The 51,577-nt window shown below is 65.1% G+C and carries 47 protein-coding genes; 31 read left to right on the top strand and 16 right to left on the bottom strand.

Features of this window, described 5'->3' with window-relative positions; translation table 11 throughout:
• Both DK874_RS11800 and DK874_RS01145 read right to left on the bottom strand, forming a co-directional pair.
• The coding region (locus tag DK874_RS11800; RefSeq protein WP_439144800.1) for a MerR family DNA-binding transcriptional regulator at nt 1–96 on the bottom strand (96 nt) is incomplete at its 3' end.
• 41 nt (nt 97–137) lie between these two features.
• Entirely contained in the window at nt 138–896 is a 759-nt protein-coding gene (locus DK874_RS01145) for an IclR family transcriptional regulator (RefSeq protein ID WP_114311984.1), read from the bottom strand.
• Nucleotides 897–994: 98 nt separating this feature from the next.
• Here DK874_RS01145 and aceB point away from each other — a divergent pair, with 98 nt between their 5' ends.
• From aceB to hemW, 8 genes are all read left to right on the top strand, one after another.
• Nucleotides 995–2,557 carry a malate synthase A gene (aceB, locus tag DK874_RS01140; RefSeq protein ID WP_114311982.1) on the top strand — a complete coding sequence of 521 codons (1,563 nt, stop codon included), beginning with the start codon at nt 995–997 and terminating at the stop codon, nt 2,555–2,557.
• A gap of 74 nt (nt 2,558–2,631) precedes the next feature.
• Nucleotides 2,632–4,056 carry an FAD-linked oxidase C-terminal domain-containing protein gene (locus tag DK874_RS01135; protein ID WP_114311993.1) on the top strand — a complete coding sequence of 475 codons (1,425 nt, stop codon included), beginning with the start codon at nt 2,632–2,634 and terminating at the stop codon, nt 4,054–4,056.
• Nucleotides 4,049–5,098 carry an FAD-binding protein gene (locus tag DK874_RS01130; protein ID WP_114311980.1) on the top strand — a complete coding sequence of 350 codons (1,050 nt, stop codon included), beginning with the start codon at nt 4,049–4,051 and terminating at the stop codon, nt 5,096–5,098. Before DK874_RS01135 ends, DK874_RS01130 begins: the two co-directional genes overlap by 8 nt.
• A 4-nt stretch (nt 5,099–5,102) precedes the next feature.
• Nucleotides 5,103–6,389, top strand: coding sequence for a glycolate oxidase subunit GlcF (glcF, locus tag DK874_RS01125; protein WP_114311978.1), 1,287 nt, complete (start codon nt 5,103–5,105; stop codon nt 6,387–6,389).
• A gap of 258 nt (nt 6,390–6,647) precedes the next feature.
• Nucleotides 6,648–7,868 carry a glycerate kinase type-2 family protein gene (locus DK874_RS01120; protein ID WP_114311990.1) on the top strand — a complete coding sequence of 407 codons (1,221 nt, stop codon included), beginning with the start codon at nt 6,648–6,650 and terminating at the stop codon, nt 7,866–7,868.
• 4 nt (nt 7,869–7,872) lie between these two features.
• Nucleotides 7,873–8,190: a nucleotidyltransferase domain-containing protein gene (locus DK874_RS01115; protein WP_114311976.1), complete on the top strand. Its 318-nt coding sequence runs from the start codon at nt 7,873–7,875 to the stop codon at nt 8,188–8,190.
• Nucleotides 8,180–8,557: a HEPN domain-containing protein gene (locus tag DK874_RS01110; RefSeq protein ID WP_114311974.1), complete on the top strand. Its 378-nt coding sequence runs from the start codon at nt 8,180–8,182 to the stop codon at nt 8,555–8,557. The genes DK874_RS01115 and DK874_RS01110 overlap by 11 nt, the downstream gene beginning before the upstream one ends.
• Complete coding sequence (gene hemW / locus DK874_RS01105; protein ID WP_114311971.1) at nt 8,550–9,653, top strand: radical SAM family heme chaperone HemW; 1,104 nt, start codon at nt 8,550–8,552, stop codon at nt 9,651–9,653. Before DK874_RS01110 ends, hemW begins: the two co-directional genes overlap by 8 nt.
• On the opposite strand, the gene DK874_RS01100 is transcribed toward hemW, so the two are convergent.
• Entirely contained in the window at nt 9,650–10,039 is a 390-nt protein-coding gene (locus DK874_RS01100) for an NADH-quinone oxidoreductase subunit 15 (RefSeq protein ID WP_114311969.1), read from the bottom strand. The genes hemW and DK874_RS01100 overlap by 4 nt on opposite strands.
• Nucleotides 10,040–10,054: 15 nt before the next feature.
• Nucleotides 10,055–11,128, bottom strand: coding sequence for a radical SAM protein (locus tag DK874_RS01095; protein ID WP_114311961.1), 1,074 nt, complete (start codon nt 11,126–11,128; stop codon nt 10,055–10,057).
• Between the two features lie 57 nt (nt 11,129–11,185).
• On the opposite strand from DK874_RS01095, the gene DK874_RS01090 reads away from it, so the two are divergent.
• Genes DK874_RS01090 through wecB form a run of 4 tightly spaced genes read left to right on the top strand, consistent with a single transcriptional unit; the run spans nt 11,186 to nt 14,879 of the window.
• Nucleotides 11,186–12,037 (top strand): phosphotransferase family protein, encoded by an 852-nt coding sequence (locus DK874_RS01090; RefSeq protein ID WP_114311959.1) that lies wholly within the window; start codon nt 11,186–11,188, stop codon nt 12,035–12,037.
• Nucleotides 12,038–12,047: 10 nt separating this feature from the next.
• Nucleotides 12,048–12,674: a uracil phosphoribosyltransferase gene (gene upp / locus DK874_RS01085; protein WP_114311957.1), complete on the top strand. Its 627-nt coding sequence runs from the start codon at nt 12,048–12,050 to the stop codon at nt 12,672–12,674.
• Nucleotides 12,671–13,759, top strand: a complete 1,089-nt coding sequence (locus DK874_RS01080) for an MraY family glycosyltransferase (protein ID WP_114311955.1) — start codon at nt 12,671–12,673, stop codon at nt 13,757–13,759. Before upp ends, DK874_RS01080 begins: the two co-directional genes overlap by 4 nt.
• 1 nt (nt 13,760) lies before the next feature.
• The gene (gene wecB / locus DK874_RS01075) at nt 13,761–14,879 is read left to right on the top strand and encodes a non-hydrolyzing UDP-N-acetylglucosamine 2-epimerase (RefSeq protein WP_114311952.1); all 1,119 of its coding nucleotides are present in this window, start codon (nt 13,761–13,763) and stop codon (nt 14,877–14,879) included.
• On the opposite strand, the gene DK874_RS01070 is transcribed toward wecB, so the two are convergent.
• Complete coding sequence (locus tag DK874_RS01070) at nt 14,854–16,050, bottom strand: MFS transporter (protein ID WP_114311949.1); 1,197 nt, start codon at nt 16,048–16,050, stop codon at nt 14,854–14,856. The two genes, wecB and DK874_RS01070, sit on opposite strands and share 26 nt — an antisense overlap.
• 70 nt (nt 16,051–16,120) lie before the next feature.
• On the opposite strand from DK874_RS01070, the gene DK874_RS01065 reads away from it, so the two are divergent.
• The 5 genes from DK874_RS01065 (at nt 16,121) to DK874_RS01045 (ending at nt 21,863) form a co-directional block, all read left to right on the top strand.
• On the top strand, nt 16,121–17,212 hold the full coding sequence (locus tag DK874_RS01065; RefSeq protein ID WP_114311946.1) for a site-2 protease family protein: 1,092 nt from the start codon (nt 16,121–16,123) through the stop codon (nt 17,210–17,212).
• A gap of 54 nt (nt 17,213–17,266) precedes the next feature.
• Nucleotides 17,267–18,250, top strand: coding sequence for a TAXI family TRAP transporter solute-binding subunit (locus DK874_RS01060; protein ID WP_114311944.1), 984 nt, complete (start codon nt 17,267–17,269; stop codon nt 18,248–18,250).
• A gap of 61 nt (nt 18,251–18,311) precedes the next feature.
• Complete coding sequence (locus DK874_RS01055) at nt 18,312–20,429, top strand: TRAP transporter permease (RefSeq protein ID WP_114311942.1); 2,118 nt, start codon at nt 18,312–18,314, stop codon at nt 20,427–20,429.
• 29 nt (nt 20,430–20,458) lie between these two features.
• Nucleotides 20,459–21,436 (top strand): TAXI family TRAP transporter solute-binding subunit, encoded by a 978-nt coding sequence (locus DK874_RS01050; protein WP_114311939.1) that lies wholly within the window; start codon nt 20,459–20,461, stop codon nt 21,434–21,436.
• A 31-nt stretch (nt 21,437–21,467) separates the two neighbouring features.
• Entirely contained in the window at nt 21,468–21,863 is a 396-nt protein-coding gene (locus tag DK874_RS01045) for a hypothetical protein (RefSeq protein ID WP_114311988.1), read from the top strand.
• Nucleotides 21,864–21,871: 8 nt separating this feature from the next.
• On the opposite strand, the gene DK874_RS01040 is transcribed toward DK874_RS01045, so the two are convergent.
• Both DK874_RS01040 and purU read right to left on the bottom strand, forming a co-directional pair.
• A complete protein-coding gene (locus DK874_RS01040; protein ID WP_114311937.1) occupies nt 21,872–23,086 on the bottom strand; it encodes a S1C family serine protease in 1,215 nt (404 codons plus the stop codon).
• 46 nt (nt 23,087–23,132) lie between these two features.
• Entirely contained in the window at nt 23,133–23,990 is an 858-nt protein-coding gene (purU, locus tag DK874_RS01035) for a formyltetrahydrofolate deformylase (RefSeq protein WP_114311935.1), read from the bottom strand.
• An 18-nt stretch (nt 23,991–24,008) separates the two neighbouring features.
• On the opposite strand from purU, the gene rraA reads away from it, so the two are divergent.
• Nucleotides 24,009–24,503 (top strand): ribonuclease E activity regulator RraA, encoded by a 495-nt coding sequence (gene rraA / locus DK874_RS01030; protein ID WP_114311933.1) that lies wholly within the window; start codon nt 24,009–24,011, stop codon nt 24,501–24,503.
• Here rraA and mutL read toward each other — a convergent pair.
• A complete protein-coding gene (mutL, locus tag DK874_RS01025) occupies nt 24,397–26,019 on the bottom strand; it encodes a DNA mismatch repair endonuclease MutL (protein WP_114311931.1) in 1,623 nt (540 codons plus the stop codon). The two genes, rraA and mutL, sit on opposite strands and share 107 nt — an antisense overlap.
• Nucleotides 26,016–28,442 (bottom strand): DNA mismatch repair protein MutS, encoded by a 2,427-nt coding sequence (mutS, locus tag DK874_RS01020; RefSeq protein ID WP_114311986.1) that lies wholly within the window; start codon nt 28,440–28,442, stop codon nt 26,016–26,018. The genes mutL and mutS overlap by 4 nt, the downstream gene beginning before the upstream one ends.
• 160 nt (nt 28,443–28,602) lie before the next feature.
• On the opposite strand from mutS, the gene DK874_RS01015 reads away from it, so the two are divergent.
• The 3 genes from DK874_RS01015 to DK874_RS01005 all read left to right on the top strand — a co-directional run bounded on the left by DK874_RS01015 (nt 28,603) and on the right by DK874_RS01005 (nt 31,035).
• On the top strand, nt 28,603–29,826 hold the full coding sequence (locus DK874_RS01015; RefSeq protein ID WP_114311929.1) for a sulfite oxidase: 1,224 nt from the start codon (nt 28,603–28,605) through the stop codon (nt 29,824–29,826).
• Between the two features lie 67 nt (nt 29,827–29,893).
• Nucleotides 29,894–30,598 carry a c-type cytochrome gene (locus DK874_RS01010; protein ID WP_114311927.1) on the top strand — a complete coding sequence of 235 codons (705 nt, stop codon included), beginning with the start codon at nt 29,894–29,896 and terminating at the stop codon, nt 30,596–30,598.
• Nucleotides 30,595–31,035: an MOSC domain-containing protein gene (locus DK874_RS01005; protein ID WP_114311924.1), complete on the top strand. Its 441-nt coding sequence runs from the start codon at nt 30,595–30,597 to the stop codon at nt 31,033–31,035. The genes DK874_RS01010 and DK874_RS01005 overlap by 4 nt, the downstream gene beginning before the upstream one ends.
• A gap of 70 nt (nt 31,036–31,105) precedes the next feature.
• Here DK874_RS01005 and DK874_RS01000 read toward each other — a convergent pair whose 3' ends face one another.
• Nucleotides 31,106–32,764 (bottom strand): bifunctional metallophosphatase/5'-nucleotidase, encoded by a 1,659-nt coding sequence (locus DK874_RS01000; protein ID WP_114311922.1) that lies wholly within the window; start codon nt 32,762–32,764, stop codon nt 31,106–31,108.
• Nucleotides 32,765–32,948: 184 nt separating this feature from the next.
• Between DK874_RS01000 and glnA the strand changes: the two genes are divergently transcribed.
• The 10 genes from glnA (at nt 32,949) to DK874_RS00950 (ending at nt 44,184) form a co-directional block, all read left to right on the top strand.
• Nucleotides 32,949–34,289 carry a type I glutamate--ammonia ligase gene (gene glnA, locus DK874_RS00995; protein WP_114311920.1) on the top strand — a complete coding sequence of 447 codons (1,341 nt, stop codon included), beginning with the start codon at nt 32,949–32,951 and terminating at the stop codon, nt 34,287–34,289.
• Between the two features lie 144 nt (nt 34,290–34,433).
• Nucleotides 34,434–35,606 (top strand): branched-chain amino acid ABC transporter substrate-binding protein, encoded by a 1,173-nt coding sequence (locus tag DK874_RS00990; protein ID WP_114311917.1) that lies wholly within the window; start codon nt 34,434–34,436, stop codon nt 35,604–35,606.
• 67 nt (nt 35,607–35,673) lie between these two features.
• A complete protein-coding gene (locus tag DK874_RS00985; RefSeq protein WP_114311915.1) occupies nt 35,674–36,642 on the top strand; it encodes a branched-chain amino acid ABC transporter permease in 969 nt (322 codons plus the stop codon).
• Entirely contained in the window at nt 36,639–37,994 is a 1,356-nt protein-coding gene (locus DK874_RS00980; RefSeq protein ID WP_114311913.1) for a branched-chain amino acid ABC transporter permease, read from the top strand. The genes DK874_RS00985 and DK874_RS00980 overlap by 4 nt, the downstream gene beginning before the upstream one ends.
• Entirely contained in the window at nt 37,991–38,770 is a 780-nt protein-coding gene (locus tag DK874_RS00975) for an ABC transporter ATP-binding protein (protein ID WP_114311910.1), read from the top strand. Before DK874_RS00980 ends, DK874_RS00975 begins: the two co-directional genes overlap by 4 nt.
• Nucleotides 38,767–39,480 (top strand): ABC transporter ATP-binding protein, encoded by a 714-nt coding sequence (locus DK874_RS00970; protein ID WP_114311908.1) that lies wholly within the window; start codon nt 38,767–38,769, stop codon nt 39,478–39,480. Before DK874_RS00975 ends, DK874_RS00970 begins: the two co-directional genes overlap by 4 nt.
• Before the next feature lie 96 nt (nt 39,481–39,576).
• A complete protein-coding gene (locus DK874_RS00965) occupies nt 39,577–41,160 on the top strand; it encodes an ABC transporter substrate-binding protein (RefSeq protein ID WP_114311906.1) in 1,584 nt (527 codons plus the stop codon).
• Between the two features lie 53 nt (nt 41,161–41,213).
• The gene (locus tag DK874_RS00960) at nt 41,214–42,224 is read left to right on the top strand and encodes an ABC transporter permease (protein ID WP_114311904.1); all 1,011 of its coding nucleotides are present in this window, start codon (nt 41,214–41,216) and stop codon (nt 42,222–42,224) included.
• Between the two features lie 4 nt (nt 42,225–42,228).
• The gene (locus DK874_RS00955) at nt 42,229–43,077 is read left to right on the top strand and encodes an ABC transporter permease (RefSeq protein WP_114311902.1); all 849 of its coding nucleotides are present in this window, start codon (nt 42,229–42,231) and stop codon (nt 43,075–43,077) included.
• Between the two features lie 54 nt (nt 43,078–43,131).
• Entirely contained in the window at nt 43,132–44,184 is a 1,053-nt protein-coding gene (locus DK874_RS00950; RefSeq protein ID WP_114311900.1) for a protease complex subunit PrcB family protein, read from the top strand.
• Here the strand turns inward: DK874_RS00950 and DK874_RS00945 are convergent.
• The 6 genes from DK874_RS00945 to DK874_RS00920 are packed head-to-tail and all read right to left on the bottom strand — an operon-like array spanning nt 44,152 to nt 51,429.
• A complete protein-coding gene (locus DK874_RS00945; RefSeq protein ID WP_114311898.1) occupies nt 44,152–45,324 on the bottom strand; it encodes a bifunctional folylpolyglutamate synthase/dihydrofolate synthase in 1,173 nt (390 codons plus the stop codon). The two genes, DK874_RS00950 and DK874_RS00945, sit on opposite strands and share 33 nt — an antisense overlap.
• Nucleotides 45,325–45,327: 3 nt before the next feature.
• Nucleotides 45,328–47,148, bottom strand: coding sequence for an ABC transporter ATP-binding protein (locus DK874_RS00940; protein ID WP_114311896.1), 1,821 nt, complete (start codon nt 47,146–47,148; stop codon nt 45,328–45,330).
• Complete coding sequence (locus tag DK874_RS00935) at nt 47,145–48,893, bottom strand: ABC transporter ATP-binding protein (RefSeq protein WP_114311894.1); 1,749 nt, start codon at nt 48,891–48,893, stop codon at nt 47,145–47,147. Before DK874_RS00935 ends, DK874_RS00940 begins: the two co-directional genes overlap by 4 nt.
• 51 nt (nt 48,894–48,944) lie before the next feature.
• Entirely contained in the window at nt 48,945–49,778 is an 834-nt protein-coding gene (locus DK874_RS00930) for an acyl-CoA dehydratase activase-related protein (RefSeq protein WP_114311891.1), read from the bottom strand.
• Between the two features lie 5 nt (nt 49,779–49,783).
• Nucleotides 49,784–50,776, bottom strand: a complete 993-nt coding sequence (locus tag DK874_RS00925) for a M20/M25/M40 family metallo-hydrolase (RefSeq protein ID WP_114311890.1) — start codon at nt 50,774–50,776, stop codon at nt 49,784–49,786.
• The gene (locus DK874_RS00920; protein WP_114311887.1) at nt 50,776–51,429 is read right to left on the bottom strand and encodes a response regulator transcription factor; all 654 of its coding nucleotides are present in this window, start codon (nt 51,427–51,429) and stop codon (nt 50,776–50,778) included. Before DK874_RS00920 ends, DK874_RS00925 begins: the two co-directional genes overlap by 1 nt.
• Nucleotides 51,430–51,577 lie beyond the last annotated feature (148 nt).

The raw sequence follows: 51,577 nt of genomic DNA, 5'->3' as shown, positions 1-51,577 counted from the left end.
GAGCCCCTTCCGCTCATACAGCCTCAGGGTCTGGGGGTGCATCTCCAATAGCTCCGCCGCCACCGAGATCACGTACACGGGACGGTCCTTGTCCATGACCTTTAGCTCCCTCCGCTAAACCCCCCTAACCAACCCTATTATAAAGCGGGCACAAAACCTAAGCGCAAGGAAGCTCTCCTGGCCGCCTCCACCACCCGGGGGGCCAGGCGGTGGGCCTCCTCCAGGGAAAGGCGGCTTGCGGGGGCGGAAAGGGAAAGGGCCGCCACCACCTCTCCCCCGGGGCCAAAGATGGGGGCCGCCACGCAACGCACCCCCAGCTCCTTTTCCTCGTTATCCAGGGCATACCCTCTCTGGCGTACGGCCTCCAGTTCCCGCCTTAGGTCCTCGAGGCGGGTAAGGGTATAGGGGGTATAGGGGGTCAGGGAAAGCCCCTCGGGAATCCCCCGGAAGGCAAGGAGCACCTTCCCTACCCCGGTGGCGTGCAGGGGAGCCCGGGAACCGGGAGCGGTGAAGAGGCGGACCAACCTGCTTCCCTCCGCCTGGTCCAGGTAAAGGGCCTCCCTCCCCGCCAGCACCGCCAGGTTCACGCTCTCCCCCGTTTCCGCCGCCAGGGCCTCCATCTCCGGGCGCACCGCAAGAAGCAGGTTCTGCCTCGGATAGACCTGGCCCACGGCAAAGGCCTTGGGGCCCACCCGGTAAACCCCCTTTTCCTCCTCCACGAAGCCGTGGCGGACCAGGGTCTGGAGGAGGCGGTAAAGGGTGCTCTTGCTAAGCCCCGTCCGCTCTGCCAGGGGGGAAAGCCCGGCCTCCCTCAGCTCCCCCAGAGCCTGGAGCACCATCAGACCCCGCTCCAAGGTCTTCACCTCCTCGGCTCCTTTCCTCCTGGGTCGTGGCATGGGCCTCAGGCTAGCACCCCTCGGCCGGTTTTTCAATAATCAAAAAATCGTTTTGCTTCTTGACAAATCGGCATCCCCTCCCGTAGGCTCAAGCCACCATGAAGGGCGTGGAGATCCTTAAAGACCATCCCCTCTTAGGCGAGGTGCTCACGGAAGAGGCCTTGAGGTTCGTGGTGGCCCTGCACCGGGAGTTCAACCCCGTGCGCAAGGCGCTTTTGGAGCGCAGGAAAACCCTTTGGGAACGGTATAAGGCCGGGGAAAAGCCGGACTTCCTCGAGGAGACCGCCTTCGTGCGGGGCGGGTCCTGGCGGGTGGCCGAGGCCCCACCCGATCTCCAGGACCGCCGGGTGGAGATCACCGGTCCCGTGGACCGCAAGATGATCGTCAACGCCCTGAACTCCGGGGCCAAGGTCTTCATGGCGGACTTTGAGGACGCCCTTTCCCCCACCTGGGACAATGTGATCCAAGGGCAGAAGAACCTCTACGATGCCGTCCGCCGGCAGATTGACTTCATAAGCCCCGAGGGAAAGGAGTACAAGCTCAAGGAAAAGGTGGCCACCCTCCTTGTCCGGCCTCGAGGCTGGCACCTGGTGGAAAAGCACGTGCGGGTGGACGGGGAGCCCATCTCGGCCAGCCTCTTTGACTTTGGCCTCTACTTCTTCCACAACGCCCACGAGCTCCTAAGGCGGGGTAGCGGCCCCTACTTCTACCTGCCCAAGCTGGAAAGCCACCTGGAGGCCCGCCTTTGGAACCAGGTTTTCCACTTCGCCCAGGACTACCTGGGCCTCCCCCGGGGTACCATCCGGGCCACGGTGCTCATCGAAACCATCCTGGCGGCCTTTGAAATGGAGGAAATCCTTTACGAGCTTAAGGAGCACGCCGCCGGGCTCAACGCTGGCCGCTGGGACTACATCTTCAGCTGCATCAAGAAGTTCGCCACCACCGCCCCCATCTTCCCCGACCGAGCCCAGGTCACCATGACCGTTCCCTTCATGAAGGCCTACACCGAGCTTCTGGTGAAGTCCTGCCACATCCACGGGGCCCACGCCATCGGGGGGATGGCCGCCTTCATCCCCAGCCGCAAGGATCCTGAGGTGAACGAAAGGGCCTTCCAGCAGGTGCGGGCCGACAAGGAGCGGGAGGCCTCCCAGGGCTTTGACGGCACCTGGGTGGCCCACCCCGACCTGGTGCCTGTGGCCCAGGAGGTCTTTGACCGGTACCTGGGGGATAGGCCCCACCAGAAGCACGTGCAGCGGGAGGACGTCCAGGTGAGGGCGGAGGACCTCCTGAACTTCGAGGTCCCGGGGGGCAAGGTGACGGAGGGAGGCCTTCGCAACAACATCTCCGTGGCCCTCCAGTACCTGAACCAGTGGCTTCTGGGCAACGGGGCCGCCGCCATCTTCAACCTCATGGAGGATGCCGCCACCGCTGAGATCAGCAGGGCCCAGCTTTGGCAGTGGGTGCACCGGAAGGCCACCTTGGAGGACGGACGCACGGTCACCCCTGAGCTTTACCAAAGGATCAAGGAAGAGGAGCTGGCCAAGCTGGGAGGGCGGGAGGCTGGCCGCTACAGGGAGGCCGAGGAGATCCTGGACAAGCTGGTCCTCTCCGAGGAGTTCACGGAGTTCCTGACCCTGGTGGCCTACGAGTACCTGGATTGAGCTCGGGTGGCCTGGGTCAGGAAGGGGTGGGGTAGGCCCCCGCCCCTTCCGGTAAAGTGAAGGAGGAGGTGGCCATGGGCTTTTTGGAAGAGCTTAGGACCCTCTTCCCCCCAGGAAGACTCCTCACCAAGGAGGCAGAGCTGGCCCCTTACGAGTCCGACGCCCTCACCGCCTACCGCAAGCGCCCCTTGGCCGTGGCGCTTCCCGAGCGGAAGGAGGAGGTGGTGGAGGCGGTGCGCCTTTGTTACCGCCACGGCGTGCCCTTCGTGGCCCGGGGAAGCGGCACCAGCCTCTCGGGAGGTTCCTTGCCCGTGGAAGGGGGCCTGGTCCTTGCCCTAAACCGCATGAACCGCATCCTCCGCCTGGACCCCAAGGCCCGCATGGCCGTGGTGGAACCCGGGGTGGTGAACTTGGAGGTTTCCCGGCGGGCAGCCCCTTTTGGCCTCTACTACGCCCCTGACCCCTCCAGCCAACCCATCTCCACCCTCGGGGGGAACGTGGCCTTCAACTCCGGCGGGGCCCACTGCCTGAAGTACGGGATGACGGCAGGCCATGTGCTGGCCCTGGAGGTGGTCACCCCTAAGGGGGAGGTGGTGCGCCTGGGCGGGGAAAGCCTGGAGGGCGTGGGGCCTGACCTGCACGGCTTTTTCGTGGGCACCGAGGGGCTTTTGGGGGTAGCCCTGGAGATCACCCTAAGGCTCCTCCCCAAACCCGAGGCCTACCACACCCTTCTCGCCGCCTACGGGAGCCTCGAGGCCGCCGGGAACGCCGTAAGCCAGGTGATCCGAAGCGGGCTTCTCCCCGGGGCCATGGAGATCATGGACCGCTTGGCCATAGAGGCCGCCGAGGCAGCGGTGAAGGCCGGCTATCCTCAGGTGGAAGCCCTTCTCATCGTGGAGCTGGAGGGCCCCAAGGAGGAGGTGGAGGAGGAGGCCAAACTCCTAGCCCAGGTGATCCAGGAAAGCGGGGCCACCGAGGTGCGCATCGCCCAAAGCGAGGCGGAACGCCAGGCCATCTGGAAGGGGCGTAAGGCGGCCTTCAGCGCCGTGGGAAGGCTTTCCCCCGATTACCTCGTCCAAGACGGCGTGGTGCCCCGAAGCCGCCTGGGGGAGGCCCTAAGGGAGATCCGCAGGCTTTCCCAGGCCTACGGCCTTAGGGTGGCCAACGTCTTCCACGCCGGGGACGGGAACCTTCACCCCTTGGTCCTCTACGACGGCAAGAAGCCGGGGGAACTGGAGCGGGCCGAGGAGTTGGCCGGGGAGATCCTCAAGCTTTGCGTGCGCCTGGGGGGGTCCTTGACCGGGGAGCACGGCATCGGGGTGGAGAAGAAGGGGTATATGCCAAAGATGTTCGCTCCCGAAGACCTCCTGGCCATGGAACGGGTCAAGGAGGCCCTGGACCCCAAGGGCCTGGCCAACCGGGGCAAGGTGCTCCCGGACCACGGGCAAAGCCCGCATCAAGGTGGCCTGAAAACTGACCTGGGAGAGCTCTATGCCTGAGGTTTTCGCTTCCTCCCTGGAAGAAGTGCAGGAAACCGTGCGCGCCCATCCCCGCCTGCGCCCCAAGGGAGGCGGAAGCAAACCGGCCCTGTCCAGCCCCCAGGAAGGGGAAACCCTCCTCAACCTCTCGGGCCTCCGGGGCATCCTGGAGTACGCCCCGGAGGAGTTCGTCTTCACCGCCTACGCCGGTACCCCCCTCAAGGAGATCGAGGAGACCCTACGGACCCACGGCCAATACCTGCCCTTCCACCCACCCCTGGTGGAACAGGGGGCCACCCTGGGCGGCACGGTGGCGGCGGGGCTTTCCGGACCCATGCGGGAGCGGTTTGGGGGCCTCAGGGACTTCATCCTGGGGGTGCGCTTCGTGGACGGGGAGGGAAGGGCGGTGCGGGGCGGGGGTAAGGTGGTGAAAAACGCCGCCGGCTTTCCCTTTCACCGCCTCATGGTGGGCTCCTTGGGTGCCTTGGGGGTCATGGTGGAGCTTTCCTTTAAGGTCTTTCCCTACCCCCGGGCCACCCGAACCCTGAGGGTGGGCTTGGCCAAAAGGGCGGAAGCCCTGGCGGCCCTCGAGCACCTCAGGACCCTGCCCCTGGATCTCCTCGCCTTAGACCTGGTGCCTCCAGCCACCCTGGAGATCCGGCTGGGGGGATTCCCCGAAAGCCTGGAAAAACGAGTGCAGCGGCTACAGAGCCTTCTGCAAAGGGAAGGGGAGGTGCTCCGGGAGGACGAGGCCCATTGGGAAGGGGTAAGGAACTTGGCCTTCCTGAAGGAAAGCCCCATCTGGGTAAAGGTGCCTTCCCGTCTGGACCTCATCCCCATGCTGGAAGGCCTTCCTTTAGGACCCAGGCGCTACCTGGCTGGGGGAGAGCTTCTCTATGCGGGCCTAGACCCCGAAGGACTCCGGGCCCTCAGGGAAAGGGCCATCCCCCACCTGGTCTTGAAGGGAGAGGCGCAGCAGGCCCTTTACCCTCCTCCACCGGAAGCCTTCTTCGCCCCCATCAAGAGGGCCCTGGACCCCAAGGGCCGGTTTCCCTTAGGGTGAGAGCATGCAGCACCGCATACCCGTGGAAACCCTGGGCAAGGAAGGAGAGGTGATGGCCCACGCCATAGAGGCCTGCGTCCACTGCGGCTTCTGCCTCCCCACCTGCCCCACCTACCTGGTCCTGGGAGAGGAGATGGACTCCCCCAGGGGCCGCATCTTCCTCATGAAGGAGGTCCTCGAGGGGAACCTCCCCTTGGAGGAAACCCTCCCCTACCTGGACCGGTGCCTGGCCTGCCAGGCCTGCGTTACCGCCTGCCCAAGCGGCGTCCCCTACGGCGAGCTCATCGCCACCTTCCGCATGCACACCGAAAAGAAGCGCCACCGCTACCCCCTGGAAACCGTCTACCGCCAGGCCCTCCTCCGCACCCTGCCCTACCCGGAGCGCTTTAGGCCCCTGGCCCAGCTGGGAAGCCGGCTCAAACCCCTTCTCCAGCCCCTTCCCCTGCCCAAGGCCCTAAAGGCCCCCATCGCCCTCCTCCCCGACCACCTGCCGGAAAGGGAATCCTACCAGGAGGTCTACCCCGCCAAGGGCCAAAGGCGGGCCAGGGTGGGCATCCTCCTGGGCTGCGCCCAGCAGGTCCTGAGGCCCTCCATCAACCAGGCCACCATCCGGGTCCTGCAGGAAAACGGGGTAGAGGTAGTGGCGGCGAGGGAACAGGTCTGCTGCGGGGCCCTAAACCTCCACGCCGGGGACAAGGAGGGGGCCATGGCCTTGGCCCGGAAGAACCTTAAGGCCTTCCGGGAGGTGGACTACGTGGTCACCAACGCCGCCGGCTGCGGCTCGGGGATGAAGGAATACCCCCTTCTCTTCCTGGGGGATCCCGAGGAGGAGGAGGCCCGAGCCCTGGCCGCCAAGGTGAAGGACCTTACCGTCATCCTGGACGAGCTGGGCTTCCTTCCTCCTCCCCCGCCACGAAAGCCCCTCAGGGTGGCCTACCACGACGCCTGCCACCTGGCCCACGCCCAGGGGGTGCGGGAAGCCCCCAGGAGGATCCTGAAGGCGTCCGGGGTGGAGGTGCTGGAGCCCAAGGAGTGGGAGATCTGCTGCGGTAGCGCCGGCACCTACAACCTCTTCCAGCCGGAAATCGCCGAGGTTTTGGGTCGAAGGAAAGCGGAAAACCTCCAGGCCACGGAGCCCCACCTGGTGGTCACCGGCAACATCGGTTGCCTCACCCAGATCCAGGCCTACCTGGAAAAGGGTATCCCCATCCTGCACACCGCAGAACTCCTGGAGATGCTCTATCTGGGCCAACGCCCCGGGGAAGGAACGGAGGGGGGATCGCCCCCATAATCTGAAGGTATGGCCCCACAGGATAAGCCCGGGGAACGCTTGGCCGAGAAGGTGGCCCGCCTGGCTGGGGGAAGCAAGAGGGAAGGTGCGCAAAGCCTGGGAAATGCGCCCTGCCCAGCCAAACCCCAGCCAGGTCCCCAACAACCCGCGCACGTCCTGGAGGAAAAACTTGGTCCAAGGCCGCAGGAACACCTGGCCAAGCCCCTTTCCTCCAAGGGAGCGGCTTTGGCCAGACGGCTCCAGGCCAAAAGTGAGGCCATGACGCCCCTCCTTATAGCCGCCTTTCTAGAGGCCCTCCAGGAGGCCCACCCCTACCGCCTTACCCTTAAGGCCCTCCCCAGGGCCAAGCCCCACCTGATCCTGGCGGTGGGCAAGGGAGCGGCGTGGATGCTGAAGGCCGCCTTGGACCGCTATGGGGAAGTGCCCTACCACCTCACCCTGCCCAAGGGGCAGGAAGCCTTGGGGCTACGGGCGGTCTTCGCCGGCCATCCCCTGCCCGATGGGGAAAGCCTCAAAGCGGCCCAGGAGGTTTTGGAGCTCCTTAAGGGGCTTTCCTCCAAGGCCCGGGTTTTGGCCTTGGTATCGGGTGGGGGAAGCGCCCTGTGGTGCCTGCCCCAGGGGATCTCCCTGGAGGAAAAACGGGCCCTTACGGAGGCCCTTCTAAAGAGCGGGGCCAGCATAAAGGAGATCAACACCGTGCGCAAGCACCTTTCCCGGGCGAAGGGGGGAAGGCTTCTTCTGGCCACCCCGGCCCGGGTCCAGGTGCTTCTTCTTTCCGACGTGCCGGGGGACGATCCCGGGGTCATCGCCTCCGGCCCCTTCCACCCCGATCCCAGCACGTACCTCGAGGCCCTCTCCATCCTGGACCGGTATGGCCTGGCCTTTCCCGAGGCCAGGCGGGTGCTGGAGGCGGGGGTACAAGGCCGGCTTCTCGAAACCCTGAAGCCCCAAGACCCCGCCCTAATGCGGCTCGCCTACCGGATCGCCGGGCGCAACCTGGACCTCCTCAAGGCCGCCCAAAACTTCTTAAGGCGACAAGGCCACCGGGCGGTGATCCTTTCCGACCGCTTCGGCGGCGAAGCCCGGGCCTTGGCCCGTTTCCATGCGGAGCTGGTGGAAACCGTCCGCGCCCATGGGCTCCCCTTCAAACCTCCCCTTTTCCTCCTCTCTGGTGGGGAAGCCCAGGTGCAGGTGAGGGGAAAGGGCAAGGGGGGCCGGAACCTGGAGTTTCTCCTCTCCCTTTACGCCCACCTCGAGGCTCCCCTTTACGCCCTGGCTGCTGATTCCGACGGGCTGGATGGACCCTCGGGGGTAGCGGGGGCTTTGCTCACCCCAGAAGTCTGGGAGTTGGGCCTGGACCCGAGGCCCTTCCTGGAGGCCAATGACAGCCTGGGCTTTTTTGAGCAGGCAGGAACCCTTCTGCACACAGGCCCCACCGGAACTAACCTCAACGACTTCCGCCTCCTCTTTGTAGACTAAGGGCGTGGAGTACCCGGAGCTGGAGCCGGTCCTTTCCGCCATCCTCAAGACCGTCCCGGTGAGGAAGATCATGCTCTTCGGCAGCCGGGCCCGGGGGGAGGGCCGCCCCGAAAGCGATTACGACCTCCTCATCGTGGTGCCCCCCGAGTACAAGACCATGCGGGCTTGGAAAGACCTCTATGAGGTCACCAGTAAGGTCAAGAGGGACTTTAGCCTGGATCTTATCCTGGCCACCGAAGAGGACCTGGAGAAGTACCGAAATGCCTGGATGACCGTCTACCCAAAGGCCCTAAAGGAGGGCCGGGTGCTCTATGCCGCATGAAACCTCGGACCCGTGGGCCTGGCTAGCCCGGGCCCGTCTGGGGCGGACCAGCCCGGAGGTGGCCTGGGAGGACCCCTGCTTTGACGCCCAGCAGGCTGCAGAAAAAGCCCTCAAAGCCCTCCTCATCGCCTGGAACATCCCTTTTCCCCGAACCCACGACCTGGGCAGACTTTTAGAGCTTATCCGTCCCCATTTTCCCGTGCCCCCGAGGCTGGAAGGCCTTGCCCGCCTCAACCCCTTTGCGGTGGCAGGCCGCTACCCCGGAGATCTCCCCGAAGCCACGGAAGAGGATTGGAAGGAGGCCCTCCTACTTGCGGAACAAAGGGTGGCCTGGGTGGAATCCCTCATGTCCCAGGGCCATGGCTAGCCTCTACCTCCACGTCCCCTTCTGCCCCACCCTATGCCCCTACTGCGACTTTCACGTGGTGCGCCGAGGCCCGGGGTGGGTGGAGGCCTATCTAAAGCGCCTAAGCGAGGAAGCCCAAAGGCTTCACGAAAGCCACCCTCAGCCCCTCAAAACCCTCTACCTGGGCGGGGGCACCCCGAGCTTCCTCCGGGATCGGGAACTGGTCTCCCTTTTCCAGGCCCTTCCCTGGGAGCTGGAAGCGGATGCAGAGGTGACCCTCGAGGCCAACCCCGGCACGTTAAACCAGCAAAGGCTTGCCCTCCTAAAAGACCTCGGGGTCAACCGCCTCTCCCTAGGGGTGCAAAGCTTCCAGGATCGGGTGCTGAAGTTTCTGGGCCGGGCCCATGGGCGAAAGGGGGCCCTGAAAGCCGTGGAGCTGGCCTTGGAGGGGGGGTTTAGGGTTTCCTTGGACCTCATCCTGGGCCTTCCCATGCAGGACGTGGAACAGGACCTAAAGGAGGCCGCCTTCCTAGGGGTGGGGCACGTGTCCGCCTACACCCTGCAGGTGGAGAAGGGTACCCCCTTCGCCCTTTTGGGCTTGGGGGAGGACCCGGAAAGGGAAGGCTGGGCCATGGAGAGGGCGGAGGAGGTGTTGGGGGAAGCCGGCCTTTGGCGCTACGAGGTTTCCAACTTTGCTAGACCCAAGGAGGAGGCCCAGCACAACCTGGTCTACTGGCGGAACGGCTTCTGGCTGGCCTTGGGCCCTGGGGCCACGGGCCAGTACCCGGGCATGGGAGCCGTCTACGCTTTCCGCCGCACCAACCCTCCCCTCCCCCGCTGGCTCCTAGGGGAACCCCCCCAGGAGGAGGCCATCTCCCCCCTGGAGCACGCCAAGGAAAGCCTGATGCTGGGCCTGCGCTTGAGGGAGGGGGTGGATGTGGAGGCCTTGGAGAGGAGAACAGGCCTCCCCTTGCGGCCAAGGCTGGAGGATGCCGCTCGGAACCTGGCCCAGGAAGGCTATCTGGAGGTGGAGGGTTCCCGCCTAAAGCCCACCCCAAAGGGCCTCCCCCTCCTGCACCGGGTGGTGCTGGAGCTATGGGAAGCCCTCGAGGGCTAGGCGAAGGCCAAGGCTTCCCGCGCCCGGTCGGCCAAGGCGAAGAAACGCTCCTTGGTGAGGGGGATTTTGCCGGTCACCAAGCCCCTCCCGGGCTCATAGTGGGCGTGCAGGTGGACGTGGGCCCGGGGAAGCCGGAGGCCAATCCGTTTCAGCTTGGCGTGGCGCGGGGACACATCCGCCAATAAAAAGGGCTCCCCCAGGGCGTCGGAAAGGGAGGCGGTCATGATGGTGGTGGGAAGGTCATAGGGGCGCTCCATGCGGTAGATGAAGTCGGGGAAGTCCGCCTCCTTCTCAAACCGGACCCCCTTCTCCTGGGCATACTCCCGCATCCAGGAAAGGAGCTCCACCCAGGCCTCGTAGAGTTCCCGTTCGTGCGCGGCGCTCATGGTCCCAAGTATACCCTAGTAGAGGAACTCCCGGATGTCGTACCGGGCCGCCCTTAGCCCCATCCGGCGTAGCCCCTGAGCCCAGGCGGCTAGCTCCGCCTCCACATCGGGAAGGGCCTCGAGGCCCAAGGCGGCGTAAGGAGTGCCGGGTTCCTCCTGGAAGGGGGACAGGTAGACCACATCCCCCCGACCCAAGGGGAGCTCGGCCAAAAGCGCCAGGCTTTCCTGGCGGTGGGCCTCGGCATAGGCCACGCCCCCTGCCCCCACCATGAGGATCACCCCCAAGGAAAATCCGGCCTCCTTTAGGCTCCGCACCAAGGACAGGGCCTCCCTTGGATGCCCAGGCTTATTGAGGAGGGCCAAGAGGGGAGCGTGTCCCGTCTCCAGACCGATATAGACCCGCCTAAGCCCCAGGTCCCGAAGCCTTAACCACCAAGAAACCTCCTTCTTAAGCCCGGTGAAAAGGTCCAAAAAACCCAGGATGGGTTCCCCAGGAAAGGTCCGGCGGACCTCTTCCAGAAGGGGAAGAAGGGGCTCGCCTAAGGCCAGGGCATTGCCATCCCCCAGGAAAACCCCCTTCCGCAAAAGCCTTCCCTTGCCCAGTAGCTCCAACACCCGCTCCACATGCTCCCGGAAAGCCTCCGGGCTTCGTTTTTGAAAGGGGCGGTCCTGGTAGAAGGAGCAGAAGGCGCACCGGTTCCAGGTGCATCCCGTGGTGGCCTGGAGGACCACGGAGAGGTAGGCATCCGGGGGAAGGATGCTCACGGGCCAGGCGTAGGCCCTCCGGTAGGGGGTGGGGTCCAGAAGCGCCTCGGGGGTCCAACGGAGGACCTCGGCCCGGCGCACGGGGTCTTGCAGGTGGGCGTCCGCCAGCTCCAGGATTTCCCCGTAGACCTCCAGGGCCTCCCTTTCCCCCAAGCGGTGCCTTTTCCTCGCTTCCTCCCGGTAACGGAGGTGCAGGCTCCCATCCAGCGACCGCTTGTAGGTGAGCCCCCGGCGGAAGTAGTGGTAGGGCCGGCCCTCCCGGTCAAAGGAAAGGACCCGATCCCCCAAGGAGAGGACCGTGGCCTCGAGGCGAAGAAGCTCCACGAGCCCAGGTTAGCCGATGGCGGCTTCCAAGGGGGGAGGGCCGTTAGAATAGAGCCCGTGGCGGTTTCGGCCCTGAAGGGCCTCCTTCCCCCCGAACTCCTTCCACGCCTTACCCCTCTGGGCGGCTTTGAAGCCCGGGTGTACACGGATGGAGACAAGGTCTACAAGGTGTACCGCCCAAAGGAAGCCCATCTGGCGGCCCTCGAGGCCCACAGGATGGCCCGGGCAGGCCTGGGGAGCTTTGTGCTGGGGGTGGCCCAGGTGGCAGGGCACGGGGTCCTCATCACCCGCCGCTTCCCGGGAGAACCCTTTACCCCCAAGTCCTTTACCCCCAAAGCCCTGGCCGCCCTTTCCCACCTCTTCCTTTCCCTCCACCGCCTGCCCGAGCCCGGCTACGTGGACCGCCAGGAGCTTCTGGAACGACTTGAGCTATTCGCCGAAAGCCTCCACGAGATACCCGAAGCCCGCTCCCTGATCCAAGCCCTAAAGCGGGAAGTGGGCATGGCGGCAGGGGTAGAGCGTCGCTTTTGCCACCGGGATGCCTGGGCAGGAAACCTCCTCCTCAAGGTGCCGGAGGGCCCTTTCCAGGAAGGCCCCGAGGTGCTCCTGGTGGACTGGGTCCGCTCCGGCGGCGACGATCCCGCCCGGGACCTGGCTCTCCTCAAGACGGGAAGCCTAGACCTTTTGGGAGAGGAAACCGCCCGGAAGGTCCTCTTCCGCCTGGCGCGCTTCTACCCAAGGGAGGTACGGGAGCGACTGGCCTTTTACGTACCCCTTACCTACCTCCACGACCTCCATTGGTTCCGCAGCAAAAGGCCCGAGGGGTTCCTCGAGGCCCTAAAAGAAAAGCTTCCCCGGGCCCTGGGCTTCTTCCAGGACTGCTTTCCCCCAAGAAACCGGGCATGTTAGGCTTTGGGGGATGAGGATCACCCTGGTGGACCACCCCCTGGTCCAGCACAAGCTGGCCCACCTTCGCGACGGGCGCACGGGCGCCAAGGACTTCCGCGAACTGGCCGAGGAGGTATCCCTTCTCATGGCCTACGAGGCCATGCGGGACCTGGAACTCACGGAGACAGAGGTGGAAACCCCCGTGGCCCCCGCCCGGGTCAAGGTGCTTTCCGGGAAGAAGCTGGCCCTGGTGGCCATTTTGCGGGCTGGACTGGTCATGGTGGAGGGCATCCTCAAGCTGGTGCCCCATGCCCGCGTGGGGCACATCGGCCTCTACCGGGACCCCGAGTCCCTCAAGCCCGTCCAGTACTACGCCAAGCTTCCCCCCGACATCCACGAGCGCCGGGTCTTCCTCCTGGACCCCATGCTGGCCACGGGAGGCAGCGCCAGCCGGGCCCTCTCCCTCCTTAAGGAAAAGGGGGCCACGGGGATTAAGCTCATGTGCCTTATCGCCGCCCCCGAGGGCCTGGAGCGCATCGCCCAGGACCACCCCGACACCGAGGTGGTGGTGGCCGCCATCGACCAGCGCCTGAACGACCACGGTTACATCGTCCCCGGCCTGGGGGATGCCGGAGACCGCATCTACGGGACCAAATGACGGAACTCCTTAGGAAAATCGGGGTGGCGGAGCCCGGGGGCACCGGCTGGCTCACGGTGGCCTTTGTCTTCCTCCTGGCCCTCTTCTTTACCTGGCGCTTCCTGCCCCAGGTGCGCCGCTTCGCCCTCAAGGTAGGGTGGGCGGACATGCCCAACGAAAGGCGCCTCAACCGGGAGCCCCTGCCCAACGCCGGGGGCCTTGCGGTCTATGCGGGCGTGGTCTTGGCCCTGGTGGTGGCGGCCTTCCTAAGGCCTATCCTGGTGGAGCACGTTCTTATCCAGATCCTTGCCATCCTGCTTGGGGGAGCCTGGCTGGTGCTGGTGGGATTCATCGATGACCAGTTCGGCCTTCCTCCCCTTTTCCGCCTCTTCGCCCAAACTTTGGCGGCCCTTCTCCTCATGGCGGTGGGGGTGCGGTTTGAGGCCGCCTTCGGCACCCCTTTGGACCCCGCCTTGGGGCTTTTCCTCACCTGGCTTTGGGTGGTGGGCATTACCAACGCCTTGAACCTGATGGACGGCTTGGACGGCTTGGCTGGGGGCATCGCCTACATCAGCGCCATGAGCCTCCTTTTCGTCAGCGCCCAGTTTCCCTACTGGGCGGCGGGCACCCTGGTCCTGGCGGCCCTGGCCGGGGCCGCCTTAGGCTTTCTGCGGCACAACCTGCACCCCAGCCGCATCATCCTGGGGGATGCCGGGGCCTACTTCCTGGGCTACACCCTGGCGGCCACCGCCCTTCTGGGCAACCTAAAGCTCACCACCTTTTTAGGTCTCTTGCCGCCCGCCCTCTTCCTCCTCCTGCCCATCCTGGACACCACCCAGGTGGTGGTGCGAAGGCTCTTAAGGCGGCAAAACCCCCTTTCCACCCCGGGCAAGGACCACATCCACCACCGGCTTCTCGCCCGAGGGCTTTCGCAAAGGCGGGTGGCCTTTCTCCTTTGGGGCCTAGCCCTCCTCTTCAACCTCCTGGCCATGGCCTATCTGGGCATGCCCAAGGAGGCCATCCTGGCAAGCCTCCTGGCCACGGTCTCGGGCCTGGGCTGGGTGACCTACCGCCGCTTAAGGGCCCTTTGGAGGGGGGTAGAATAGCATGAAGCGGGTAGTCCTAGCCTTTGGCACGCGGCCCGAGGCCACCAAGATGGCCCCGGTCTACCTGGCCCTCAAGGAGCACCCCCATATCAAACCCCTGGTCCTCCTCACCGGCCAGCACCGGGAACAACTCAGGCAGGCCTTGGGGCTTTTTGGCATCCAAGAGGACAGGAACCTGGACGTGATGCAAGAACGCCAGGCTTTGCCCGACCTGGCGGCCCGCATCCTGCCCCAGGCAGCAAGGGCCCTGGAGGAGATGCGGGCGGACTACGTCCTGGTCCATGGGGACACCCTCACCACCTTCGCCGTGGCCTGGGCCGCCTTTCTGGTGGGGCTTCCCGTGGGGCATGTGGAGGCGGGCTTAAGGAGTGGCAACCTCAAGGAACCCTTCCCCGAGGAGGCCAACCGTCGCCTCACCGACGCCCTCACCGACCTGGACTTCGCCCCCACCCCGCTGGCGCGGGAGAACCTGTTGAGGGAAGGCAAGCCCCCGGAAACCATCCTGGTCACCGGCCAGACGGGGGTGGATGCCGTGCTCTTGGCCGCCCGGCTAGGCCAGCTTCCCCAAGGACTTCCTCCGGGGCCCTACGTGACCGTCACCATGCACCGTCGGGAGAACTGGCCCATCCTTTCCGAGCTGGCCCGGGCCTTAAGGAAGGTGGCCGAGGCCTTTCCCCACCTCACCTTCGTCTACCCCGTGCACCTGAACCCCGTGGTGCGGGAGGCGGTTTACCCAGTGCTGAAGGGGGTGAACAACTTTCTCCTTCTAGACCCCCTGGACTACGGGCCCATGGCCGCCCTCATGCGGGAAAGCCTCCTTCTCGTCACCGACTCCGGGGGGCTGCAGGAGGAAGGGGCCGCCTTGGGGGTTCCCGTGGTGGTGCTCAGGAACGTGACGGAAAGGCCGGAAGGCCTGGAAGCGGGCATCCTCAAGCTGGCGGGCACGGATCCCGAAAGGGTATACCGGGTGGTGGCGGGGCTTTTGCGAAACCCAGAGGAACTGGCCCGCATGCGCCAGGCCAAAAACCCCTATGGGGACGGCAGGGCGGGAGTCCGGGTAGCCCAAGGGGTGGCCTGGCGCTTGGGCCTCGGGCCTAGGCCGGAGGACTGGGCTCCGTAGGCCAGGCACGCAGCTGGTACAGGCCCACCAGGAGCACGGCTCCCCCCAGGACCAAGGCGGCCAGCCGTCCTCCCAGATGTTCAAAAAGGAAGCCGGTGAGGTAAGCCCCCAAAGGCCCGGTTCCCAGCATCACCAGGCTGTACACCGCCATGACCCGGCCCCGGATCCGGTCGGGCACGGAAAGCTGCACCAGGGTATTGGCGTTGATGAGCACGGAGATCATGCCAAACCCCCCCAGGGCCAAAAAGAAAGAGGCCAAGGAGGCCTGGGGCAGGTAAAGGCCGAGATGCGCCAAGGAAAGGAGAAAGACCCCTAGAAGTAGCCTCCTTGGCTTGGGCTTACCGGTAAAGGCCATGACCAAGGCCGCCCCCAAGGCGCCAAGCCCCACGCTGGAAAGCAAGGCCCCATACCCGGTGGCGGAAAGACCCAGCACCAACCGGGCATAGGCGGGCACCAGGGTCTGGAAGTTCATCCCCAGAAGGCTGGCAAACAGCACCAGCCCCACCACCCGGCGCACCAGGGGATGCTGGAGGACAAACCGCACGCCTTCCTGGGCTTCCCGCCACCAGCGGCCATCCCCCTCCTCGCCCCTGGAACCGGGGGGCACCTGACGGAGGACCCACAGAAGGGGCAGAAAGGAAAGGGCGTTGGCCAGATAGGCCACCCCCACGCCGAAAAGGGCGATCAAGACCCCGGCCAGGGCTGGCCCCAATAGCCGGCTCAGGTTGAAACCGAAGGAGTTTAAGGCGATGGCCCCGGGGTAGCGGTCCCGGCCCGCCAGCTCCACGGTGAAGCTTTGGCGCACGGGAAGGTCCATGGCGTTCAGGGCCCCATAGAGGAAGGCGAAGAGGAGCACGTGGCCGTAGCGCACCCATCCCATGAGGATGAAAAGGGCCATGATAAGGGCCAGGAGCATCATGCCCCCCTGGGTGAAAAGGAGGAGGTTCCGCTTGGGGTACCGGTCCGCTAAAACCCCAGCGGGAAGGGAGAAGAGCAAAGAGGGCAGGAACTGCAAGGCCACCACCAGCCCAAGCCGTTCGGCGCTTCCCGTAAGGAGAAGGACCAGCCAGGCCTGGGCCGCCGCCTGCATCCAGGTGCCCATCTGGGAGGTGAAAAGGGCGAGCCAGTAGGAGCGGTAGAGGGGGTCTTTGAGGAGGGCCAGGGCCAGCACCCCCCTATCCTAAGGCTGACTGACCGGTCATTATCAAGGCCTTCCCGGGGCCCGCGTCTATACTTGGTGCATGTTCCAGCGCGGCCTAACCCTTTTCCGCATCCTGGGGATCCCCATCCAGCTGGACCTTTCCCTTCTCCTGATCCTGCCCCTTTTGGCCTTCCTCATTGGGAGTAACCTGCCCATCTACCTGGAGCTTTTTGGCCTGCCGGAAGACCCCGGCCTCCTCCAGGGCCCGTGGCCCTTTCTCCTGGGCCTTTTGGCCGCCTTGGGTCTTTTTTTCTCCGTGCTCCTGCACGAGCTAGGCGATGCCCTCACCGCCCGGCGCTTTGGCATTGAGACCAAGCGCATCACCCTCTGGCTTTTAGGAGGCGTGGCCCAGATGGAGCGCGTCCCCCAAGAACCCAAAAAGGAGCTCTGGGTGGCCCTGGCGGGCCCCGCGGTGAGTTTTGCCCTGGCCCTCCTTTTCCGCCTGGCCCGCCTGGAGGCTGGAGCCATGGGCTTTCTCACCCACTACCTGGCCTTGGTGAACCTGATGCTGGGGCTTTTCAACCTCCTCCCCGCCCTGCCCCTGGATGGGGGGCGGGTTTACCGGGCGCTGCTGGCCTTTAGGAAACCCTACCTCCAGGCCACCCGGCAGGCCCTGGCCTTAAGCCAGGCGGTGGCCTGGGCCCTGGGGCTATTCGGTTTGGTGGTCTTCAATCCCTTCCTGATCCTCATCGCCTTTTTCGTGTACATGGCCTCGAGGGCCGAGGTGGAGGCCACCCTCCTGGCCCAGGCGCTAAGTGGGCTCAAGGTCAAGGACCTCATGACCCCAGAACCCTTGGTCATCCCCCCCTCCCTTCCCGTCCAGGAGGTCTTGAGCCTGGCCTTGGTCCACAAGGTTTCCGGCTTCCCCGTGGTGGAGGAGGGGCAGGTTTTGGGGGTGGTGGGCCTCGAGGGGCTGGAGGGCGCCAACCCCGTGGCCCCGGTGGTCCACTACCTCAAAGAGCCCCTGGTCCTTTCCCCCGAGGAGGACGCCCTCACCGCCATGGAGCGCATGGCGGAACAGGGGTATGCCCGGGCCCTGGTGATGGAAGAAGGCCGCCTTGTGGGCATCCTCAGCAAAACCGACCTCCTAAGGGCCTTCCAGGTGCGGATGCTGGGGCGTCCCTCACCTTGACAGGCATAGGGCGGTGGGGTAGGGTAGGGGCGCAAAAGTATACGGGAGGTGACCATGAAGAGAATCCTTATCCTCATCGGCTTGGTGGCCCTAGGCCTCGCCCTGGCCCAGAAACCCAAGGTGGTGATCGGCACGGGCAGCACCGGAGGGGTCTTCTTCTATTACGGTACCGCCATGGCCGACATCCTGAACAAAGCGGGGGTGGCGGAGGCCCAGCCGGTGCAGACGGGCGGTTCCTACGACAACCTCCAGCTCCTAAGGGACCGCACCTCGGGCACCACCTACTACTGCGCCCTCACCACCACCGACTCCGCCTACGTGGCCTACACCGGGGAGGAGCCCCGCTTCAAAGACCGGCCCGCCAAGACCCAGCGGGTGCTCTTTTACATGTATCCTTCCTTCATCCATATCGTGACCACGGAAAAAAGTGGCATCAAGGTGGTGCAAGACCTTAAGGGCAAGCGGGTCTCCACCGGCCAGCCCGGCTCCAGTACGGAAAACCTGGCCCTTCTGGTCCTCCAGGGGGCCGGGGTCAAGCCGGAAACCTTTGCCAAGCGGGAGCGCTTGCCCGTGGCCGAGGCGGCCAAGGCCTTGGCCGAGGGTACCCTGGACGCCTTCTTCTGGGTGGGCGGTATCCCCACCAGCTCCATCGTGGAGCTTTCCCAAACCCTCGCCCGCAAGGGAGACCGCATCTACCTGATCCCCATCGACCCCAAGAGCACCACCGCCCAGGTGGCCATGAAGAGGTTCCCCGGCCTGGTGGAGCCCTACAAGGTGCCCAAGAACGTGTACAACACCCGCACCGATGTGCCCGGGCTGGCCACGGGCAACATCGTGGTCTGCCCGGATAGCCTGCCCGCGGACGCCGGCTACGCCATCATGAAGGCCATCTTCGAGAACCTGGACACCTTGCGCACCGCCGTGGCCGCCGCCAAGGACACCAGCCTCGAGGCCACCGCCAAGCTCTATGGCAAACTTCCCATCCCCTTCCACCCGGGAGCCGAGCGGTACCTAAAGGAAAAAGGCCTCATCAAGTAAGCCATGCGCCTGCCCGGGTGTCCTGGAAGCCTCCAGGCCCCGGGCTTTTTTGGAGGAACCCATGGAGCTCGAGCATCCTCAAACCTCACCCACCACCCCCCTGGCCCGATTCACCCGCTGGATCCTGATCCTTGGAGCCCTTTATAGCCTCTATCTGGTCCTCCACCCCTTCACCCCCTTAGCCAAGGCGGAGATACCCATCCTGGACATCGTTCAGCTCCAGCGAAGCACCCACGTGCTCTTCCTCCTCCTGGGAGGCTATCTGGTTTCCTTCTACCTCCCTCGGAAGCGGACCCTTGGGGCCTGGGTTTTCTTCCTCTTTACCCTCATCCCCCTTTACAACTTCCTCTTCCCCAGCGTTCCCGGGGTCAGCCTGCCCTGGGAGGCCAAGGCCACGGGCGTGCTCTATTGGGCGGTGGCAGCCCTGCCGGCCCTTCTGCCCAGCCTTAAGCGCCCGGCGGATCTTTTGGCCGTCCTCCTGGCCCTCTTTCCCACCCTCTACCAGCTCCGCTTCTTTGAGGAGCTGGTCTACCGGGCGGTGCTTCCCCAGCCCTGGGACATGGCCATGTCCTTCGGGCTCATCATGCTGGTCCTGGGGCTGGTCTACCGCCTTTTGGGCCCCGTAATGCCCGTCCTGGTCCTTTTCTTCTTCAGCTACAACCTTTACGCTGACCTCTTTCCCGGGGCCTTTAAGGGAAGCCGCCAGGGAATCGACCTTCTCCTGGGCAAGACCTTCAACGAGACGGAAGCCGGCATCTACGGCCTCATCACCGGGGTTTCCGCCAAGTACCTGGTCTACTTCACCCTGCTTTCCGGCATGATCGGGGCCTTAGGGCTGGGAAAGGTGGTGGCCAACCTGGCCTTAGCCCTGGTGGGCAAGCACCCCGCCACCCCGGGGCGGGTCACGGGGTTGGCCAGCGTGTTCATGGGGATGTTCTCCGGATCGGGGGCCGCCGACACCCAGTTCGTAGCCGCCCTCACCAAGCCCCTCTATGAAAGGGCGGGCTATGACCGCCTGGTGGCGGCGGGTTTGGTGGCCACCGCCGGCACCATCGCCCTCATCACCCCACCCGTCATGGGCTCCATCGCCTTCATCATGGTGGAGATCCTCCAGATCCCCTACCTGAAGGTGATCGTCATGGCCTTAGGGCCAGCCTTGCTGTACCTGACCGCCGTGCTGGCCTTCAACGAGTTCTACTCCCGCAAGGCGGGCCTGCCTCCTGTGGGCGCTGAGCTGGGCATGAGCCGCAGGGCCTACGCCCTGCGCTATAGCACCCTCTTCCTGCCCATCCTCCTCATCATCGCCATGCTCTATCTGGGCTACGAGGTGCGCACCGCCGCCAGCCTAGCCCTTGTTTTCTTCATTGCCTTGACGTATTTGGATCCCACACTGAGGCCGAAAGGCCTTGCCCCCATCTTCCACGGGCTTTCCGAGGGCTTCCGCACCCTACTGCCCATCGGCACCGCGGTCACCGCCGCCAACCTCATCTTCGCCATGATGGTGATAAGCGGCCTCCCCTCCAAGTTCAGCCAGCTATTGCAACAGGTTTCCGGGGAAAGCCTGCTTCTCGCCACCCTCATCACCGCCATCTTCAGCCTGGTGCTGGGCATGGGGGTACCCCCCACCGCCACCTACGTGCTCACCTCGGCCCTCACCGCCCCCGCCATCATCGCCCTGGCCAGGCAAAACGGCATCCCCGACTCCGCCGCCCTCCTCGCCACCCACATGTTCCTCTTCTATTACGCCGTGCTGGCGGACGTGACCCCGCCGGTGGCCCTCTCCGCCTACGCGGCCAGCAGCGTCTTTGGCACCAACCCCCTCCTCACCGGGGTCTACGCCGCTAGGGTAGCCCTTTCCAAGTACCTGGTGGGGTTCTTTTTCCTGCTCTCTTACTCAGGAACTGCCCTACTTATTATACCGGTTCTGGAAAACTCCCCGCCTGGGGAGGCCTGGGCCATGGTGCTGGAGCGCTTCTTTTCCGTAGCCGCGGGTATCGTTTACCTATCCGCCTCCGCCGCCGGCTACACCCGAAGGCCGCTTAAGCGTTGGGAGGCTTGGGCTTTGGGCCTGCTGGCGGTGCTCCTTTTCGTACCTTACGGGCTTCTCAACCTGGTCGCCTTCCTCTTGGGCCTTCCCTTCTTCCGCAAGGGATTGACGGGGGCGCAAACAAAGGCTTAGGGTAAAGCCGAAGGAAAGGAGGCAAGGCGATGAAGAGAGTCCTCTTGGTCCTTTTGGCCTTGGCGGGCTTAGCTTTGGCCCAAAAGCCCAAGGTGGTAGTGGCCACAGGAGGCGTGGGGGGCGTGTACTTCTACTACGGCACCACCCTGGCGGAGATCTGGAACAAGGCCGGGGTGGCTGAGGCCCAGGCCATCCAGACGGCAGCCTCCATCGACAACCTGCTTCTTTTGGAAAACCGCACCGGCGGAGGAACCTACTACTGCGCCACCGTGTTGCCGGACTCCGCCTATCTGGCCTACACCGGACAGCACGACCGCTTTAAGGAGAGGCCTGCCAAAAGTGTGCGCATCCTCTTCGCCATGTACCCCAACTTCCTGCACATCGTCACCCGGGAAGGCACCGGTATCCGGGTGGTGCAGGACCTAAAGGGCAAGCGGGTATCCACCGGGGCCCCGGGCTCGGGGACCGAGGTGGAGGCCCTACTGGTCCTGCAGGCGGCGGGGCTATCCCCCAAGGACTTCGCCAAGCAGGAGCGCCTAGGCGCCCAGGAGAGCGCCAACGCCCTCTCTGAGGGCAACATCGACGCCTTCTTCTGGTCGGGGGGCCTGCCCACGGGGGCCATCACCGAGCTTGCGGCCTCCCTGGCCCGCAAGGGGCAGAGGATCCATCTGGTACCCTTGGATCCCAAGAGCACCGTGGTCCAGACCTTCCAGAAGCGTTTCCCCGGCCTTGCCGGCCCCGGGGTGATCCCCAAGGCGGTCTACGGCGCCCGGAGCGACACCCCTACCCTCACCTTCTGGAACCTCTTCGTCTGTCCGCAAAGCCTCCCGGAAGAGGCCGCCTATGCCCTCACCAGGGCCACCTTTGAGAACCTGGCCACCCTGCGCCAGGCGGTGGCCGCCGCCAGGGATACCAGCCTGGAAAACGCCGTGCGCTTCGTGGGAGGCACCATCCCCTACCACGAAGGGGCCCTCCGCTACTTCCGGGAAGCCGGGGCCTTGAAGTAGGGCCGTGAAACCCGCTCCCTTCCCCACCAAGCTGGCCCAGCTCCCTAGGAGCTGGGCCTTTTGGTCGGCCCTGGTCCTCTTGGCCCTGGTGCGGGTGGTGGCGGTGGAAGAGGGGGCAAAAAGGCAGTATCTGCTCCTCACCCCCTGGGAAAAGGGGCAGGTGGAGTTCGTGAACACGGTCACGGGGAAACCCGTCCTTCTGGAGTTCCACCCGCTTTGGGCCTTCCAGGGCTTTCAGGCCTACACCGACCCGGAAACGGAGGCCTACTACACCGCCGGGGAATACCCCTGGAACCAGGCCCTGGCCAAGGAGCGGCGGAAGGTCCTGGCCTACTGCTCCGAGGTGGGCCTGGCCCTAAGGCTAGGGGGCACCTGGTTCCGGGTGCAAAAGGGATGCCTGCGGCTACGCCTCCTCTGGCCCCCTTAATCCCGTGGCTAGCGGATCACCTGGGGTACCACGCGCACGGTGAAGGTGCGGCCTTGGCGGAAGACCTCGAGGCTCACCGCCTCCCCCGGCTTCTTGCTGTAAAGGACCCGCCGGAGCTGGGCGATGGAGGTTAAGGGCACGCCGTCCGCCTTGAGAAGCACATCCCCATCCACCCCCACCTGGAGGGTCTCCCCCGTGGGGAGTTGCAGGTAGGCAAAGCGGGTTGGGGCCCTTAGGCCCGCCCGGGCCGCAGGGCTATTCCGCTCCACCTCCTGCACCATGAGGCCTGAGGCGGGAAGCCCGTACTGCTGGCGCAACTTCTCGGGGTAAACGGAAAGGGGCACGAGGGACACGCCAAGCCGGGGGCGGTTCTTGATGATCTCCTCGGCGTTGAGGGTCTTTCCCGCCTTCAGCTCGGGCAGGTACTGCTTCACCAGGTTGATGGGCAGGGCAAACCCCACCCCGGCGAACTGGGCGGCCCCAAACTGGCCCGTGGGGGTGAAGATGGCGGTATTGATGCCGATCACCTCCCCACGGGAGTTGAGAAGGGGCCCACCGGAGTTGCCCGGGTTGATGGCGGCATCCGTCTGGATCACCTGGGGCACCAGGCCCGACTCATCCCCAATGGCTCCTGGGTTTTCCCGGATGGCGGAGACGATCCCCTGGGTCACAGTGAACTCCAGGCCGAAGGGATTCCCCATGGCGATGGCCTTCTGCCCCACCCGGATGCGGTCGGAATCCCCCAGGACCAAAGGCACCAGCTTCTCCCGGGGAGCCTCCACCTTCAAGAGGGCCACATCCAAAGGGGGGGCTGCCCCCACCAAGCGGGCCCGGTACTCGCCAGGGTCGTTGTGGAACTTCACCGTGATGCGGCTCGCCCCCTCCACCACGTGGTAGTTGGTGAGGATATAGCCTTCCTTGTCAATGACAAAGCCTGAACCCGCCCCTTCCTGAGGAGGCATCTGCAAGAAGGGGGCGAAGAACTCAAAGCCCGGGGGAAGCTGGACGTTTTGGGGACGGGTCACCACCCCCACGTAGACCACCCCGTCCCCGTACTTCTCCACGATCTCCACCGTGTTGCGCTCGTATTCCAAAAGCCCGGCATCGGAAGGCGGTGGGGGCTGGGTACGCTGGGTCTGGCCGTTGCTTAACCCCCACCAAAGCACCACCCCCGCCATCAGGGCAAGGACCAAAAAGCCTACGAAGGACCGGCTGAGGTTCATGCACCACCTCCTGGCCCCACCTTACGCCCTTGCGGTTAGGCCCAGATTAGACGAAGACCACGGTTTTGTTGCCGTGGACCAGGATGCGGTCCTCCAGGTGCCAGCGCACCGCCCGGGCCAAGACGGTGCGCTCCAGCTCCTGCCCAAGCCGGCGCATCTCCGCCACCGTGTGGCGGTGGGATACCCGCACCACGTCTTGCTCAATGATGGGGCCTTGGTCCAGCTCCTCGGTGACGTAGTGGGCCGTGGCCCCGATGAGCTTCACCCCCCGCTCGTGGGCCTGGCGGTAGGGATCGGCCCCGGCAAAGGCCGGCAGGAAGGAGTGGTGGATGTTGATGATGCGCATGGGGTACCGGGCCACAAACCGGGGGGAGAGGATTTGCATGTAGCGGGCTAGAACCACAAGCTCCACCCCCTCTTCCCCAAGAAGGGCCAGAATCCTCTCCTCGGCCTCCTCCTTACGTCCCCGGTCCACGGGCACATGGTGGTAGGGGATGCCGAAGCGCTCCACCTCCTCCTGGTGATGGGGGTGGTTGGAGATCACCATGCGCAGGTCCATGGAAAGCTCCCCCACCCTATAGCGCCAAAGGAGTTCCAAAAGGGCGTGGGCGGGCCGGGAAACCAAGATGGCCACCCGTTTCCTCTCCGAAGCGTAGGCCAAGCGCCACTCCATCTGAAAGCGGCTGGCCACCACGTCTTGGAAGGCCCGCTCCAAAGCGGGACGGGAGAGGTCCAGGTGGGGGGTGGTGAAGGCCAGGCGCATGAAGAAGGTGCCTCCTTCCGGGTCGGTGGAATACTGCTGCAGATCCGTGATGTTGGCCCCGTGGGCGTAGAGGAACCCGGACACGGCAGCCACGATGCCGGGCCGGTCCGGGCAGGTGATGAGGAGCCGCGCCTCTTCCATAGGGGCTACTATATCCCCATGGACTGGCGGACCACCGACCTTTCGGACGCCCACCTCGAGGCGGAAACCCTCCCCATGGTCTTCAAGAGCTTTGGCGGAAAAGCCCGCTTCCAAGGCCGGGTGCGCACCCTAAAGGTGTTCCAGGACAACGCCTTGGTGCGAAGGATGTTGGAGGAGGAAGGAGCCGGCCAGGTGCTGGTGGTGGATGGAGGAGGCTCCTTGAAAACCGCCCTTTTGGGCGGCAACCTGGCCCGGCTAGCCTGGCAAAGGGGCTGGGCCGGGGTGGTGGTGCACGGGGCGGTGCGGGATGTGGAGGAACTCCGGCAAGTGCCCATGGGCATCCTGGCCCTGGCGGCCACCCCCAGGAAAAGCGCCAAGGAGGGCCTGGGAGAGATGGATGTGCCCCTTAGCCTCCCTTGGGCCACGGTTTTTCCGGGAAGCTTTCTTCTAGCAGACGAGGACGGGATCCTTCTCCTGCCCTCGCCCCCTGGCGGCGGCCAAAGCGCCGGATGAGGTCCTCCTCCCTAAGGGCCAAGAGGGTGGGGCGGCCATGGGGGCAGACCCAGGGGGTTTCGCACCTTAAAAGGGCATCCAAAAGGGCCTGGCCCTCCGCTTGGGATAAAGGATACCCCGCCTTCACCGCGGGCAGGCAGGCCACGCGGGCCAAGAGCTCTTTGAGGCTTTTCCCCTCCCCCCTTAGGGCCTCGCGGAAGATTTCGGGAAGGAGAAGGGGGTAGGGATGGAGAAAAGAGGGCGCCTTGAGGAGCCTGACCCGGCCAGGGCCAAAGGCCTCGAGGGCAAAAAGGGAGGCCAAGGCCTCCTCCCTCTCGGGCAGAAGGGCCTCCTCCATGGGGGAAAGCTCCACCAGCACCGGGTAGGGAAGCTCCCTTAGCCCCTCCTCTCTAAGATCCCTTTGGAACTCCTCGTAGATCACCCGCTCGTGGGCGGCGTGCTGGTCCACCACATACAGGGTGTCCCCCGCCTCCGCCAGGAGGTAGCTATCCCGGAACTGGCCCAGATACCGCAGCCGGGGAAGCCCCGAGGGGGTGGGCGGGCTTAGGGGCAGAAGGGGCCTGGGCTCGGGAAGGCTTCGGGCCAGGTTTCCCTCCTGGAAGGCCTGGCGCAGGCTTTCCTCCACAAACGCTTCCACCTCCTCCAAGACCTCCACCTCCTCCTTCCGGGCATCCAAGCGCAAACGGAAGGCAGGGAGGGGCAGGGTGAGGTTCAAGACCCCCACGGGAAAATGCCCCTCAGGCAGAAGCTCCCGGTAGGCCCGGCGCACCACCTTTAGGAGCCTTTGGGGCCAAACCACGGGGCGGCCGTTGATGGCGAGGAAGAGGAGGTCGGGCCGGGTGCGGGAGGCCTGGGGCCCGGAAAGAAGCCCCTCCAAACGCATCTCCCCAGCCTGTCCCCTGAGGTAGAGAAGCCTTTCCGCCAAGACCCGGCCAAAGGCCAGCCGGGCTGCCTCTTTAAGCCCGGCCCCCGGGAAGAGGAGCCGGGCCTCCCCCTCGGCGAAGAAGGCCAGGGAAAGCCAAGGATAGTGAAGGAGATAGCGCCTTAAAAGCTCCCCCACCTCCCGCTCCGAGCCCTCCCCCGAAAGGCCCACCACCTCCACCCGGGTCCCCGGGGGGGCGGGCACCTCCTTGAGCTCCACCCGGTCCCTATGGGCCAAAAGAAGCCCCCCACCCACCTGGAGGCGGGGCCGGGAGCGGATGCGGAGGAGGGCCGCCTGCCTTAGGGCATAAAGGGCCTGGCCGCGGAAGCCCAGGGTGGCGATCCTCCCGGGGTCCTGGAGCTTGCTGGTGGCAAAGGGCTCCACCGCCAAGGGAAGCTCCGCAAAGGGGATCCCCTCGCCGTCATCCTCCACCACGATCCTTTCCCTTCCCCCGCCGAAAAGCTCCACCCGCACCCTTTTGGCCCCAGCGTCCAAGGCGTTTTCCAAAAGCTCCCGCACCGCATCCTTTAGGGAAAAGACCACCTCGCCCCGGGCCAGAAGCCCCCGGAGTTCCTCGGGAAGCGGGCGGATCACCCCTTTATGGTATCCAGGGGGGCACCTAAGGCCAAGGCCCTGAGCTCATGCAAGAGGCGGAGGGCCTCGAGGGGGGTGAGGCTATTGGGGTCCAGGGCCAAAAGCCTTTCCAACACCGCCTCGGCCACCCCCTCCCTCCGGGCGGTAAGGAGCTGGAGAAGGGCCTTGGCCCGCTCCACCACCTCCTTGGGAAGCCCCGCCATGCGGGCCACCTCCACCCCGTAGCTTTTGGAGGCGGGGCCCGGGAGGACCTGGTGGTAAAAGACCAGCCCCCCCTCCTCCTCCTTGGCGGCCACGTGGAGGTTCTTAAGCCGGGGAAGGGGCAAGGCGGTGAGCTCAAAGTAGTGGGTGGCGAAGAGGGCGTAGCACCGCCTTTCGTGCAGGGCCTCGGCCACGGCGGTGGCGATGGCCACCCCATCCAAGGAACTCGTCCCCCTTCCCACCTCGTCCAGGAGAACCAGGCTGCTTTCCGTAGCTTCCTTAAGGATTAAGGCCACCTCCTCCATCTCCACCATGAAGGTGCTCCGCCCCCCCGCCAGGTCGTCGGAGGCCCCGATGCGGGTGAGGATGCGGTCAAAGAGGGGAAGGATGGCCTCCTCTGCGGGCACAAAGCTGCCCATCTGGGCCAGAAGGGCGATGAGGGCCGTCTGGCGCAGGTAGGTGCTCTTCCCCGCCATGTTGGGCCCGGTGACCAAAACCAGCTCGTGGGCCATCTCCAGGTCGTTGGGAACAAAGCCCGTGCGCCTTTCCACCACGGGGTGACGCCCACCCCGGATGCGAAGATGCTCCGCAAAACGGGGCCGGGTGTAGCCGTAGCGCACCGCCACCTCCGCCAAGGCGGCGTAGACGTCCAGCTCCGCCAGGACCCTCGCCGCCTCCCTCAGGGCCTCCGCCTCCCCCTTGGCTTTCTCTCTAAGTTCTAAAAAGACCTCCTCTTCCCGGCGGCGGATCTGGGCCTCGAGGCGGTAGAGCTCCCTTTCCCGCTCCTTGATCTCCGGCAGGGTGTAGCGTTGCCGGTCCTTTAGCGTCTGGATGGCCTTGTACTCGGGGGGAACCCGCTCGTAGTAGGGCCGGGTTACCTCTAGGTAGTAGCCGAAAACGGCATTGTAGCCCACCTTCAGGGTGGGGATGCCGGTCCTGGCCTTCTCCCTCTCCTCCAGCTCCAGAAAATAGGCCACCCCCTCCCGGTGGGCCTGGCGCAGGGCGTCCAGGTGGGGGTCGTAGCCTTCGCGGATGAGCCCCCCTTCGGAAAGCTTTAGGGGAGGGTCCTCCACCAAGGCCGCCTCCAGCTCTTCCCCCAGGGCAGCAAGGTTGGGAAGCGCCACCTCCTCCCCCAGAAGGGCCTTGATCTCGGGGAGGATCCCCAGGCTACGGCGCAAGGCTCCCAGGTCCCGGGGCGTGGCCCGCCCCATCTCCAACCGGGTGGAAAGCCGCTCCAGGTCTGCCAAGCGGAAGAAGAGCCGCCTCACCCCCTCCCGCAAGGCCCCCTCCTTCACGAACCGTTCCACCTGATCCAAACGGGCCTCCAGGGGGGCCTTCTCCACCAGGGGATGCCTTAGCCAGCTTTGCAGGAGCCTACGACCGAAGGCGGTGCGCGTCTCGTCCAGGACACCAAAAAGGGTGTCCTGCCCCCGGATGGGCTCAAAGACCTCGAGGGCCCTCAAGGTAGCCTCCGGCAGGCGCATGAAGGCCCCAGGGTCATAGGGGCGAAAGGGCCTGGGGGAGAACCCTTCCCCTTGGGTCCAGCGGGCATACCAAAGGAGCGCCCCCTGGGCCCGGCGCAGGGCCAAGGGCCCCTCGCCCACGGGATCGAAGGGGGCCTGGGAGAGCATCACCGGAAAACGCTTCTGAAACTCCTCCACAAACGCCCCGTTCTCCCGCAGTTCCGGGGCCAGGAGCACCTCCGCGGGCCGGTGGCGGAATAGCTCGTCGTAGAGAGCGCTTTTGCTCTTCAAAAGCGTCCCCTTAAACTCCCCCGTAGAAACGTCCAGAAAGGCCACCCCGAACCCATCCCCCGTGGCGATGGCCGCCAGGTAGTTGGCCTCCCGGGAAAGGAGGGTTTCCTGCACCAGGGTGCCGGGGGTGAGGAGCTGGGTCACCTCCCGCCGCACCAGGCCCTCCGCCTCCTCCGCCGGCTCCACCTGGTCGGCCACCGCCAGGCGAAAACCCATCTTGAGAAGCCTTTCCGCATAGGCATCAAAGGCCCGTAGGGGAATCCCCGCCATGGGGGTGGTGAAGTCCTTGCTGGACTTGTGGGTGAGGACCAGGCCCAAAGCCCGGGCCAGCCTTTCCGCATCCTCCCCGAAGCACTCGTAGAAATCCCCCACCTGGAAGAGGAGGAGGTAGTCGGGGTAGCGGTCCCGTAGCTCCACGTACTGCTGGAGAAGGGGAGGCAAGGGTCCAGGGCCTTCGCCCTTGAGCATGGCCCTTATCATAACCGGAAGGTACCCCTGGATAAGGAAGGTTAAAGGTTGGCCTGGGAAAGGCGCTCTTTGCAATTTACCCCAACTTGACAGGGGTAGGGTTACAGGACTAGCATATGGGCCTGAGGGGACAAATGTCCTAAGAAGGAGGAGGCGTGCTATGGAAAAGGTCGATCGGCGTACCACCCTCAAGCTCATGGGTATGGGGGCGGCACTTCTGGCCACAGGCGGGCGGGGCTTGGCCCAACAGACCCCTACCGCAGACCAGCTGGTAAAGGGGAAGAACCCCAAGCTCATCGTCCTCTCCCAGCGCCCCGTGGTCATGGAAACCCCCTATGACCTTTTGGCCAGCAACCCCGAGCGCACCTCTAAGGAAATCCTCTATATCCGCAACAACGTGGACCTCCCCGGGTACAACACCGTGGAAGGGGCCAGCCCCCAGGGTTGGAAGGTGGAGGTGGGAGGGCTGGTGGACAAGCCCTTCACCTTTGAGGCCAGTGAGCTTTTCGCCCTGCCCCAGACCGAGGTCACCATGGTCCTCCAGTGCTCGGGCAACGGGCGCACCCTCTACAACCCCCGTCCCTCAGGCAACCCCTGGCAACGGGGTGGGGTAGGTAACGTCACCTTCCGCGGCGTGCGCCTCAAAGACTTCCTGGCAGCCAAAGGGGTCAAGGTGAGCGAGAAGGCCCTCTTCATCACCGCCCATGCCAGCCGCCAGGGCAACGCCCCCGAGTTTGTGCGCTCCGTGCCCATCCATGCCCTGGAGCATGCCCTCCTGGCCCTTTACATGAACGGCGAACCCCTGCCCGCCGTCCACGGCGGACCGGTACGCTTGGTGTTCCCCGGCTACTTCGGGGTGAACAACGTGAAGTGGGTGGAAAAGATCGAGTTTGCCGAGGGCGAGAACACCACCGCCGAGCAGGTGCCCCGCTACCGGGTGCCCGTAATCCCCAACACCCACCTCCCCTTCCTGCCCCAGGAGCCTGGAAAGCGCTATCCCTACACCCTGCAGAACTCCCGCCCCAACTGGCTGGTCACCCTGAATAGCTTCATCTTTGCCCCCCTGGAGGGCCAGACGGTGGAAGGCCCTTACGTGCGGGTGGAGGGGGTGGCCTTCAACGACGGCATCGTGCCCATCGTGAGCGTGGAGGTTTCCACCAACGGAGGGCGCACCTGGCACCAGGCGCAGCTGGCCACCCAGGGGAAAGCCTTTGCCTGGGTCCGCTGGCGGACCACCCTCTACCTGCGCCCCGGGCAGCACGAGGTCATGGCCCGGGCCTGGGACGCCGCCGGCCGCAGCCAGCCCCTGGATGGCAACATCGCCTGGAACGAGCGGGGCTACGAGTATAACGGCGTGATGCGGGTGAAGTTCACCGTGGCCTAGGACCATCCCGCCCCTGGCTCACGGCCAGGGGCTTTTTTGCCCTTACACTATACCCATGGGGGGTACGATGGAGAAAGCGAAAAGGCTCTTTTTCCCTCTCGGCATTTTAGTCCTGGGCCTTGCCGGTTACCTGGCCCTGGGACAGTACACCCTACCGGAGGGGCCGGGGAAGGACCTGGTCCTGGCCAAGTGCCAAGCCTGCCACGACATCGGCTTCGTCGCCAGGGAGCGGCTTTCTAGAGATCGCTGGGACGGGGTTATTGATGAGATGGTGCTCCGGGGCCTAAAGATCACCCCTGAGGAACGGGCCGCCATCCTGGATTACCTGGCCACCTACCTGGGCACCCAACCCCCGCCCACCCCGCCCCAGGCCGAAGCCTCCCCCGCCCCCAAGACCGGGGCCCAGGTGTACGCCAACTGCCAAGGTTGCCATGGGCCGCAAGGGGAAGGCAATCCCCCCACCTTCCCGCCCCTCAAAGGGCATGTGGAAAAGATCCTCCAGGCGGAAGGAGGCCGGGCCTACCTCTTGTTGGCGGTGCTGTACGGCCTCCAGGGCCCCATAAAGGTGGAGGGCAAGGAGTATACGGGCGTCATGCCCGGCTTCGCCTGGCTCTCCGACGAAGAGGTCGCCCTGGTCCTGAACCACCTGGCAGGGTGGGGGGCTCCCCAAGGCTTCAAAGCCTACAGCCCCGATGAGGTCAAGGCGGCCCGGGCCAAAGCCCTAAGCCCTGAAGAGGTCCTAAAGCTCCGGCAAGGGCTGAGGTTGCCATGAGGGGCACCGTGATCTCCCTCCACCTGGGCCTGGGCTCGGGGCTTCCCAAGCCTCGGGTGGAAACCTTGGAGCTGGTGGCCGGTTTCGGGGCCAAGGGGGACCGGCATGCGGGCAAAGATCCCGACCGGGCCGTCCTAGTTGCCGGGCTTCTCTCCTACGAAAAGGCCAAGGGGGCAGGCATTGAGCTTCCCTTCGGGGCCTTGGGGGAAAACCTCCTCCTGGACCTGGACCCCCATGCCCTTCCCCCAGGTGCCCGGCTGAGGGTGGGGGAGGCCCTTTTGGAGTTCTCCTATGTGTGCACGGTCTGCTCCAGCCTTTCCCAGTTTGACCTCAGGCTTCCCAAGCTCCTCTATGGGGGCCGGGGCCTTTATGCCCGGGTCCTCGAGGGCGGCCTGGTGCGGGTGGGCGACCCCGTGCAGGTCCCGGTAGCTGTTTAGCCGTAAAACCAAGGGCCCGGGGGACGCGTCCCCCGGGCCCCCTTTCCTGTCCTAGCGAGCCAAGGGCGGTTTAAACGCCCACTCCCATGGGAAGCTGGAAAGCCCAGTAGGCAGGCCTTTCCCCCTTGGGCTCGTTCAGCACCTCAATCCGCCCCTCGAGGCCCGCCTCCACCTCCTTGAGCTCCTTGAGGTAGTCCATGAAGCTTTCCGCATCGCTGAAGCCCGTGTCCACCCTATAGCCTTGGGCCTCCTTGAGCACGGTGAAGCCGTCGCCCCCGTTGGCGATGAAGTTGTTCACCACCACCCGGTAGGTGGCCTCGAGGTCCAGGGGCACAAAGCCCTTCTCCGTCTTCACCTCCACCCGCACCACCCGGTCCCCTGAGGGCCTGGAAAGGTCAAAGGCGTAGCGCAGGCCGGAAACCTGGAGGAAGCGGCCTGCCGTCTGCTCCCACTGGGAAACCCCATTCTCCAGGGCGGCCTTGATCTCCTTGCCCTTTAGGTCCAGCACCACCAGGGTGTTGCCGAAGGGCAACACCTCGTAAACCTTCCCCACGGTGATGGGACCCTTGGGAATGGAGGCCCGGATGCCCCCGCCGTTTTGCAGGGCGATCCGCACCCCGGCGTTTCGGGTCTTCCAGACCATGCCGTCGGCGATCAGGTTCCCCAGGTTGCTCTCCCGCCTCCGCACCATGGCCCTTTCCCCGATGAGGTCCACCTTGGCCTGGGCGATCACCTGTCCCATCAGGGCCAAGACCGGCTGGGCGTAGGCCAAAAGGGCCTCCTTGGCGAAGAAGTCCTCGGGGGCCACCTCGGGGGTCATGAGGAAGGGCTCGCCCTTGTAGGCAAGGAGCTCCCCTCTGGCGTCAAAGGTCACCTCCAGAAGGCCCACCACCTTCCCCCACTCCCAGGCCTGGACCACCAGCACATCCTTCCCCTCAGGGTTCTTCACCACCGTGGGGTAGGGCCCTGCCGGGGCGAGCTCCTTGTGGGGGAAGCTACCCAAAAGGGTGTGGGAGTGCCCACCCACGATCACCTGCGCTCCCACGAGCCTCCGGGCCAGCTTCAGGTCCTCCCCGTAGCCCAGGTGGGAAAGGACCACGATCTTGTTGACCCCTTTCCGCAGAAGCTCAAAGACCGCCTTCTGGGCCGATTCGTAAGGGTCCAGGAAGTCCACGGTGGGCCCGGGGTTGGCGATCTCCCGGGTATCCGGGGTGGTGAGGCCGATCACCCCCACCTTCTCCCCCCCCACCAGGACCACGGCATAAGGAGCCAACAATCCCTTCAGCCGGGGCTCCCGCTCCACCGCCACGTTGGCGGACACCACCTTGAACCGGGCCCCCTGCAAAAACTCCGCCAAGGGGCCAGGCCCCAGGTCAAACTCGTGGTTGCCCAGGGCCATCACCCGGTAAAGGGCCCGGTGCATGAAGTAGCGGTCCGCCAGGCCCCGGTACTGGTTGAAGTAGAGGGTGCCCTGGAAGACATCCCCCGCATCCAGGAAAAGGAGGTTCTTCCGAGCCGCCCTTAGCCGGTCAAAGAAGGCGATGCGCTGGGCCACACCCCCCACCCGCACCTTCTTGCCGGAAAGGGTGAGCTCCATGGGTTCCAGGTGGGCATGGGTGTCGTTGGTGTGCACCAGGGTGAGGGTAAAACCCCCCTGGGCCCGCCCTAAGCCCAAACCCGCCAGGCCTAAAGCCGCCCCTGCCTTCAATATCTCCCGACGCTTATACATACCTGACCTCCGGCCTCAGTCTACCCAAAGCCCGGTCAGGGGAAGGTCAAGGACCTCGAGGCCCGTGGCCAACCGGGTGAACCGTCTCCTCTTGACAATGTGCACATTTCTGCCGTACACTTTGCGCAATCTGCCGGAGGAAAGAGGAGAAATACCCCACTCCGGCAGGCAAAGGAGGACAAAAATGGCGTACACCAAGGCGGAAATCCTCAAGGCGCTCAAGGCGGAGAAGGTGAAGTTCCTGCGCCTCCAGATCACCGACATCCTGGGCGTGGTCAAGAACGTGGAGGTCCCCGAGTCCCAGTTTGAGAAGGCCCTGGACGGGGAGATCATGTTTGACGGCTCCTCCATCGAGGGGTTCACCCGGATTGAGGAGTCGGACATGCTCCTCAAGCCCGACTACAACACCTTCGTCATCCTGCCCGATAGCCTGGAAGACCCCGCCCGCGGCCGGGTGGCCCGGCTCATCTGCGACGTGGCCTACCCCGACGGCCGCCCCTTTGAGGGGGACCCCCGTTACGTGTTGAAACGCCAGGTGGAGCGCCTTAAGAAGCTGGGCTTTGACACCATGTATGCGGGCCCCGAGCCGGAGTTCTTCCTCTTCCTCCGGACCCCCGAGGGCCTTCCCACCGTGGAAACCCACGACCGGGCGGGCTACTTTGACCTGGCCCCCATCGACAAGGGGGAGGAGGCCCGGCGGGACATGGTGAACGTCTTGGTGGCCATGGGCTTTGAGATCGAGGCCTCCCACCACGAGGTGGCCCCGGGCCAGCACGAAATTGACTTCAAGTACGCCGATGCCCTCACCACCGCCGACAACATCGCCACCTTCAAGTGGGTGGTGAAGCGGGTGGCCCTGAACCACGGCCTCCACGCCACCTTCCTGCCCAAGCCCATCCGGGGGATCAACGGCAGCGGCATGCACACCCACCTCTCCCTTTTCAAAAACGGGGAGAACGCCTTCTTTGATCCCAAGGCCGAGTACCAGCTCTCCAAGACCGCCCTCCACTTCATCGCCGGGCTTTTGGAGCACGCCGAGGGCATGGTGGCCATCACCAACCCCTTGGTGAACTCCTACAAGCGCCTCACCCCCGGGTACGAGGCCCCCACCAACATCGCCTGGTCGGCGGCCAACCGCTCCGCCATGATCCGCGTACCCGCCCGCCGGGGCGTGGGCACCCGGGCGGAGCTCAGGATGCCCGATCCCTCCGCCAACCCCTACCTGGCCCTGGCGGTGATGGCCGCAGCCGCCATAGACGGGATTGAGCGCAAGCTCCTGCCCCCACCCCCCATCCAGCGCAACATCTACCAGATGAGCGTGCGGGAAAGGCGCAAGCACAAGATCCGCGAGCTTCCTGGAACCCTAAGGGAGGCCCTCGAGGCCCTGAGGAAGGACCCCGTGATCCAGGAGGCCTTGGGGGAACACATCTACACCCACTTCCTCCAGGCCAAGCAGATGGAGTGGGACGACTACCGGGTCACGGTACACCAGTGGGAGCTGGACCAGTACCTGGCCACGTACTAAGGGTGGGTATTGGACCCCTCCCCCTCCGGGGGAGGGGCTGACCCGTGGGTCAGGCATAAACTTACGAGGGGGCATTGACAAGAACCGGTACCCCCCCCTTAGAATGGGGCCGCAACGCGAACGCGTGCTCTTAAGGAGGTGCGTATGAGGAAAATCGGCTTGCTGGTAGCAGGTGTGGCCGCCCTGGGCATGGCCCTGGGCCAGGCCAACGTCATCAAGATCGCCACCCAGTCCCCCCTTTCCGGCCCCCAGGCCGCCCTGGGCGAACAGATCAAGCTGGGGGCAGAGCTGGCCATCGAGGAGGCCAAGGCCAAGTTCAAAGCCTTGGGCTTTGACCTGGTCCTGGTCCCCTACGACGACCAGGCCAACCCCGACGTGGGCGTGGCCAACGCCAACCGCATCATCAACGACCCCGACATCCTGGGCGTGGTGGGCCACCTGAACTCGGGCGTGGCCATCCCCTCCAGCGAGGTGTACGCCCGGGTGAACCTGGTCATGGTCTCCCCCGCCAACACCAACCCCCGGGTCACCGACCGCAAGCTCCCCAATGTGAACCGCATCTGTGGGCGTGACGACGTGCAGGGGCCGGTGGGGGCGGAGTACGCCTTCAACAACCTGAAGGTGAAAAACGTCTTCATCATCCACGACAAGACCGCCTACGGCCAGGGCCTGGCGGAGGAGTTCAAGAAGCGCCTCGAGGCCCTGGGCGGCAAGGCCGTGGCCTTCGTGGGCACCGAGGAGACCTCCAACTTCGTGCCCATCATCAACCAGATCCGCGGGGCCCGGCCCGTGCCCGAGCTCATCTACTTCGGGGGCATCTACAGCCAGATTGGCCCCTTCGTGAAGCAGCTCCGCGAACGGGGGGTCAAGACCCGGCTCATGGGCGGGGACGGGCTTGACGCTAGCGAGTTCGTGCGCCTGGCGGGCAAGGAGAACGCCGCCGGCACCTTCTACACCACGGTGGCTGGCCCGGTTTCCGCCTTCCCCAAGGCCAAGGCAGTGGCCCAGCGCTTCAAGCAGAAGTACGGCAAGGACATGGAGGGCTTTGGCATCTACGCCTACGACGCCGCCAACGTGATCCTGGCCGGGCTGGAAGCCGCCATCAAGGCCGCGGGCGACAAGAAGCCCACCCGGGAGCAGGTGGCCCAGGCGGTGCGCCAGGTGAAGATGGAAGGCCTCACCGGCACCATCGAGTTCGACGACAAGGGCGACAACAAGAAGGCCAAGTACTTCATCATGCAGGTGGCCTCCACCGGCAAGTGGGAGGACAACAAGCTGATCCGCGTCATTGAGATGGCCGCCCCGGGCGCCAGGTAACCGGCCTACGCCCTTTGCAGGGGGGTGGCCCTAGGCCACCCCCCTTAGCCCGGAGAAAGGAGGCACCTTGCTGGAGCAAATCCTAGCCCTGCTGCCCCAGGTGATCTTTGACGGGCTCATCCTGGGCTTCGTCTACGCCATGGTGGCCCTGGGGTACACCATGGTTTACGGCGTCTTGGAGCTCATCAACTTCGCCCACTCGGAGATCTTCATGATCGGAGCGGTGGTGGGGGTGGAGGTCTTCCGTTACCTGGCGCCCCACGTGGGGAACGGCTTGCTTCTCCTCCTCCTCGCCCTAGTCCTGGGTGGGGTGGTGGCGGGGATCACCGCCATCCTGGTGGAGCGCTTCGCTTACCGCCCCCTGCGGAAAAGGGGCACCACCAACCGCCTGGTGCCCCTCATCACCGCCATCGGGGTCTCCTTCATCCTCCAGGACCTGGTGCGCTTCATTGAGGGCCTTTGGCACAACGAGTTCTTCCTGCGCATGCGCACCGTGGAGGACCTCGAGGGCTCCGTGGAGCTCTTTGGCGGGGCCATCTTCGCCCAGACCAAGTCCTTCATCCTCATGGGAGTTTCCATTCTCATGTTGTTGGGCCTCACCTACCTGGTGAACCGCACCAAGCTAGGGGTGGCCATCCGCGCCGTGGCCCAAGACCTCTCCACCGCAAGCCTCATGGGCATAGACCCGGACCGCATCATCTCCCGCACCTTCCTGATCGGGGGATCCCTAGGGGGCGTGGCGGGGGTGCTCTTCGCCCTGCAGTACACCACCATCACCCCTTACGTGGGCTTCCTTCCTGGCATCAAGGCCTTTACCGCAGCGGTGCTAGGGGGTATCGGCAACATCCCCGGGGCCATGCTGGGGGGGCTCGTGCTGGGGCAGCTGGAAAACTTCTTCGGCACCTACCTCCCCATCCTGACGGGCGGCAACTTTGGCACGGAGTACAAGGACGTGGTGGCCTTCCTCATCCTGATCTTCATCCTTCTGGTCAGGCCCCAAGGCCTTCTGGGACAGGTGGTCAAGGAGAAAGTATGAGCGTCCTTTCCCTTCTCCTGAGCCTAGCCTATCTGGGCCTGGTCTTTCTGGCCCCAGGGGCTCTCAGCAACCTGTTTGGCCTTCTGGCCCTGGGAGCCACCGCCTTCCTGAGGCTTTCCCCCACCTGGCGCACCCTGAACCTAGCCCTCCTCACCCTGGCCTTCACCCTGGGCCTGGTGCGCTCGGGGAACACCCTGGGCCTCATCGGCCTGGTGGGGATCCTGGTGGCCCTCACCACCCTGCCCCGCATCCCGGGCTGGATCCGGGCCCTGTTGGGCCTGGCCATCCTCCTCCTCAGCGTGCCCATGGCGGGCTTCGCCAACACCTTCATCTTTGAGCTGGGCATCCAGATCGGCATCTATGCGGCCATGGCCCTGGGCCTCAACGTGGTGGTGGGGATGGCGGGGCTTCTGGACCTGGGCTATGCGGCCTTCTTCGCCGTGGGGGCCTACACCTGGGCCATCTTCGGCAGCGAACAGGCCAAGAACTTCATGCAGGGCAACTTCCCCTTGCCTGGGGAGTACATGTATCTTTTCATGGCAATCGCCATCGTGACCACGGCCCTGACGGGTCTCCTCATCGGCCTTCCTGCCCTCAGGCTTCGCGGGGACTACCTGGCCATCGTGACCCTGGGCCTGGGGGAGGTGGTGCGGATCCTGGCCAACAACCTGGACCACCCCATCAACTTCACCAACGGACCCCAGGGCATTACCCCCGTGCAACGCCCGCCCATTGAGTGGTTCCGGGAGCTGATGGGGACCTTGGGGGTAAGGCTGGACCAGACCACGGACTACCAGCTCTTCTTCTACCTCCTGGTCCTCCTCATGATCGGCCTGGTGGTGCTGGCCAACGTGAACCTGGCCAACTCCCGCTTCGGCCGGGCCTGGGTGGCCATACGCGAGGACGAGGTGGCCGCCCGTTCCATGGGGATTCCCCTCCTGCCCACCAAGCTCTTGGCCTTCATGACCGGGGCCGCCTTCTCCGGGGTCATGGGGGTGATCTTCGCCGCCCAGCGCACCTTCGTCTCCCCCGAGTCCTTTACCCTCCTGGCCTCCATCACCATCCTGGGCATGGTGATCCTGGGAGGGATGGGCTCCATCCCCGGGGCCATCCTGGGGGCCGCAGCCCTCACCATCCTCAACCTGGACGTGCTCAAGACCTTCAGCGAGTTCGTGCGCACCAGCCTCCCCCAGATCCCTAGCCAGGTGGACCCTGCCAAGTACGAAAGGCTGGTCTTCGGCCTTATCCTGGTCCTGATGATGATCTTCCGCCCGGAAGGCCTCATCCCCGAGAAGCGGCACCGGGAGGAGATGGCTGCTTCCCCGGAGGGGAAACAAGGGGGGGAAGCATGAAGGCCCTCGAGGTCACCCAGGCCACCAAGCGCTTCGGCGGTCTGGTGGCGGTGAACAACGTGAGCCTTTCCGTAAACCAAGGGGAGATCTTCTCCGTCATCGGCCCCAACGGGGCGGGCAAGACCACCTTCTTCAACCTCCTCACCGGCATCTACCCTCCCGATGAGGGAAGGATCCTCCTCTTTGGCAAGGATGTGACCGGCCTACCCCCGGATCGCATCGCCAAGGAAGGGGTGGGGCGCACCTTCCAAAACATCCGCCTCTTCGGGGCCATGACCGTGCTGGAAAACCTCCTGGTGGGCATGCACATCCACATACGCGTGCCCTACTTCCACGCCCTCTTCCGTACCCCCCTGGCCCGGCGGGAGGAGAGGCGGGCCGAGGAGGAGGCCAAAAGGCTTTTGGAGTACGTGGGGCTTTCCCACCGCAAGGACGAGCTGGCCAAGAACCTGCCCTACGGGGAGCAACGCAAGCTGGAGATCGCCCGCGCCTTGGCCCTTAGGCCCCGGCTCCTCCTCCTGGACGAGCCTGCGGCGGGCATGAACCCCCGGGAAACCGAGGAGCTTCAGGCCTTCATCCAGCGCCTCCGGGAGGAGCTTGGCATCACCATCGTCCTCATTGAGCACGACATGCGCCTGGTCATGCGCATCTCCGACCGCATCGCCGTGCTGGAATACGGTTCCAAGATCGCCGAGGGCTCCCCGGAAGAGGTGCGCACGAATCCCCGGGTCATCGAGGCCTACCTGGGCAAGGGGGCCGCAGGAGGTGCCGCATGAGCCTCCTGGAACTCAAGGACGTCCACACCTACTACGGCCACATCCACGCCCTCAAAGGCATTTCCCTAAGGGTGGAAGAAGGGGAGATCGTGACCCTGATTGGCTCCAACGGGGCCGGCAAGAGCACCACCTTGCGCACCATCAGCGGACTGGTCAAACCCCGACAGGGGGAGGTCCTCTTCCAGGGAAGACCCATCCACCGCCTCCCCGCCCACCAGATCGTGGCCCTGGGCGTGGGGCACGTGCCCGAAGGCCGCCGGATCTTCCCCCGGCTCACCGTGGAGGAGAACCTGGAGATCGGGGCCTATCTGGAAAACGACCGCAAGGTGGTGCAAAAGCGCAAGGAGGAGGTGTTCTCCCTCTTTCCCCGGCTCTACGAGCGCCGGGGGCAGAAGGGGGGCACCCTTTCCGGCGGGGAGCAACAGATGCTGGCCATCGGCCGGGCCCTGATGCAAAACCCCCGGATCCTCCTCATGGACGAACCCTCCATGGGCCTGGCCCCGGTGCTGGTGGACTTCATCTTTGAGATCATCCAAAGGCTCAACCGGGAAGGGCGCACCATCCTCCTGGTGGAGCAAAACGCCCGCCTGGCCTTGCAGATCGCCCACCGGGGCTACGTTTTGGCCACCGGGGAGATCACCCTGGAAGGCCCGGCCCGCCACCTGGCGCAAAACCCCGAGGTGCAGAAGGCCTACCTGGGGGAGGGCTAGGGCATACCCCTGGCCCTATACCCGGGCTTGCGCTCCCTTATGGGAGCGCTTTATACTTGGTCCGGACCAAAGGGGAACACCCCGGAAAGGAGCGGTATGAAGAGAAAACTCCTGCTTGGCCTGTTGGTAGCTTTGGGCTTGGGGTTCGCCCAGAAGACCTTGGTTTTTGGGTCCAACGGGGAGCCGGTGAGCCTCGAGCCCGGCAACATCACCGACGGCATCTCCATCTACGTGCAACGCCAGATCTACGACACCCTGGTGGACTTTAAGCCGGGAACCACCGAGATCACCGCTGGCCTGGCCACCAGCTGGTTCAGCTCCCCAGATGGCAAGGTCTGGACTTTCCGTCTGCGCCAGGGGGTTAAGTTCCAGGATGGCACCGAGCTGGATGCGGAGGCGGTGAAGTTCAACATCGAGCGCTGGTGGGACCCCAAGAACCCCACCCGCATTGACGCCGCCGCCCGCTACGAGATCTGGCCGGAGCTCTTCGGCGGCTTCAAGGGGGAGGAGGGATCCATTCTGAAGGAGATCCAGGTGGTGGACAAGTACACCATCCGCTTTATCCTTAACCAGCCCTTCCCCGCCTTCCCCGCCGCCATCGGCTCAGGTTACTTTGGCATCGCCAGCCCCGCTGCCATCAAGAAGGATGGGGCCAAGTACGGCTCCCCCACGGGAAGCGCCGTGGGCACTGGGCCCTTCCGCCTGGTGGAGTGGCGGCCTGGGGAGCAGGTGGTCCTGGAAAAGAACCCCACCTACTGGAAGAAAGGCTTCCCCAAGGTGGATCGGGTGGTCTTCCGGGTCATCAAGGACCCCGCCGCCCGCTTGGCGGCCCTAAAGGCCGGGACCATTGACTTCACCACCGACATCCCTCCCGCCAACCTCAAGGACCTCGAGGCGGACCGCAACCTGGACGCCGTCTTCCGCCCCTCCTTTAACGTGGGTTACCTGGCCCTGAACCCCTCCCACAAACCCCTTTCCGACCCCCGGGTCAGGCAGGCCATCGCCATGGCCATCAACAAGAAGGCCATCGTCCAGGCCTTCTGGGGCAAACTGGGGCTCACGGACGGCCGCTTCACCCCGCCCTCCATGAAGGCCTTCCAGTCCCCCAAGGTCACGGACTACGAGTTCAACCCCCAGAAGGCCAAGGCCCTTCTGGCGGAGGCCGGGTATCCCAACGGGTTTGATCTGGAGCTTTGGTACATGCCCGTTTCCCGGCCCTACTTCCCCACCCCCAAGGAGATCGCCGAGGCCATGGCCGCCGACCTCTCCGCCATCGGCATCCGGGTCAAGCTCCAGACCAAGGACTGGGCCAGCTACCTGGCGGACCGCAAGAAGGCCCCGGGCTTCCAGGCCTACATGCTGGGCTGGACCGGGGACTACGGCGATCCCCAGAACTTCTATGACCCTCACTTTGCCTGCCCCATCGCCGACCTTTTTGATAGCGCCGGCAAGCCCCTCTGCGTGAAGGAGCTTGGCGACATCCTCACCAAGGCCGCCACCACCCCGAACCTGGAGGAGCGCAAGCGCCTTTACCAGCAGGCGGACGAACTCACCTTCAACCTGGCCCTGCGCGTCCCCATCGTCCACTCCCAGCCCCTTCTGGCCAAGCGCAAGAACATCTCCGGCTGGGTACCGAGCCCCTTGGGCTCCGAGTCCTTTGAAACCATAGAGAAGCGCTAGGCCCTTCGGCCCCGGACCCCCTGCGGGGGGTCCGGGATTTTTGAGGCGGAAAAATGTGGAGCTATGTTTTACGGAGGCTCATTGGCTTGATCCCGGTCCTTTTCGGGATCACCCTTTTGGTTTTCCTGTTTCTGCAGCTCATCCCCGGCGATCCCGCCCAGGCCATCCTGGGAGAAAGGGGCACCCCAGAGCAGCTGGAGGCCCTCCGGGAGAAACTGGGGCTGAACCGGCCCCTCTACGTGCAGTACCTAACCTTTGTCCGGAACGTCCTTACCGGGGACCTAGGCACCAGTGCCGTTTCCACCATCCCCGTGGCCGAGGAGCTGAAAAGGCGCTGGCCCGCCACCTTTGAGTTGGCCTTGGCCGCCACCTTGGTGGCGGTGGTCCTGGGCATTCCCGTGGGCATTCTGGCAGCGGTGCGGAAGAATAGCCTTTTAGATACCCTTTCCATGAGCCTCTCCCTCGTGGGCGTGTCCATGCCCGTCTTTTGGCTCGGCCTCCTCTTGGTCTACCTCTTTGCGGTCAACCTCCACTGGCTGCCCACGGGCGGGAGGCTTTCCACCGATTTGGGCATTGATTTCCGCCCCATCACGGGCTTTTTGCTCCTGGACGGCCTCCTAACCCTACGGCTGGAAGTGCTTGGGGATGCCCTTCGCCACCTCATCCTCCCCGCCCTCACCCTGGGCACCATCCCCTTGGCCATCCTTACCCGCATCACCCGGAGCGCCATGCTGGAAGTGCTCTCCCAGGATTACGTGCGCACCGCCCGGGCCAAGGGGTTGGCCGAGCGCCAGGTGATCCTTAAACACGCCCTTAAGAACGCCCTTTTACCCGTGGTGACCATTATCGGCCTGCAGTTCGGCACCCTTTTAGGGGGGGCCATCCTCACGGAGACCATTTTTTCCTGGCCCGGCATCGGCTCATACATCTACGAGGGCATCCTCAACCGCGACTACCCCGTGGTCCAGGCCGGGGTACTGGTGGTGGCCACGGTGTTCGTCTTGGTCAACCTCCTGGTGGACCTCTCCTACGCCCTTTTGGATACCCGTATCCAGTACAGGTGAACCCATGGAAACCCCCTCTCGCCAAGCCCTAAGGCGCTTCTTGAAATCCCCTTCCGGCAAGCTAGGCCTTGCCCTTACCTTCTTTCTGGTGCTCCTAGCCCTTTCTATCCCCCTCCTGAAGCCCTACGACCCCACCACCGACCGGGACTACCTGAACCGGCTCAAACCCCCCACCCTGGAACACCCCTTTGGCACCGACCACCTGGGCCGGGATGTCTTCACCCGGGTGCTCCACGGAAGCCGCATCTCCCTCCAGGTGGGAGTCATCTCGGTGGGCATCGGGCTTTTGTTGGGTACTTTCCTGGGCCTCCTCGCCGGGTTTTACCGGGGAAGGGTAGAGCTTTTCATCGGCTGGCTTGCCGATCTTCTACTGGCCTTTCCGGGAACGCTTTTGGCTATAGCCATCGTGGCGGTTTCTGGCCCCAGCTTGCAAAACGCCATGCTGGCCATCGGCATCGTGCAGGTGCCCGTCTACATCCGTCTGGCCCGTTCCATGGTCCTCTCCTTAAGGGAGCAGGACTTCGTCCAGGCGGCCACAGCCCTGGGAGCGGGCAACGGACGGATCCTTTTCCGGCATATCCTTCCCGGAACCCTAGCCCCCCTGGTGGTCCAGGCCACCTTGTCCATCGGCACCGCCACCCTCGAGGCCGCCGCTTTGGGCTTCCTGGGCCTTGGGGCCCAGCCCCCTGCCCCCGAGTGGGGGGCCATGATCGCGGATAGCTTCAAGGGGGGTTACGCCATGAACGCCCCCTGGACCATGATCTTCCCGGGGCTTTTCATCATGCTTACCGTTTTGGCCTTCAACCTCCTGGGGGATGGCCTAAGGGATGCCCTGGACCCCAGGAGCCGGTGAAGGCTAAAGGTGGCCTTAAGAAGGGGGCAAGCCCCAAAGGGGTATCATGGAACCATGAGAAAAGGCCTCTTCTTTCCCCTGTTGCTCCTCCCCCTCCTGAGCGCCTGCGAGCTTCTGGAAGGCACGGGTTACCGGGTGGCCGAGGCCCAGCTCCTCTTCCCCGAGGCCACGGAGCGCTGGACCTACTTCTACGGGGAGCCCCGGGAAGTAAAGCTGGGCACCCGGGTCCTGCGCCTGGAAAAGGCCGCCGGGGAAAGCCTTTGGGCAGTTCCGGGAACCCTATGGGTGGAGGGAAACCCGGTGCTAAGGGAGGTGGGCCCCGCCCTTAGGCCCCTAGCCCAGGCGGTGCGGGGGGTTCAGGGAAGCCTCCTCGAGGTCCGGGCCCAGGCCGCCTTGCGCTCCAGTTGGCTCTATGACGGGGTGGGCTGGGTGCAGCTTACGGGAAGCCTTAGGGAAGGGGAGAAGCGCACCCTGGTCCAGCCCATGGGCTACCGGACCCCAGACCTCTATGCCTTTACCGGAGCCGAAACCCAAGTCCTCCTGCGGGAGGTCCTGGCCCGTCGGGGTGGGCGGCAGGTGGTGGTCTTTGAGCTTGCCGAGCCAGTCCTAAGGCCCCTGGCCTTGGATCCCGTCCCCGACGGGTACCGGATCGGGGCCCTAGGGGTGCAGTACGGGCTTACAGTGGAGGTGGTGATCCCGCCCCCACCCGCCTACCGCATCCTGGACCGCGGCGTCAACGCCGCCTACCAGGAAACCGAGCCCAGGGCCTTCTTGGCCAACAACCCCACCCGCTTCGCCGAGGTCTGGAACCTGGTGGTGGCGAACCGCATCCCCCGCCCGCCCGCCCCCAGCGTGGACTTCCGCAGCAAAAGCGTGGCCGCCTTCTTCTGGGGGCTTAAGCCCACGGGGGGGTACGGCCTCGAGGTGGTGGGGGTCACCTACGCCGCCGGCACCGCCCGAGTGGTCCTGAACCTGCAAAGCCCAAGACCCGGGGCCATCGTCACCCAGGCCCTCACCAGCCCCTACGTGCTCTTGGAACTGGAAAGGGTGAGCCGGGTGGTGTTCACGGACCCCTCAGGGAAGGTTTTGGCCGAAGCCCGGGAGTAGCCTCTCCCGCAAGGCCCCCACCAGGTAAAGGGAGCCCGTAGCCAACACGGGGAGACCATCCTCCCTGGCCCTTCCCAAGGCATGGGCCAAAGCCTCCCCCGGGTCCTCAAAGAAGGGCTCCCCCAGCTCCCGCCCCAAGGCCCCTTCCCCGGCCCGGGTGTAACGGACGCTTTGGGCCTGGGGAAGGAGGTGGGCCAAGACTCCCCCCACGTCCTTCCGGGGAAAGGCACCATAGACCAAGTGATAGGCGGGAAACTCCCGGCTTAGGGCCAAGGCCGCCGGAGGGTTATGGGCCCCGTCCAAAAAGACCTCCACCCCCTCCACCAAGAAGCGCTCCAGCCGGCCCGGGTGCCTCGCCTCCCGAAGGGCTTGAGCGATGGCCTCCTCGGGGAAGCCCAAAAGCCTTAGGGCCGCTGCCGCCAAACGGGCGTTTTCCTCCTGGAAAGCCCCCTTCAAGGCGGGCGAGGCGGGAAGGGCAAAGAGGGGGTCCGAGGGGTCTAGAAGGTACAGGGGGCTTCCCCGGGTGCGGGCCACCTCCCGCACCACCTCCAGGCCCACCCCCTTAGCCCCCGTGACCACCGGAACCCCTTGGCGGAAGGCCCCTGCCTTTTCCCGGGCCACCGCCTCGAGGCTCCCGCCCAAGGCCTCCAGATGGTCCTCTCCCACGTTGGTGAGCACGGTGAGGGCCACCCGGGGGAGAATGTTGGTGGCATCCTTCTCCCCCCCCACCCCCGCCTCCACCACCGCAAGGGCCACCCCTTTCCTTCGGAAGTGGTGGAAGGCCATGGCGGTGGCCAGGTCAAAGAACCCCGGGGGCTCGGGCCAGGCCTCCCCCCTGGCCCAGGCCACGAACTCCACCACCTCCTCCTCGAGGATCAGGCCCAGGTGGGTGCGGATCCGCTCCCGGAAGTCCTGGAGGTGGGGGCTGGTATAGGCCCCATAGGCCAGCCCCATGGCGCGGAAGGCGGCTTCCAGATACGCCACCACGCTTCCCTTGCCGTTGGTGCCCAACACGTGCACCGCCCGAAAAGCCTCCTCCGGATGCCAAAGGCGCTCCAGGAGGGCCCTCACCCGGTTTAGGCCCCGCCCTCCCTGGCGGCGCTGGGCGAAAAGCCATCCCGTGGCCTCCCGGTAGACCATGGCCTAGCCCTCCGCGTACTGGAGCCGGTACAAGGTAGCATAGTAGCCCCCTTTCTGGAGAAGCTCCTCATGGGTACCCTCCTCCACCAGCCGCCCCCTTTTGAAGACCAGGATGCGGTCCACCCGGCGGATGGTGGAAAGGCGGTGGGCGATGATGAGGGAGGTCCTTCCCTCCATGGCCCTATAGAGGGCCTCCTGGAGGCGCCTTTCCGTCTCCGAGTCCACGTTGGCCGTGGCCTCATCCAGGATAAGGAGGATGTCGGGGCTTAAAAGAAGGGCCCGCACCAGGGCCAGAAGCTGCTTCTCCCCCGTGGAAAGCCCCGCTCCCCTCTCCCCCACCCGGGTGTGGTACCCCTGGGGCAGGCGCAAAATGGCCTCGTGCACCCCCAAAAAGCGGGCCACCTGCACCACCTTTTCCTCGGGGATGGCCTCGTCAAAAAGGCGCAGGTTATCCAGAATGGTACCCGAGAAGAGAAAGGGGTCCTGAAGGACGATGCCCACATGCCGCCTTAGGTCTTCCTGACGGTAGCCCCGCACATCCTCCCCGTCTAGGAGCACCTGGCCCCTTTGGGGATCGTAGAAGCGGGCGATGAGGCTCACCACGCTGGTCTTCCCCGCCCCCGTGGCCCCCACCAGGGCCACCTTCTCCCCCGGGGCGATGCGGAAGGAAACCCCTTTTAGGACCCAGTCCTTCTCCGTGGGCTCCACTCCCTTAGGGGTGTAGGCCAGCCAGACGTCCCGGAAGGCCACCTCGCCCCGGAAGCGCTGGATGGGCTTGGGGTTTTGGGGATCCTTTAACTCCTCCTCCGTATCCAAAACCCCGAAGATGCGCTCGGCGCTGGCCATGGCCCCCTGGAAGAGGTTGAATTTGTCGGAAAGGTCCTGCAAGGGCTGGAAAAGCTGGCGGGTATAGTCCACAAAGGCCACCAGAAGCCCCAAGGAAGCCAGGCCCTGGACCACCTGTCCCCCCCCATAGAAGAGGAGGCCCGCCACCGCCAGATCCCCCAAGAACCCCACCACGGGAAAGAAGAGGGCAAACCAGCGCACGATCTCCACCCAGGCCTCGAGGAGGTCCCGGCCTAGGCGGTCAAACTTCCCCTCCCGCTCCCTCTCCTTCACGAAAAGTTGGATGGTCTCCACCCCGGAAAGGTTTTCCTGCAAGGCCGCATTAAGGCGGGCCAGGCGCAGGCGCATCTCCCGGTAAGCGGTGCGCATGCCGTTCCGCACCCAGGCGGTGATCCAAAGGAGCACGGGCACCACCAGGAGGACCACCAGGGTGAGCTTGGGGCTTAGGACCATCATGAAGGCCAAGAAGCCCAGGATGGTGAAGAAGTCGGCGATGACCCCTACGAGCCCCCCGGTGATGAACTGGTTGATGGCGTCCACATCGGAGGTGATGCGGGTCATGAGGCGGCCCACGGGATTTTTGTCGTAAAAGCCAGGGTGGAGCCGCATGAGCTTGCCGAAGAGGGCGCTTCGGAGGTCAAAGAGCACCCTCTGCCCCACCCACTGGATCAGGTAGGTCTGCCCGTAGGTGGCGGCGAAGTTCACCCCTCGCACCAGGAGGAAGCCCAGGCTCACCCAAAGGAGGAGGGAGAAGCGCTCCGCCAGGGGCTTGGCCTCCTTGGGCACCAGGGCCCCATCTATGGCCCATTTAAAGAAGAGGGGGGTGAGGGCCGCGGTGAGGGTGGTGAGGAGGAGGAAGAGGAGGGCCAAGGCCACCTGGGCCCGGTAGGGGTAGACGTAGCGGAGGATGCGGGCGAAGAGAACCCGGTCAAAGGCCTTGGTGTAGGCGTCCTCCTGAGGGGAAGCATCCTGGCTCATCCCTCCACCTCCCCTTCCACCTCCATGCGCTGGATGCGGTCCAGCTCGGCATAGAGGCCCCCGGCCTCGAGGAGGCTCTCATGGGTTCCCTCCTCCACGATCCTCCCCTCGTCCAATACGATGATCCAGTCGGCATGGCGTAAGGTGGCGGTGCGGTGGGAGATGAGGAAGGTGGTCTGGCGGCCCAAGACGCCCTTCAAACCCTGGAGGATCCGGGCCTCGGTCTCCGTGTCCACGGCGCTTAAAGCATCGTCCAAGACAAGGATTTTGGGCCTTTTGGCCAAGGCCCTGGCCAGGGCCACCCGCTGCCGTTGGCCACCGGATAGCGTCACCCCCCGCTCCCCCAGAACCGTCTCGTAACCCTTGGGGAAGGACAGGATCTCCTCGTGGATGCCGGCGAGCCTGGCCGCCCACTCCACCCGCTCCCGATCCGGGGTTTCCAGGCCGAAGGCGATGTTTTCCAAAAGGGTTTCGCTGAAGAGGAAGGGCTCCTGGGGCGCCACCCCCACCGCCTGGCGCAGGGTGGCAAGGGGAATCCTCCGCACCTCATACCCCCCCACGCAAACCCGCCCCTCCGTGGGATCCAGGAGCCGGGGTATGAGGGCCGCCAGGAGGCTTTTCCCCGACCCCGTGCGCCCGGTGATCCCCAGGGTCATGCCCTCGGGTATGGTGAGGGTAAGGTCTTTAAGAAGCCAGCGCCCATCCCGGAAAAGCCCCACCCCCTCGAGGCGCACCTCCCCGGAAAGATGGGCCACGGCAAGGGGTAGGGGGTCCTGGTCGCGGACCGCGGGCTCCTGGTCCAGAAGCTCCAAAAGCCTCCTCAAGCTGGTAAAACCCCGCTGGTACATGGCCATCACCCAGCCGAGGCCCAAAATAGGCCAGGTGAGCTGGGCCAGATAGGCGTTGAACTGCACCAGCTGGCCCACGGTGAGTTCGCCCCGGACCACCATTCCCCCGCCCACCCAGAGCACGGTGAGGAAAGCAAAGCCCATCAAGAAGCCCAAGAGGGCGTGCATGGGCCCCTCCACCTTGGCCAGAGCCAGGCTTTTTCCCATATAGACGCGGTTTAGCTCCTGGAATCGGCTAAGCATGCGCCCTTCCAAGGCGTACCCCTTCACCACCCGGATCCCGCTGAAGGCCTCCTGGGCCAGGGTGCTGATCCGGTCAAAGGCCTCCTGGGCCTCCCGGTAGCGCCGGTCCACCAAACGGAGGAGGAAGGCCATGACCAAAGCGATGGCGGGAAGGATCAGGGTGAGGTAAAGGGCCAGCCTGAGGTTCACCCAGTACATGGAGACGAAGGCCAGGAGGACCAGAAAGGAAAGGCGGCTTCCCATCATGATCCCCGGCCCCACCATCTCCCGCACCGCGGAGAGATCCGTGTTCAGGCGGTTCATCAGGTCCCCCACCCGGGTCCTCTGGTAGAAGGAGCGGTCCAGGCGGAGAAGGTGATGGAATAGGTCCTTCCTTAAGTCGTACTCCACCAGGCGGCTAGCCACCACCGCCAGCCGGCGCATGAAGTAGGAAAGCAGGGCGCTAACCCCCGCCGAGAGGACCAATAGGAGGGCATACCGCCCATATGGTCCCCCCTGCCCCACGGCGTCCACCGCCAGGCGCAGGAAGTAAGGGCTTAGGACGAAAAAGAAAATGGAGAGGAGGCCCAACAAGACCCCCAGGGTATACCGCCCTCGGTAGGGGGTCAGGTAGGCCCCCAGGCGGCGCAAGGGAGCGACTGACCAACCGGTCATACGCCTGAGTTTACCCTAGATCCGGTGGGCGAAGGAGGGATAGACCACACCCTAGCCCTCCTGGATCTCCCTCCGCAAGGAGCGCAAGGCCTCTTGCCAATCCTCCCCCAAGGTGAGGAGGCGGTGGGGCTTAGCAAGCCTGCGGGCGGCTTTGCGCAAAAGCCCAGGGATGGGAGGGCAGGCATAGGAAACCACCAGCAAAAGGCCCTTCACCCGGCCCAGGCGGTGAAGGTAGTGGACCATGCCCAAAACTTCCCGGTCGGTGGGAAGGTCCATGGGAAGAAGCCTATCCCCCTCCCCCCTCAGCTTCTCCGGGGGGAGATCGGGGAAGTAGGGGATGAGCCCCTCCCGAGCCAAGGCCTCCTCCACCGCCTTGCGGAAGCCCTCGTCTTCCAGAAGGTAGGGCTGGGCCACCACCCCCACGCTCCCCAGAGGGGTCTTGAGGGGAGGAGGGGGCTTCAAGGACCCCCGCACCCGGTCCAGGGCCCGGCCCACCAGCATGGGGTTCTGGGTGAGGAGGTGGCCCACCTCCCCCGCCCGGCCCAAGACCCGCTCGGAGAGCTCTGCGGGGACCTTGAGCACCGGGGGAAGCCCCGGGAAGTAGCGGAGGAGGGTGGCCTCCAGGTCCAAAAGCCAGGGGCACTGCCCCCCGCCCTTCTCCGACTCCACCCCCCCTTGCAGGTCGGGGAGGAGCAGGTAGTCCACCCCTTGGGCCTTCAGGGCCTCCACCTGGGCCAGAAGCCCCTGCACCGGCAGACAGTAGGGCTGGTGGCGGGCAGGGGGAGCTTCCGCCCGCACCACCTCCACCCCCAAGGCCTCCAAATACGCCTCCCAAAAGCCCAGGTACCGCCGGGAGAGGAAGCCCTTCAGGATGCCCACACGCATACGCCCTATCCTACGCCAAGGGCCCGGAGAAAGGCGAGAAGCACCTCCCGCCCCTCCCAAAGGCTTTGGGGGAGCACCCATTCCTCCGGGGTATGGGCCCCACCCCCCCGGTACACCCCCAGGGCCAAGGCGGGGATGCCCCGCTTGATGGCGGCGCTGGCGTCGGTGGAACCCGGCTGGAACTGGGGCCTCTCCCCGATCTTGGCCAGGGCCTCCTCCGCCGCCTGCAGAAGCCGGGGGGTGGCGGTGCTCCCTGCGGGCCTCTCTCCCAAGACCTCCAGGGAAACCCCCACCCCGTGGAACCGGGCCACCTCCTTTAGGACCTCCTGGGCCCCTTGGTATAGGGTGCGAAGCCTTCCCTCCTCCAAGGCGCGGATCTCCAACAAGGCCGAGGCCTCCTGGGGGATGGCGTTCACCGCCTGGCCCCCCTCGAGGCCACTGGCGTTCAGGCTGGCCTCGCTCCCCACCTCCTTGAACAGGGCGTGCAGCCGGGAAAGTCCCTCCGCCAGGGCAAACACGGGATGGGGCATCCCTCTGTCCCCCCAGGCGTGGCCACCCCGGCCCCGGAAGGTAGCCCGGAAGCGCACCGAGCCCAGGGCCCGGTCCACCACCCCCGGCAGATACCCATCCACCGCCACCACCATCTCGGGCGCCAGGGTTTCCACCAGGGCCCGGGCCCCCCTAAGGTTCCCCAAACCCTCCTCCCCCACGGTGAAGCCCCGGACCACCCCCGGGATCTCGGGAAGGGAGAGGAGGACGGCCACCCCGCTGGAGTTATCCCCTACCCCGGGGCCGTAGAGCCTCTCCCCTACCCGCCTGGGGGGCTCTGGGGGCAACACCGTGTCCAGGTGGGCGAGGAGAAGCACCCGGCCTTCCCCGGTCCACACATTCCCCAGGCCGTCCCGCTGGGCCTTCGGAAGATGGGCGGCCACAAAATCGCCCCTCACCCCCTCCCCCACCAGGGGAGCCAGCTCCCAAAGAAGCCGCACCGGGTCCACTACTCCTGGGGCTCAGGCCCGGCCAGGCCTTCCCGTATGGCGTACAGGGCCGCCTGGGTGCGGTTGTTCAGGTGAAGCTTCTGGAAGATCTCGGAGAGGCGGTTGCGCACCGTCTTTTCCGAAAGCTGAAGCTCGGCGGCGATCTCCAGGTTGGTGTACCCCTGGGCCACCAGCTTGAGGATCTGGATCTCCCGCTCGGAAAGCTCCGCGTGCAGGGGAAGGCTGGACTCCTTCTTGGCCCGGAAGTCCTGGATGATGCGCCCAGCCAGCTCGGCATCCAAGAGCACCTCCCCGGCGTGCACCCGGCGGATGGCCTCGATGAGCTCGCTGGCGTCGGTGTCCTTTAGGAGGTAGCCCCTGGCCCCCGCCTTCACCGCCTCAAACACGTAGGCATCCTGGCGGTACATGGTGAGGATGATCACCTTGGCCTCGGGCCACTCCTTGAGGATGGCCTGGGTGGCCTGCACCCCGTCCAGGTTGGGCATCTGGATGTCCATGAGGATCACGTCCGGCTTGGCCTCGAGGGCATGCCGTAAGGCTTCCCAGCCGTCCTTGGCCTCCCCCACTACCCGGAAATCCCCTTCCGCCTCCAGAAGGCTTTTAAGCCCCTGGCGAAAGAGGGCATGATCGTCCGCTAACAGTACCCGAATCACCCCTTCATCTTAGCGCCAAGGGGCCTGGTGTAGGGTGGAAAGGTGAAGGTTCTCACCGTGGAGAAGCTGGTACCGGGAGGCTACGGCCTAGCCCGCACGGAGGAAGGAGCCATTCTCATCAAGGGGGGTTTGCCGGGAGAGGTGGTGC

Origin of the sequence: Thermus caldifontis, from assembly GCF_003336745.1 — a bacterium.
GTDB lineage: Bacteria > Deinococcota > Deinococci > Deinococcales > Thermaceae > Thermus > Thermus caldifontis.
The sequence above is the reverse complement of the archived record's forward strand: the minus strand, read 5'-3'. Positions and strand labels throughout refer to the sequence as shown.

Coding starts and splice junctions, on each gene's coding strand:
- aceB (WP_114311982.1), top strand. CDS start 995: ATGAAGGGCGTGGAGATCCTTAAAGACCATCCCCTCTTAGGCGAGGTG.
- DK874_RS00975 (WP_114311910.1), top strand. CDS start 37,991: ATGAAGGCCCTCGAGGTCACCCAGGCCACCAAGCGCTTCGGCGGTCTG.
- DK874_RS01000 (WP_114311922.1), bottom strand. CDS start 32,764: ATGTATAAGCGTCGGGAGATATTGAAGGCAGGGGCGGCTTTAGGCCTG.
- wecB (WP_114311952.1), top strand. CDS start 13,761: ATGAAGCGGGTAGTCCTAGCCTTTGGCACGCGGCCCGAGGCCACCAAG.
- DK874_RS01005 (WP_114311924.1), top strand. CDS start 30,595: ATGAGGGGCACCGTGATCTCCCTCCACCTGGGCCTGGGCTCGGGGCTT.
- DK874_RS00940 (WP_114311896.1), bottom strand. CDS start 47,148: ATGAGCCAGGATGCTTCCCCTCAGGAGGACGCCTACACCAAGGCCTTT.
- DK874_RS01050 (WP_114311939.1), top strand. CDS start 20,459: ATGAAGAGAGTCCTCTTGGTCCTTTTGGCCTTGGCGGGCTTAGCTTTG.
- DK874_RS01080 (WP_114311955.1), top strand. CDS start 12,671: ATGACGGAACTCCTTAGGAAAATCGGGGTGGCGGAGCCCGGGGGCACC.
- rraA (WP_114311933.1), top strand. CDS start 24,009: ATGGACTGGCGGACCACCGACCTTTCGGACGCCCACCTCGAGGCGGAA.
- upp (WP_114311957.1), top strand. CDS start 12,048: ATGAGGATCACCCTGGTGGACCACCCCCTGGTCCAGCACAAGCTGGCC.
- DK874_RS01055 (WP_114311942.1), top strand. CDS start 18,312: ATGGAGCTCGAGCATCCTCAAACCTCACCCACCACCCCCCTGGCCCGA.
- DK874_RS01120 (WP_114311990.1), top strand. CDS start 6,648: ATGACGCCCCTCCTTATAGCCGCCTTTCTAGAGGCCCTCCAGGAGGCC.
- DK874_RS00970 (WP_114311908.1), top strand. CDS start 38,767: ATGAGCCTCCTGGAACTCAAGGACGTCCACACCTACTACGGCCACATC.
- DK874_RS01100 (WP_114311969.1), bottom strand. CDS start 10,039: ATGAGCGCCGCGCACGAACGGGAACTCTACGAGGCCTGGGTGGAGCTC.
- DK874_RS01015 (WP_114311929.1), top strand. CDS start 28,603: ATGGAAAAGGTCGATCGGCGTACCACCCTCAAGCTCATGGGTATGGGG.
- mutS (WP_114311986.1), bottom strand. CDS start 28,442: ATGCTCAAGGGCGAAGGCCCTGGACCCTTGCCTCCCCTTCTCCAGCAG.
- DK874_RS01130 (WP_114311980.1), top strand. CDS start 4,049: ATGCCTGAGGTTTTCGCTTCCTCCCTGGAAGAAGTGCAGGAAACCGTG.
- glnA (WP_114311920.1), top strand. CDS start 32,949: ATGGCGTACACCAAGGCGGAAATCCTCAAGGCGCTCAAGGCGGAGAAG.
- DK874_RS00945 (WP_114311898.1), bottom strand. CDS start 45,324: ATGGTCTACCGGGAGGCCACGGGATGGCTTTTCGCCCAGCGCCGCCAG.
- DK874_RS01145 (WP_114311984.1), bottom strand. CDS start 896: ATGCCACGACCCAGGAGGAAAGGAGCCGAGGAGGTGAAGACCTTGGAG.
- DK874_RS01135 (WP_114311993.1), top strand. CDS start 2,632: ATGGGCTTTTTGGAAGAGCTTAGGACCCTCTTCCCCCCAGGAAGACTC.
- DK874_RS00955 (WP_114311902.1), top strand. CDS start 42,229: ATGGAAACCCCCTCTCGCCAAGCCCTAAGGCGCTTCTTGAAATCCCCT.
- DK874_RS01010 (WP_114311927.1), top strand. CDS start 29,894: ATGGAGAAAGCGAAAAGGCTCTTTTTCCCTCTCGGCATTTTAGTCCTG.
- DK874_RS01040 (WP_114311937.1), bottom strand. CDS start 23,086: ATGAACCTCAGCCGGTCCTTCGTAGGCTTTTTGGTCCTTGCCCTGATG.
- DK874_RS00960 (WP_114311904.1), top strand. CDS start 41,214: ATGTGGAGCTATGTTTTACGGAGGCTCATTGGCTTGATCCCGGTCCTT.
- hemW (WP_114311971.1), top strand. CDS start 8,550: ATGGCTAGCCTCTACCTCCACGTCCCCTTCTGCCCCACCCTATGCCCC.
- DK874_RS01060 (WP_114311944.1), top strand. CDS start 17,267: ATGAAGAGAATCCTTATCCTCATCGGCTTGGTGGCCCTAGGCCTCGCC.
- DK874_RS00965 (WP_114311906.1), top strand. CDS start 39,577: ATGAAGAGAAAACTCCTGCTTGGCCTGTTGGTAGCTTTGGGCTTGGGG.
- DK874_RS01110 (WP_114311974.1), top strand. CDS start 8,180: ATGCCGCATGAAACCTCGGACCCGTGGGCCTGGCTAGCCCGGGCCCGT.
- DK874_RS01065 (WP_114311946.1), top strand. CDS start 16,121: ATGTTCCAGCGCGGCCTAACCCTTTTCCGCATCCTGGGGATCCCCATC.
- DK874_RS00950 (WP_114311900.1), top strand. CDS start 43,132: ATGAGAAAAGGCCTCTTCTTTCCCCTGTTGCTCCTCCCCCTCCTGAGC.
- DK874_RS00930 (WP_114311891.1), bottom strand. CDS start 49,778: ATGCGTGTGGGCATCCTGAAGGGCTTCCTCTCCCGGCGGTACCTGGGC.
- DK874_RS00980 (WP_114311913.1), top strand. CDS start 36,639: ATGAGCGTCCTTTCCCTTCTCCTGAGCCTAGCCTATCTGGGCCTGGTC.
- purU (WP_114311935.1), bottom strand. CDS start 23,990: ATGGAAGAGGCGCGGCTCCTCATCACCTGCCCGGACCGGCCCGGCATC.
- glcF (WP_114311978.1), top strand. CDS start 5,103: ATGCAGCACCGCATACCCGTGGAAACCCTGGGCAAGGAAGGAGAGGTG.
- DK874_RS00990 (WP_114311917.1), top strand. CDS start 34,434: ATGAGGAAAATCGGCTTGCTGGTAGCAGGTGTGGCCGCCCTGGGCATG.
- DK874_RS00935 (WP_114311894.1), bottom strand. CDS start 48,893: ATGACCGGTTGGTCAGTCGCTCCCTTGCGCCGCCTGGGGGCCTACCTG.